The organism is Legionella pneumophila subsp. fraseri (genome assembly GCF_000586315.1).
GTDB classification, from domain to species: domain Bacteria; phylum Pseudomonadota; class Gammaproteobacteria; order Legionellales; family Legionellaceae; genus Legionella; species Legionella pneumophila_B.
This window is the reverse complement of record NZ_JFIM01000026.1, coordinates 1-57,671: the sequence shown is the minus strand read 5'-3', so window position 1 is coordinate 57,671 and position 57,671 is coordinate 1. Positions and strand designations below refer to the sequence as shown.

Here is a 57,671-nt window from a genome sequence, read left to right as displayed (position 1 = left end):
CGACAGGCCAAAGCAGCAGAACGTTATACTATTTTGAAGGAAGATGAAAAAATTTGCCGAGCTGAGATCCAGGCTCTTAAATGGCAGGAGTACTCAGAAAAACAAACAGTGAAACAGCACGAATTACAAGAGTTAGCAATACGTAATGAGCAGCAACAAAGTATGTTAACTAATGGTTACAAGGAGCGCATAGTTTTAAATGAACAATTACAAGATGCCATTGATCAATCCCAATTAATTCAGGATTCTCTCTATCATTCAGGAACTGAGATAGCGCGTCTTGAAGAAGCGATTCAGCAACAGGAAAGAGAAAAAAAGCGTTTGGAAAATGACAGGCAGCAAATGCAGGTTGATTCTCAACTCATTGAAGAGCAACTTAAGCTGGATAATGAGGAATTGCACAATAGCAAGCTTAGGGCTCAACAGTTAGAAGAGCATTTACATCATTTAAAAATGGAATTCAAAGAGCAGGAATCTTTATGGCAAGAAAAACAAAAGGAACAATCGCAATGGGAGAAAGTTTGGCAAGAGGTGCAAACTAAGTCCAATGCCATTAAAAATGAATACCAACTCACTCAAGCCAAACTACAACATATAGAGCAGAAACGTCATCAAGTCCTGGTAAGGTTGGAAAAATTGAATTTGGAACAATCAGCCATCTCGCTTGACGATTTAAAAAAACGTAAAAATGAATTGCAAGAAAAGCATGTCCAATTGAAAGAAACACAGGAGTTTGATGAAGAACAGCTCAGGCAAGCGAATGAGGCTCAATCGGATTTGCACGATCAATTACAAAATACAGAGCAACAACTGCATGCATTACAAGATGAGTTTCATCGTTTAAACAGTGAACTGGCGGCATTAAAAGCTGCTCAAAAGGCAGCAAAAAAGGAAAATCGGCTTGATAAGGACGGAGTTGCAGAATGGTCAGATAAGCCAAGATTAATGGATATTTTAAAGGTCCAACCCCAATGGCAATCTTCTTGTGAAATGGTATTAGGAGACGATCTAATTGCTTATGTATTAGATGATTTTGCTGAGTTATGGTCTCAGTGGCAGTTTTGCCAAGATCATAAAGAGAGCGTAGTGACGATGAAAGCTCTCGATGGTAAACAACAAGAACGGCCAAGGTTAGCTGATAAAATTCAAGGTTTAGTTCCCTCAACAGCAAATCATCTTGAGCATATTTATGCCGCAGACAATCTTGATGAGGCGAAGGCTTGGCTTCCTGAGTTGTTAGCTCATGAATCTATTATAACCGTCAATGGTATTTGGTTAGGTAAAGGGTGGATAAAATTACCTCGTCAAACAGAACAAGATGAGGTGGGGATTCTTGGCAGACAGCAAAGGATTGTCGAGTTAAATTTAAGTGTGGAATCTTTACAACAAGAAATTGAATCCATCCGTTTGGCAAGAGATAGTTATAAAGCCCGTTTACAGGAAAATTTGAGTTTTATAAAGCTGCATCAATTAAATTTAAATGCCAGTAATGAGGCGCTACGCAATCATATCATTGCAATAAATAGTCAGGAACAAGCGATTTTTCATGCTGAAAAACAGAAGGATACTATCACTAACGAGATAATAGAGCTGGAATCGTCGCTGGAAGAGCTAAACGCAGAACAACTGGGAATGGCTGAGAAAATAAGAGAGCTGGAAGGCCAATATCAGGCTTCTGAGTTACAATTCAAGCAATTTATAAATGAAAAAGACATATGGAATACTGTTCTCATTGAACAGAATAAACAAGTAGAGAGTGTCCGTGCTTTATTGCATCAAAGTGAATTGGAATATGATAGGGAAGTTACCAAGATACAGCAAATAACTGATAGGATAAGTAGAGAAAAAGAGCGTTTGCAACGCGCACAGATACGTTTAGAAGAGTTAACACAACATTATTTACAGTCAGTAGCTCCAGAAGCCGAGTTTAAAAATCAATTGGCAGCATTATTGATAAAACATGGTGAAATCGAGTCGTTGTTGACTTTGAGCCGAGAAAAAGTATCTCAGCTCAAGTTGCAACTTGAAGACCAAGAGAAATTAATTTTAAACTATGATCAGGAAGTGAAACGGATTCAGGAAATCATGAATCAAATCCAAATGGAAAAACAGGCTCTATCCGTTCGTGCCAGTTCAATTCAGGAAACTCTGGATGAGGCTAATTTACAAGCACAGTCTTTATTAGAGAGAATTCCATCTGGAGTAACACAAAGCATGAAAGAAGATGAATTGCTCGCGATTTCGGAGAAAATTAAAAAGCTGGGCGCTATCAACCTGGCAGCCATAGATGAATTTGCTAGCGAACAGCAGCGCAAAGTGTACCTGGATGAGCAATACAATGATTTGATCCAGGCTTTATCTACTTTGGAAACTGCCATTGAAAAGATGGATAATGAAACGAAATCGCGTCTTGAAAATACATTTGATGAGGTGAATACTTCTTTCAAGGCACTGTTTCCAAGATTATTTGGTGGTGGTCGAGCACAGCTCGAATTGACTTGCGATAATCTGTTAGAAGCTGGGATTGTAGTAATGGCACAGCCACCTGGAAAACGAAATAGTTCTATTCATCTATTATCTGGTGGTGAAAAGGCAATGACCGCTGTCGCTTTGGTGTTTGCGATTTTTCAGCTAAATCCTTCACCATTTTGTATGTTAGATGAAGTGGATGCACCTTTAGATGACTTAAATGTAAGTCGGTTTTGCGATTTAGTGAAAGAGATGTCACAATTCATACAATTCCTGTTTATTACTCATAATAAGGTAACTATGGAATTGGCTGATCATTTAGTAGGGGTGACCATGCGTGAGCCGGGAGTGTCTCGTTTGGTTGCGGTTGATGTGAAACAAGCTTTGACTATGGAGTAAACTTATGCAGGCAAATTGGAGCTTAATTCTTAATGTCCTGTTGTTAATTGGCGTTCTAGTGGCTATTGGCCGTTTAATGAAGACTAGAAGACAGAGCTTAAATCAAGAACACTATCAACCTTCTCTTGGCCAAGCTGAAAATAGTTCCTATGGCTCTCAATCGTATAATGATGAAATTATCGCTGTACGAAAGGTGAATAGGGAGGCTCCTTTGGATTTTGAAAATTTTGATGGCTCGGAAAAGCGGCAATCAATAAGAAAGCCAGCTGTAAAAATAGCCCAACCTCAATTGATTCCTGAGGAAGAGGTGTTGGAATCCAATGAAAGGACAGAATCTAATAGTGACTGCTCGTCTTCGACTGTAATGGTGTTTCTGTTGGCCAAGGAAAATCGGCAATTTGCCGGCTATGAATTATTGCAAACTGTTTTAGCGGCCGGTTTGAGATTTGGAGAGAGGCACTTGTTTCATAGGCATCAATTGTCGAATGGACAAGGTCCGGTGCTTTGCAGTTTAGCTGCAGCTACAGCAACGGGTGTTTTTGATTTACAGAATATTGGTGCTTTCAGTGTAAGAGGATTATGTCTGTTCATGCAAATATCAAATAACCCTGATATCGATGCAGAACGTTTTTCTATTATGCTAGATACTGCCAAGCAATTAAGTGAAGGGCTGGATGCTTATTTGCTGGATGACCAGCGCAAGCCTCTGACGGAAGAGCGTATTGCACGGTATCATCGATACTTGAAAATTGAGCATTTGATGGATGATTGTGCAACAGTCTAATGTCAAAGTCATAGGCTCAGAATCATTCGGTCATCAAGTGGCCATGTTTCCAGGATAGGGCTTCGCACCATGCGAAGCTCAGTATCTGTTCCGTTGATGGTTAGTGTCAGATCACTTACAAATCGGATTGTAATAAACTTATAATTCTTGACTTTTTATTTATAATCTTATTTATCTATTCTCAAACCATCTTGAACTGTGAGTATGAGTGTTAGTACACTAGTCTTTTAGACATCACAAAATACTATGAACCTAATTACAATTGCTTCACTTCTTTCTCAGTCTTGTCAGATTAATACCGATATTACTGGTGTTAGTATAGATACCCGCACATTAAAGCCAGGGAATTTATTTTTTGCAATAGTGGGGGAACGCTTCGATGGCCATGATTATATTAAAGAAGCCGAGGCTAAAGGCGCCTTGGCTGCGGTAGTTAATCGATCGATTGAAGGCGTTCATATTCCCCAATTTGTTGTTGCCAGTCCTTTAATGGCTTTAGCCAAAATTGCTGCGGTACATCGCCAAGAAATGAATTGCCCTATCATTGCTTTAACAGGATCGAATGGAAAAACTACAGTCAAAGAGATGATAGCGGCTATTTTACCCCAGCCATCACACGCTACGAAAGGCAATTTAAATAATCACATAGGGGTTCCTTTAAGCGTATTGGCTTTAAATAAGCAGCATCGTTACGCTGTTTTTGAATTGGGAGCCAACCATCCAGGAGAAATAGCTCATACTGTAGGGATAGTACAGCCTGATGTGTCTTTAATTAATAATATTGCTCCGGCACATGTCGAAGGATTTGGATCGATAGACGGAGTGGCTCGTTCCAAAGGTGAAATCCATCAAGGTTTATCCCCAACTGGCGTCGCTATAGTCAATGATGATGATGCCTACGCTCATTTTTGGGATGATTTGCTTGCTGATAAAAAAATATTACGTTTTTCCTCAATTCATCCCGCGGATATTTATGCTCAGGATATACGCCTGGATACACATGGACGAGCTCATTTTATACTGATTTTACCCAATGGCAGAGTGGAGATCGAGTTACAAGTACCAGGGTTACATAATGTACGAAATGCATTAGCCGCAGCAGCTTGTTGTTATGCGGTAGGGATATCAGGCAATGACATTCAAAGGGGACTGGCTCATTTTGGTGGTGTAAAAGGCCGGATGACGATGTTGTCAGGGCAAAATCAATCAACAGTCATTGATGATACATATAATGCTAATTTACGCTCGGTCTTAACGGCTTTGGAAGTATTATCCGAACGTCCAGGAAGAAAAATCTTTGTATTCGGTGATATGGGAGAGTTAGGTGAATGGACGACACAACATCACAGAGAAGTTGGCCTGGCTGCTCGTCAGCTAGGGATAGATCAGTTGATGAGTTGCGGTTTACACAGTGAACTGGCATCCCAAGCGTTTGGTGAGGGAGGTCAGCATTTTTGCAGTCAGGAAGAGTTGATTGAAGTAGTGAAAAATGATTTAAAACCTGGTACCACGGTATTGGTAAAAGGGTCTCGTTCCAGTGCTATGGAAAATATTGTGTATCAGTTGGTTCAGGCAGAGAGCTAACCTCTTCATTGAATCGACAGGAATGTGGTATGCTTGGCCACTTTTTTGCCCTATTAAAGGAATTATGCTCAATAAACGGTATTGAGCATAATTCTAAGAACAAGAGGAATAATTATGCTCTATTGGTTAACGCAGCTATTGCAGGGACAATATCATGCGTTTAGAGTTTTTCAATATTTGACATTCAGGTCTATTTTAGCCTCATTAACCGCGCTTATAGTGGGATTATTATGCGGCCCATTAATGATCCGCTGGTTAAGAGGACTTCAAATAGGTCAAATGGTTAGAAATGATGGTCCCCAAACTCATTTATCAAAAGCGGGAACTCCCACTATGGGTGGCGTTTTGATTTTGTTGGCTATCACGGTGAGCTGCCTGCTTTGGTGCGATTTAAGACAAACAAGCCTGTGGCTGGTGCTCTTGGTTACCTTGGCTAATGGTTTGGTTGGTTGGGTTGATGATTATCGCAAGTTGGTATTAAAAAATAGCAAAGGCTTGCCTGGTCGTTGGAAATATTTTTGGCAGTCAATCATTGCTTTAGTTGCTGTCTCTTATTTGTATTGGAATGCCAGTTTGCCAGTACATACTCAGCTCACAGTTCCTTTTTTTAAAACGGTCACTTGGGATCTGGGTATTTTTTTTCCTGTACTTGCCTATTTCGTCATTGTTGGAAGCAGTAATGCAGTGAATTTAACTGATGGCCTGGATGGCTTGGCTATCATGCCAATAGTAATGGTGGCTGGTGCCTTGGGTGTGTTTGCCTATGCATCGAGTAACGCCGTATACTCTAATTATTTAGGAATCCCTTATGTGCCCAATACTGGTGAGCTAACGATTTTTTGTTCTTCTATTGTTGGTGCCGGTCTGGGTTTTCTTTGGTATAACAGTTATCCCGCCCAAGTCTTCATGGGCGATGTAGGTTCTTTGGCGTTGGGTGCCGCTTTAGGAATCGTTGCGGTAGTTGTTAGACAAGAGCTTGTTTTGCTCATTATGGGCGGACTATTTGTAATTGAAACACTTTCTGTCATATTACAAGTGGGTTATTTTAAATATTCAGGCGGAAAAAGATTATTCAGGATGGCTCCATTGCATCACCATTTTGAATTAAAGGGGTGGTCAGAACCCAAAGTGATAGTGAGGTTTTGGATTATTACGGTTGTGTTTGTGTTATGCGGATTGGCTACTTTAAAACTTCGATAGGCAAGGTGCATTCATGAATCATTCCTTATATTTAGTACCAGGGTTAGGTAAGACGGGACTCTCTATAGCAAGATACCTGAAGAGAAATAATAAATCCTTTGTTGTTTTTGATACACGTAAAGAGGCACCTGGATTAGCTGAATTTCAAAATGAATTCCCTGATGTATCAATTTATTTACAACAGACTCCAGATGAAATAATCAACCAGGTAACGGATGTCATCACTAGCCCCGGATTGGGACTGGATACCCCTGTCTTAGAGAGAGCACGTCAAGCAGGCGCATCAATTTATGGAGACATAGAATGTCTGGCTAGAGAGATTAGTGCCCCTGTCATTGCGATAACAGGAACTAATGGCAAATCCACCGTAACGACTTTGGTGGGGGAAATGGCTAAGGCAGCTGGGTTCCGTGTAGCTGTGGCTGGAAACATCGGTACTCCTGTTTTAGATATGCTGGATGATGAACATCATTATGATTTGTGGGTATTGGAGTTATCCAGTTTTCAATTGGATTTAACTTATTCCTTGTCGCCGGTGGTTGCAACGATTCTTAATGTAACGCCTGATCATTTGGACAGGCATCATACAATGGAAGCCTACACGCAGGCAAAGCAGAGAGTTTATCGTGGGGCTAAGACTGCTTTATTTAATCGCGAAGATGCTGGCACAATTCCTCAACAATCCTGTCAAGCGGATATGAAATGCATCTCTTTTGGCAAAGATGTACCTTCAATAGGAAATTGGGGCTTGATTGAACAAGAGAACACTACTTATCTGGCGAAAGGAATGGAGCGTCTTTTGCCTGTTGAGTCGATTTTAATAAAAGGGGTCCATAATTGGATGAATGCCCTTGCAGCTTGTGCTTTAGCCGAAGCAGCGGGAATCCCAATGCAACATATTCTCAATGTTTTAAAAACCTTCCCTGGACTGCCACATCGATGCCAGTGGGTAAGAGAAGTGGATGGAGTAGGTTGGATTAATGATTCGAAAGGAACAAATATTGGTGCTACAATCTCTGCTATTAATGGAATAGGAGGTTCTATGCAAGGGAAAATTGTTCTTATTGCGGGTGGACAGGGAAAAGGGGCGGATTTTCAAGAATTAGCCCAGCCAGTTTCAGAATTTGTTCGTTCCATTGTTTTGATTGGTGAAGATGCTGACAAGATTGAATCGGCTTTAGCCAAAGTAGTCCCTGTCGTGCGTGCTTCTTCTCTGGAGGGCGCTGTGACTATTGCCAAGACATGTGCGAAACCTGGTGATGTCGTTTTGTTATCTCCAGCTTGCGCCAGTTTGGATATGTTCCGTGATTTTAATCATAGGGGCGATGTATTTACATCCTCAGTGCGTGGATTGTGAACACGATGCGACCCAGGCATTTAAATCAAAGAGGCAAACCCGTCAGTAGACCGATATCGCTTTATGATAAATGGCTGATAGGAGCTGTTTTTGGTTTGCTGATAATTGGTCTAATGATGGTGGCATCAAGCTCTGTTATGATTTCTACAAAGTACTTTCATCAGCCTTTTCATTTTCTAATTCGCCAGGCTTGTTATTTATTTGTGGGACTCATGCTAGCCTTAATTGTGGTTCGTACAGACAGCAGTTTTTGGGAAAAAATAAGCATGCCCATGATGATTGCTTGTGTGTTTTTATTGCTCATTGTTTTAATCCCCGGTATCGGTAAATCAGTAAATGGCAGTCGGCGTTGGTTAGCTATAGGTCCGATTGGTGTGCAAGTCTCAGAATTAACGAAACTTGCAATGATATTCTATCTTTCCGGGTATTTGGTCCGTCAACAAGAAGCAGTTTGTGAAAGTATTTTTGGATTCATTAAACCCATGGCAATACTGGCTGTTGTTTCAGTTTTATTACTGCTCGAGCCAGATTTTGGAGCGACAGTTGTCATTTCTGGTACAGTAATGGCTATGTTATTTTTAGCAGGAGTCCGATTAAGGTACTATGTTGGTTTAATGTTGGTCGTAGTGACAGCACTTGCTTTATTGGCAGTATCTTCCCCCTATAGGGTTGCTCGTTTAACAGCTTTTTTAGACCCATGGGCAGATCAATACAACAGTGGTTATCAATTGACTCAGTCATTGATTGCTTTTGGACGAGGTGGATGGTTTGGTACCGGATTAGGTGAAAGTATACAGAAATTACTCTACTTACCTGAGGCACATACTGATTTTTTATTTGCTGTGATTGCTGAAGAATTAGGGTTATTTGGAATTTTAGTTGTCATCACATTGTATAGTATACTGGTTGTAAGAGGATTAAACATAGGATACACCGCCTATACTCAAGAAAGGCATTTTGCATCCTATACAGCTTATGGCTTGACTATTTGGTTAGCTTTACAGGCCTCCATTAATATGGGTGTTAATGCCGGACTGTTACCAACCAAGGGGTTAACTCTGCCTTTACTCAGTTATGGTGGGGCCAGTATGGTAATTAACTGTATCGTTATTGCACTGTTATTGCGCATAGATCATGAAAATCGTTGGCAGTCTCTTGGATTGAGACCACTGACGGCTTAAGGGGGAATATTGAATAACTCAGAGCAATTTTTATCTCCGCGAATGGGGCGTGTAGAGCAAATTCATTTTGTTGGTATTGGTGGTGCTGGTATGTGTGGTATTGCCGAAGTGTTGCATAACCAGGGCTACCGTATTACTGGTTCTGACCTCGGTGAAAGTGGCACAGTACAACGTTTAAGGTCATTAGGTATCCAGGTTTATATTGGTCACAGAGTGGAAAACATTAAAGGCGCCGATGTTGTAGTTAGATCTTCAGCCGTTGATTTTAATAATCCTGAGATTTTGGCTGCTCGCGAGTTAATGATTCCAGTGATTCCAAGAGCTGCTATGCTTGCTGAGCTCATGCGATTTAGGCATGGTATCGCGATTGCCGGCACTCATGGGAAAACTACAACAACGAGCTTGGTCAGTAGTTTGCTTGCTGAAGGTGGTTTGGATCCCAGTTTTGTTATTGGTGGAAAATTGAATAGTTGTGGTGCCAATGCACAGCTTGGAAAATCGGCTTATTTTGTTGTAGAGGCTGATGAGAGCGATGCCTCATTTTTGTTTTTGAAGCCTATGATGGCGGTAGTGACTAATATTGATGCTGATCATATGGATACTTATGAAGGTGATTTTGAAAAACTAAGAACAACATTTCTGGAGTTTTTACATCATTTGCCCTTTTATGGGTTGGCAGTGGTTTGTTTGGAAGATGAGGAAATCTGTCGCATTCTACCAGCCATTCAAAGACCAACCTTAACTTATGGGTTTAAAGAAGAGGCTCATTATCGGGCAATTAATTGGACTCAAAAGGGCATGCTGAGTGAGTTTATAGTAGTCCGGCCTGCTCCACATAAACAATTAACAATACAATTCCAATATCCAGGCCGCCACAATGTATTAAATGCATTAGCTTCTATAGCAATTGCCACCGAGTTGGGAGTTGATGACGATTCTATTGTTCGTGGGTTACAAAAATTTCAAGGGGTGGGACGCCGCTTTCAAATGCTTGGTGAAAAACAGTTCGAAAAAGGCGCGGCAATTATTGTGGATGATTATGGACATCATCCACAGGAAATTTTATCCACAATTGATGCTTTTAGACGTGTTTGGCCCGAGAGGCGGTTGGTTCATGTGTTTCAACCCCATCGTTATACCAGAACACAGTCCTTGCATCGACAATTTGTCGATGTTTTAAGTTTATCTGATGAGTTATTATTGATGGATATCTACGCGGCGGGAGAAACAGCTATACCAGGCGTTACTAGTGAAAATCTGGCCAATGAAATACGATCCAGAGATAAACGAGTGACTATAGTGAGCGAGCAATCGTTGAAAGCCACATTAGATGAATTTATTAAAGATGGTGACGTTATTTTGATGCAGGGAGCTGGAAGCATCGGCCAAATGGCAGTGAACCTGATGAAAAACGCGTGAGAATAAACATGAGTATAACGGGAATGGATAGCAGTCTTGTAACAGAGTATCAGGGCACTTTGCTTTTCAATGAGCCTTTGGCTGAGTATACAACCTGGCGAGTTGGAGGTCCTGCGGCAAGACTCTATAAACCAGCAAATACAGCTGATTTGGCCTTGTTTTTAAGTCGGCTGCCCTCTGATGAGCCATTATTATGGTTAGGTTTAGGTTCTAATTCTCTAATTCGCGATGGCGGTTTTTCTGGTACCGTAATTCTCACTCAGGGCTGTTTAAAAGAAATGACTTTGTTGAGTGATAACTGTATTCGGGTTGAGGCAGGAGTATCCTGTGCGAGTATGGCTCGTTTTTCTGCGCGCAATAATCTGTCAGGAGGAGAATTTTGGGCAGGTATCCCTGGTACTATGGGTGGTGCTTTGCGAATGAATGCCGGTTGTCATGGAGGTGAAACCTGGCAATCAGTTATTGAAGTACAAACGATAAATCGTCGAGGCGAGATTAGAACTCGTAAACCAGACGAATTCGAAGTGGCTTATCGCCATGTTGCTGGTTTGGGGGATGAATGGTTTATCTCCGCTACGCTTCAGTTAACTCCTGGTAATAAAGAGACTTCCTTACAATTAATCAAGGATTTATTGACCCATAGAGCCAATACCCAACCAACTAATGAATATAATTGTGGGTCAGTGTTTAGAAACCCTCCTGGAGATTTTGCAGCGCGACTCATTGAATCTTGTGGTCTCAAGGGGGTAAGCATTGGAGGGGCAGTTGTTTCTGAGAAACATGCCAATTTTATTATCAATCATCAAGGTACTGCTACGGCAGCTAATATTGAAGCCTTGATTCATTTAGTGCAAACTAAAGTTCGAGAGCAAACATCTATCGAGTTGATGCGCGAAGTACATATCATTGGAGACGCTAATGTCCAAATCCGTTAATTTGGTTTTACTTTATGGTGGAAAATCAGGCGAGCATGAAGTGTCATTGGTTTCAGCCGCATCGGTTTTGAAGCACCTGGATTCGGAGAAATATCATATTATACCCATTGCAATGGATAAAAGTGGTCGATTTCATCGTCATGATTATAATGATTTGCTCACCTGTTCTGATAAATTACCTGTTGTTACTGAAAAATCAACCCCATTGGAAAGCTTATTAATTAATGGACGTTTGGTAGTTGATGCTGAAATTGTTTTTCCAGTGGTTCATGGCCCTTTGTATGAGGACGGATGTTTACAAGGTTTACTTGAGTTAGCCGGTGTTGCCTATGTAGGATGTGATGTATTGTCCTCTGCTATCGGAATGGACAAGGATATGGCAAGGCGACTGGCCTGTATTAATGGTCTCAAATCAGCACGATATAAATTATTATCATGGCATACCAATGCGTCTGAAAGGCAACAGTTTTGCCAGGAAGTCGCTTCAGAGTTTGGTTGGCCTCTGTTCGTTAAACCATGCTCATTAGGTTCCAGTGTGGGAATTCACAAGGCAAATAATATGGATGAGCTAAATGCAGCGGTTGCTGATGCATTGCGCTATGATGAAGAAATTCTGGTTGAAGAATTTATTGTCGGAAGGGAAATTGAGCTGGCCGTGTTGGAGAACAGTATTCCTTGCGGGAAACCAAGAGTAAGTATGGTGGGTGAGATAAAAGTAAACCATCCTGACGGTTATTATTCTTATACTGCGAAATATTTGGAAAGCAATCAAACGGATTTGATTATTCCAGCTCAATTAAATAATAACCTGGAAAAGCAATTAAAACAGGCTGCAGCGGATATTTTTAGTTATCTTAAATGTAAAGGCATGGCTAGAGTAGATTTTTTTGTAAATGATAAAACAGAAGAAATTTACTTTAATGAAATCAATACATTGCCTGGATTTACCTCCATAAGTATGTATCCCAAATTGTGGCAGGCAACTGGTATCGCCTATTCTGATTTACTTGATGAACTGATACATTTAGCAATGATTCATCATAACTGTCGTCAACATTTGGTGACAAATTACTTGTGAATGGGAATACTAAAATATGGAAGTGAACTCTGTCGGTTTGCGTTATTTAACGATAATGGGTTTGTTAATTCTTAGCGCCTTGCTGCTAGCCGGTCGGTTAGGCTATTTATACCTTGCTGACGCAGAACGTTTTCCAATTACTACTATCAAAGTGGCAGCGACATATGAACATATAACACATAAAGAATTGGAGAATGTGTTAGCTAAATATCTGGATGCCAGTTTCTTTTTACTATCAGTAAAAGGATTGCAAAGCGAACTGAACTCCATGAGCTGGATTGATACGGCCTATGTGGAAAGAGTTTGGCCAGATACATTGAAAATTAAACTCACTGAAAAAAAACCTGTGGCGATTTGGGGTGATGCTCTCATGACAAGGGATGGAAAGTTATTCAATCAAGGTTCTGTTCCGTCAGATTTGGATATTCCCAAATTAAAGGGGCCGCAATCTCAGCAATTGGAAGTCTTACAAGTTTATGAAAAATTGAGTAAGATATTATCATCATACGGTTTAAATGCTTCGGGATTGTATTTAAGAGATAATCAATCCTGGGTGTTGTTGCTTAATCATAATGTGAAAATATACTTAGGAAAGAAAGAGTTAGAAGAACGGTTGCTGCGTTTTTGTAAAGCATACCCTGCTGTTTTTGCTGAAAAAGCAGATCAGCTGGCTGGCGTGGACCTGCGTTATCCACGTGGCATGGCAGTGCAGTGGAAACAACAAATGGGACGATAATGGCTAAAAAAATAGAAAAAAATATTATCACAGGGTTGGATATTGGAACTTCAAAAATTATTGCTTTGATTGGTGAAGTCACATCAGATGGAACGATAGAAATTATAGGTATTGGCCGTCATCCCTCTCGCGGATTAAAGCGAGGAGTTGTAGTTGATATAGAGACCACAGTCAATTCAATCCAACGTGCTGTGCAAGAAGCTGAATTAATGGCAGGTTGTGAGGTTAGGACGGTTTATGCAGGCATTGCCGGCAGCCATATACGAAGTCTCAATTCTCATGGTATTGTGGCTATTCGTGATCAGGAAGTATCTCAAGCGGATGTGGAAAGGGTTATTGAAGCAGCGAAGGCAGTGGCAATCCCTGCTGATCAAAAGATACTCCATATATTACCACAAGAATTTATCATTGATCATCAAGGCAGTATTCGTGAGCCAATAGGCATGGCTGGTGTAAGGCTCGAATCTCGGGTTCATATTGTTACAGGTTCTGTCAGTGCTGCCCAAAATATTGTGAAGTGCGTCAGGCGTTGTGGCTTGGAGGTGATTGATATCATTCTGGAACAATTAGCTTCAAGCCATGCTGTTCTTACCGAGGATGAAAAAGAACTTGGAGTTTGTTTAATAGACATAGGTGGTGGAACTACTGACATTGCGATATTTTGTGAGGGAGCTATCCAGCATACCTCAGTCATACCGATTGCAGGTGATCAAGTGACAAATGATATTGCAATGGCCTTACGTACGCCAACCAAGGCTGCAGAAGCAATTAAGGTCAATCATGCTTGTGCATTACCAGAGTTAGCCAATCCAAACCAAATGTTAGAAGTGACCAGTGTCAATGATAGACCTGGGCGAAAAATATCGGCCAAAGCTTTGGCAGATGTCGTTTCAGCCCGATACGAGGAACTATTTTCACTGGTACGTAATGAATTACGTCGCAGTGGGTTTGAAGACCGTTTGGCTGCTGGTATTGTTCTAACAGGTGGAGCTTCCAATGTAAGAGGAGCAATTGAGTTGGCCGAACTTTGTTTTGAAATGCCAGTCAGAAAAGGATGTGCGCATTATGTCTCCGGTTTGACTGAAGCGACAGAAAATCCTTCGTTTGCAACAGGGGTTGGTTTACTGCTTCATGGCTTTCAACAGCAATATGAAAGTGGCTATAATGTGCCAGCAATGAATGATAATGGTAAAAGCATTTGGTCACGCATGAAAGAATGGTTTCAAGGAAATTTTTAGCTTTTCATGTAAAAACACTGATATGATGCTTAAAAATGTTCCTGGTATGGGATAGAAATTAGATATGGGGTTGCATGATATTTTGCATGACAACAAATGCAGATTTTTGTCTTGTAAAGTGTCAAATGCGATAAGTTCAAAACTGTTTAATTTATTTAATAAGAAAAAAGCAGCACATTAGGGGAGACAGGGTTATGTTTGAATTAATGGAAAGCAGCCAGCAAGAAAATAATGCTGTCATCAAGGTTGTAGGTGTTGGTGGTGGCGGTGGTAACGCTGTCGAACATATGGTCGCTGAAAATATTGATGGTGTAGAGTTTATTTGTGCGAATACTGATGCGCAAGCTTTGAGAGGATCTAGCGCCAAAATACACATTCAATTGGGTGATGCCTTAACCAAAGGTCTGGGGGCAGGTGCTAATCCACAAATTGGAAGAGAAGCAGCAGAGGAAGACAGAGAGCACATTAAAGAGATTCTTAGTGGTGCGGATATGGTCTTTATTACAGCAGGAATGGGTGGGGGAACAGGGACTGGAGCGGCGCCTGTTTTTGCTGAAATTGCTAAGGAACTGGGTATTTTAACGGTCGCTGTGGTAACCAAACCATTTTCTTTTGAAGGAAAACAAAGAGCACTTGCAGCTGATGAAGGTATTCGACGCTTGGCTGAGCACGTGGATTCATTAATTACTATTCCTAATAATAAGCTGTTAAGTGTTTTAGGAAAAAATATCAGTTTGCTCAATGCATTTAAAGCAGCAAACAATGTACTACTTGGCGCTGTGAAAGGTATCTCTGATTTAATTACTCGCCCTGGTTTGATCAACGTTGATTTTGCAGATGTTCGCACGGTGATGTCTGAGATGGGAATGGCCATGATGGGCACAGGAAGCGCAGTGGGTGAGCAAAGAGCACGCCAAGCGGCTGAAGCAGCCATTGCGTCTCCTTTATTGGAGGATGTAAATTTCTCTGGTGCTCGCGGAATATTGGTGAATATCACCGCTGGCCTTGATATGTCTATTGGTGAATTTGAAGAAGTGGGTGACGTGGTCAAAGAATTCATTTCTGATGATGCTACTGTAGTGGTAGGAACTGTTATCGACCCTGAAATGACAGACGAGATGCGAGTGACTGTGATTGTGACTGGCTTGGGTGATAATAGACAGCGTCACCAACAGCCACAACAGCAGCCTCCTCTCAGAGCTCGCTTGATTGAAACCACAAGAAGCGATGGTTCTCTTGATTATCAACAACTGGAGAGACCCGCAGTAATTCGTAAACAAGCTCAGACTAGCACTACAACAACGGCTACAAAGCAAGGCAATAATGGTAGTGAGAGTATTCCCGATGTGGATTACCTGGACATACCAGCATTTCTACGTAGACAAGAAGAGGCATAGAAGCTTTTGAATGGGATATCTCAAGAGAGAATGTGTTTTGAAAATATGGATGAATTTGATGTACGCAAACATTCTTTCTTGAATATCTCACGAATTGGTTCGTATGGTTTTTTTTGCAATTTTTGTATTTGGTTTTCAAAATTGCATTAAGTAAAACTAAAAAAATTAGACTAATCAATAAATTGTTGCTAAGATCTTAAGGTTTTTGCGTGCAAAATAAATATAAGAGAGAAAGGTGAGCACTGAATGATAAAACAAAGAACTCCTAAAAAGGTAATCCAGGCTACTGGTGTTGGATTACATTCCGGTGAGAAAGTGCTTTTAACCTTAAGACCAGCCCCTGTAAACACAGGTATCGTTTTTAGACGTGTGGATTTGTCACCAGTTGTTGAAATACCAGCCTCCTACGAATACGTTGGAGATACTATGCTTTGCACTACCCTTCATCATGGGAAGGTCAAGATTGCAACAGTGGAGCATTTATTATCTGCTCTGGCGGGGTTAGGTATTGATAACGCCTATATAGATGTTAATGCCCCAGAGATTCCAATTATGGATGGAAGTGCTGCCCCATTCGTATTTTTAATTCAATCAGCGGGGATCAGAGAACAGAATGCAGCAAAGAGATATATCCGAATTCTTAAACCTATACGAGTCGAAGACAATGGGAAGTATGTCCAGTTCCTCCCTCATAAAGGATATAAAATAACATTTACCATAGGCTTTGAGCATCCGGTTTTTAATGATAGACCCCAAACGGTAAGTTTTGATTTTTCTGGAACATCGTATGTCAAGGAAGTTTGTAGAGCGAGGACTTTTGGCTTTCTTTCAGATTATGAAAAATTGAGAGAATGTGATCTGGCAAAAGGCGGTAGTTTAGATAATGCTATTGTAGTAGATGATTATCGTGTCCTTAATGAAGATGGTCTCCGCTTTGAATCAGAATTTGTTACTCACAAAGTATTAGATGCTATTGGTGATCTTTATTTATTGGGTTCCAGTTTAATTGGCGCATTTGAGGGATATAAATCTGGTCACGAATTAAATAACAGATTGTTGCGTGAATTAATGGTCAGGCAGGATGCTTGGGAATATACCTATTTTGATACAGAAAATTATCTTCCTGCAGTTCACCCTGAATATTATCCTGTTGAAGCCTGACAGGAATACATCACATCCACTTGGTGAGAATATTCGTTTTCACTATTATCATTTTAAAGGCATTATCTATACTAAGTATAATGACCTATGCAGTTTTTTTCTTTAGAAATTTATATACAGCTCAAATTAAGGGGAATATCAGGATGAAATTTAAGATTGGAACTTGTATTGTTATGATGTTATCTAATTTTATAGCCTTTTCTTCGAGTTCTAATTTGTCAGATAATAATACAAACGATCTTCTCCATCTTGACTGGCGTGATACTGCTGTATCACCAGCTGTGGATTTTTATACCTATGCCAATGGCAATTGGAAAAAAAATAACCCAATACCAGCTGACTATGCTTCCTGGGGAAGCTTTCATGTGGTTAATGAGAAAGTACAAAATATTATTCATCAGATGTTAATCAATGCATCCAAGAATACTCATGCTAAATCTGGAAGTATTGAGCAGAAAGTAGGGGATTTTTATTTCAGTGGAATGGATGTTGATAGCATTAATAAATCAGGTATCACGCCTTTGCAACCAGAATTCACTAAAATAGAGGCAATGAAGAATCAGAACGATTTACAGGCTGAAATTGCTCATCTGCACAAAATAGGCGTAGGGCCCTTGTTTAATTTTGGCAGCATGCAAGATTTTAAGGACAGCACTTCCATGATAGGTGCTGTTATGCAAGGGGGATTGGGACTCCCAGACAGAGATTATTATCTTAAGAAGGAAGCTAAATTTAAACAGGTAAGAGAAGCTTATGTTAACCATCTTACTAAAATGTTTGAGCTATTGGGTGACAGTCCTGAAATGGCGGCAAAAGAAGCTAAAATTGTAATGGATATTGAAACTCAATTGGCTAAGGCGTCCATGTCACAAGTGGAGCAACGAGATCCACACGCCATTTATCATATGATGACCATTACTGAGTTGGATAAATTGACACCTAATTTTTCCTGGTCTCAATACTTGAGCGCTAGAAGTCAGGGCAAAATTAAAAAAATCAATTTTGCTATGCCTGATTTTTTCAAAGCGATGAATGAATTATTACAGTCAGTTAGTTTGGATGAATGGAAAATTTATCTGCGTTGGCATTTGATAGATGCATTCGCCCCCTATTTATCCAAACCGTTTGTCGATCAGAATTTTAAGATGGTTTCTGCATTAACTGGTACACAAAAACTATTACCAAGGTGGAAAAGAGTAGTTAACACTGAAAACGGTGCATTGGGATTTGCAATCGGAGAATTGTATGTAGAGAAGTATTTTTCTCCTGAATCCAAACAAAAGGTCTTGGATATACTAAAAAATATCAGAGCAGTACTACAAGAAGATATAAAAACTTTAAGCTGGATGTCACCCAAGACTCGTGATGCGGCATTGAAAAAGCTGGATTTAATGGAAGAACGAGTTGGTTACCCCACCAAATGGTGGGATTATTCCAGCTTGAAAATAGATCGCGGCCCCTACGTATTGAATGTTATTAGAGCAAACGAATTCTTGATCAATCGAGATCTCGACAAAATTGGTAAACCTGTAGATAGAAGTGAATGGGCGATGACGCCTCAAACGATCAACGCGTATTATGATCCTTCAATGAATAACCTCAATATACCCGCAGGTATATTACAATCTCCCTTTTTTGATCCAAAGGCTCCGACTGCCATAAATTATGGAGCAATAGGGTATGTTATAGGTCATGAAATGACGCATGGATTTGATGATCAAGGTGCTCAATTTGATGGTTATGGAAATTTGAAAAATTGGTGGGCGCCAAATGATTTATCAAAATTCAAGAAAGCAACAGAATGCATTGCTGATCAATTCTCAAAATATGTAGTAGATGGCGATCTGCATGTACAGGGACAATTGGTTGTTGGCGAAGCAACTGCAGATCTGGGCGGAATGATCTTGGCATATAAAGCGTTTCAACGTTCAAAAGAGTACAAGAATGCTAAAACGATAGAGGGAATTACCCCTGATCAACAATTTTTCTTAGGAACAGCTCATGTTTGGGCTATGAATGTCAGGCCGGAGCAACTTCGTAATCAAGTGACAACAGATCCACATCCGCCTGCTGTATACAGAGTCAATGGTAGCTTGGCAAATATTCCTCAATTTCAAGAGGCATTTAATATTCCAAATGGTAGCCCTATGATGAGTAAGAATCGTTGTGTCATATGGTAAAGTGAGTTGAGCTGCAATTATTGGGTACTTAAAAACTCGCAATGACAGCCTAATGGATTACAGATTTAGGGATATGAGTAATAGAAAGCTGTAAGTAGTTAATTAATTAGAGTTCGCTATTCGAATGACTTGATTAGGGAGGCTGTTATGTGTCGATTCGTTGCTTATTTGGGACGCCCTACGCTATTGGAAAATGTGTTGGTAAGACCTAAGAATTCAATCATCATGCAGAGTCTGCATGCACGTGAAACCAAATATCGAACGAATGGAGATGGTTTTGGTTTGGGGTGGTATTCACCGGAGGTTAGCTCTGATCCTGCTTTGTTCACATCCGTTTATCCGGCCTGGAACGATAGAAATCTTTTGCATTTAACAGCAAAAATTCAGTCTCCTTGTTTTTTTGCTCATGTTCGCTCTGCCAGTGCAGGAGGAGTAACCAATTACAACTGCCATCCCTTTATTTATGGCGATTGGATGCTAATGCATAATGGGGAAATTAATGATTTTATTGATGTGAAAAGGCATATAAGGCATTTGTTGGATGATGACATTTACCATTGGGTTAAGGGCCAAACAGATTCTGAGCATTTGTTTGGTTTGTTTTTGCAATTAGCAAAAGGAAGAGACATTAATCAACTATCGGTGGCTGCTGATGTGCTGCAAGAAACTATTAACAAAATATTGGAAGTAATAGGACAATTTGGCCATAGTGGACCTTCCTATTTTAATATTTGTCTGACAAATGGTAAAAAGATTATTGCTACCCGCTATTGCAGTCATGAGAAGAAAAAACCTTTGACGCTGCATTATTTGATTGGGTATGTATTATCTACTCAAGGATTATGGATAAAAGAAGAAGGTAATCCAGCTTATGTTGTTGTCTCTTCTGAAAGGCTAAATGATTTGGATGAAGGATGGGAAGATGTGCCACCACAACATATGATACTGATTGATGAAAATAAAAACATTCAGTTGCGCCCTTTACAAACATTGGGTTAAACTTGAATGATTTTAACAATAAGAGACAATTATGGCTAAAGAAGAAATGATTTGTAGAATAATTAGATTCATTAATCAGAAACCAAGTAATAAAAGAACTTGTTGTGGACGTTAATGAGTTTTTCTCTTTCTGAATTACTTCACTATAAAAATGAAAAAATAGTGACTCATTTTTGCCATTCTCATCCAGAATATTCTATACAAGAAGGGTTATTTCTCTTTGAGGATTTATTAGCCTGGATGTGGCTTAATAAGCAAAGAAGGTTGCGGGGGAAAAAAACCTATCTTTTTGGACCATTATTGATCCTCGATGAGATGTGGCATTCTTTTATTTTGCATACTCGAGATTATATTGATTTTTCAATGAAATACTTCGGCGAATACTTTCATCATGACGTTGAACCTGTAGGTTTTGAGCATGTCTTGGATGAGGAGGAATTGGCTGATTATCTGCAAGATTGCTTTCAGTACCTCAATAAGGCGTGGGTTGAAAGGAGATTTTCAATGGCCTTTGCGGAAATAGATGATTAAGTTCAATAATAACGCCGATGATGAAAATGCTTTAACAATGAACTATCCAAAAAGCTAGGAACACTGGTTTAAAGCAAATTGAATAATTTCCCTCGAAAAATTATCAGCGCTCCACAAATCATTATGCTCTTTGTCGTCAAAAGAGATCATTTTTTTAGGTTCATTGGCTTCATTAAAAACGTTTAAGCCCTCTTGGTACGGTACTATCTGATCCAATTTTCCATGCAAAACCAGAATGGGGGCATTAATTTTTTTCATACGAGCAAGTGAATTATATTGATCCCAGGGTTTAAGGAAGTTTAATGGGTAGTGATACTGGGCAAGCCTGGTTAATGATGTAAAGGGTGATTGAAGTATAACCGCACAAACCGGGTATTTTGTGGCAAGGTGCGTTGCAACTCCCGTGCCTATGGATTCTCCATATAAAATTACGCTCTTTGATGGCACTCCATGTTGAATTAAAAATTCGATGGCTGCCTCTCCATCTTCATAAAGACCTTTCTCGCTAGGTTTGCCTGGATTGCCTCCATAGCCACGGTATTCTAATAAAAAGACTCCTAAACCAGCAGCAATAAATTCACGCACCAAAGGCATTCTGTAGCCAATATGTCCAGCATTTCCATGCAAATAGAGGATTGTAGGGTGATTCTTGCTCGCAGGTTTATACCAGGATTTTAAATGCAAATTATCTTTTGTACGTAAGGAAACTATTTTCATATCCGATGCATTGTAATCTTCCAGCTTTGGGGTATGCCTGTTAGGGAAATAAATGAGGTGACGCTGAAATAAGTACATTAGCGTAATGACAATCCCTATAATAACAAGCCCGGTTAGCACAATTTGTTTCAGCATGATCATCTTAAGCAGGATTTAAAATATATTGTATTAATTTGATTATAATGCATTTTTATCGATTGGAAGCCAATATCGATGATGAGCGGATCCTCAAAAGAAATGTTAGCGAAAGAAGAAAATGGTGAGGGCCTATTTTTATGGAGAAGTTATCAATGGAGCCTTACTTAAAAAGATTTGTCGAAACGCTATAAGTTTGCCATGAGAAAGGCTTAATTAATTTTTCAAGAGCTATTTGAATTAAGCTGAAACTAACTCACATAAAAGCATACTATTCACAGAATTTAAAATTGACACGCCCTAAATACTGACATTAGGGGTATTCAATATTCGTTCTTCTGCCTCTTTAAATATTACCATCACCTTTTTGCGAGAACTGGTTTTTAAGTTCAGTTTTTTTGTGGTCTTATCCTGACCTTCAGCAAGAATTTGCATTTCCGGGGAAGCCAAAAACTCCAGTTTTTTTTCCTCCAATTGCTCCATGGTTCTTATGTCCGCTAAAGAGTCTCTAAGCTCTTTTAGAATCACTCTCTTCAGTCCATCCCCCTTTAGACCCTCATATATTTCTTGTTTTTTCGGGCTAAAAAAGCGATTCACATCGACTTCATGCGAATGTTTTTTAAACTTTTTATCTTGGGATAACTCTTCTAATATAGTTTCATGCAGATCATGGACAAGTTTTTTTGGCAATGATATAAGTCCCTCATGGTAAAATCTAAGCAACGCATCGGGATTATCCGATAACGATTGACCTCTGTTGTTTTCATACCATTTCTCTATAGGGGCTCTCCAATCAATCCTGCTATCCTCTTCATCGGTGGGTGGATAGATGAAATTATAGACATATAGCCATTGATCTTTACCATAAACAAGAGACTTCCTGCTTAGAGAATCAACTCTGCCGTTGTCGTATCGAAAACCACCATCAAGATCAATGGTCTTGACCGTTTCTTCTGTTGCAATCAGATTCTGTGGACTAATATGGTAAGGATTATTCGCCAAATCAGGATGCCAGCACCCTGCATCATTCAGTTCTTTAAGCGCAAGAATAAATTCCTCGATTTTGGGCTGGTCGATTTTTTTGTTAATCGGTATGGCATTGATTTTAGGCATGTAGAAATACATGTTTTCTTCATTTTTGATATTCCATAGTCCTAGGACGAAGTGCTCTTGAATACCATGATATTTAAGCAAAAATTGTTGTTCTAAAATATGGAGGTTGATTCCTTCATAAAACTCTCTTGGCTGTTTGCCTCGAGATATTTTCATAGCCTTATCTTCTGTTTTCTCATAGACTGTTCCTTGTTCTCCTTTTCCAAGTTCCTTGTAGTCCTCCTCAATATTCTCCATCATTTCAATGTTCTCTGCATGTTCACCTTTGTGACTTTTCCACATTGAAACATAATCTGTGGGATCATCATTCTCAAAACGAACAGCATAAACTTCATTATTATAACGATAGATTTTAAATTCTTTGTTTTGCTCACTCAGATAATGGGGAGTTAAGTCTGTTCCTTTAACAATGTTATTTATTTTAGGCATAGTAAGCTCTAACGGATTGGCTTAATATTTGGCATTATAGTTAATAAAAGTTCATTATACAAATAAGATGGATAATGACTTATTCACTTTGAGCCAAATGCAGTAATGCCTTTTTCAGTGGTTCATAAGCACAGTGTTGACTTTCACTAATAATGGTTGCTTTGGCTTTTTCAGACAGGGTAAGAGATTTTTTTTGTGCAGGGTTTTCCATTTGGTAGGAGGGAGCAATGATGGTAATTTTAATTGAAGAAAGCTGATAAAGCCCAGCTTCTTTTCTCAATTTATCCCGTAATTCAGGAAGCAAATAACGTATTTCTGAAGCAAAAGCAGCATTCGTTGTGGTTAAAACCAAACTCCCTTTATTAAAACTACCTACTTGACATTTGGAAGTTAAATGAGATGGAAGAAACTCGGAAATTTTAAGAGATAATTCTTCCAGTTGCATGGAGTGCTTGCAAATTGTACTGAGTTGCTTGTTTAAGCACTGACTGATTGATTTCATGGCGTTTGCCTTAATTGTTAGGTATCCATTAAAGAGTTAGACTATCGTAAAATAAGTTGATTTATGTATAGAATAGCAAATTAATGTTACGTGCAATATTATATTTTTTTGAGGTATAAAGGTGATCAATGGCTGAAAACACTACAGAAAGTAATGTCATTTATTTTACCAGATTGCATTGGATCATATTTTTGGGTCCTTTCGTTGGATTGGGTTTAGTGATGGCAATTTATATTTATATTATCCAGTTGCGTGAAGTTAGCCTCTTTTTAGGGTTTTTTGCACTGGTTTGGATATTGATTACCTGGGTAACCTATCATTTTTCTTCTATTACCATAAAAAGGAAACAGGTTATTTTACGCACCGGCATAATAGTAAGGCAAACAGTGGATATCCCTCTAAATAAAATTGAAACGATAGACATACGTCAATCCATTTTAGGCAGTATTTTAAGTTATGGTACTTTGATAATCACAGGAACTGGTGGAACTCGCTATTTAATTAATTATTTATATAAACCATTAACCTGCAGACGCTATATTGAACAATTGATGAATGAACCACACTAAAAGAAGATTATTGTGATATAACTCTGAATTTCCCAATTTGCAAACCTTTGCGCAATAATAAAGTCCAATGGTAGGCATGTAATTAGTATTAATCAATAATCATTTTATGGAAATTGTAGTGTGAACTATCGCTCAGATATTGATGGCTTAAGAGCAATTGCTATTTTATTTGTTTTATTTTTTCATGGAGGCTTAACTCTTTTCCCCTCCGGGTTTATTGGGGTTGATGTTTTCTTTGTTATTTCAGGATTTCTCATTACAAGCATCATTGAAAAATCTTTGCAAAATAATCATTTTTCTTTTATGGAATTTTACAGCAGGCGATTATGGAGATTACAGCCTGTTTTTATTTGTTTGATTGTTGCTACTACCTTGGTTACCCTGTTTTATTACCTGCCTGATGACTTGATGCTTTTTAGTAAAAGCGCTCGCAAAACGTCTATTTTTACGTCGAATGTGTTCTTTAAAAATGTAACGAGCGATTATTTTTCTCCGGATAGTAATCAATTGCCTCTTCTGCATATGTGGTCTTTATCCGTAGAATGGCAATGTTATTTTATCTTGCCGCTTGGACTTTATTTGCTTTATCGATTGGTCAGTCAACAACATCGAATCAAGATAATCTATTTGTTAACCATCGTTTTTTTCGCCTTATCCATGTATTACTCTTGGAGTAATCCTGCAAAAACTTATTATCAATTTTCCAGTCGTATCTTTGAGTTTTTAATTGGTGCCTGTGTTGCTTCCACTTCAAGGAGCGACCGTTTTTTGGTCAATAAATATGTATTAAATTTTATAACTATTTTGGCTGTTCTGACGCTGTTTTATATCGCAATGCATCATGACATCAATATAGGTTTTCCCAATTGGTATACTTTAATTTTATGCCTTGCAACGGCCATACTGATTGCCGCCGGACAACAAGAGCCGCAACCTATAGTAACTTATGCTCTTTCATTAAGACCTCTGGTGTTCATAGGATTAATTTCCTATTCCTTGTACATTTGGCATTGGCCTGTATTGGCTTTAATGCGCTATTTAAACATTGAAGAGTCTAATTTGGTCCTTTTGGTTACTTTTGGATTGATATTTTTTATCGCTTATCTTTCCTGGCGATTTATTGAAAAACCAGCAAGGAAATTGCATCGAATCCGGTTTGGCTATACCGTGGTTTGTTTATTGATTATGCCGGTTATTGTTACTCACTTGAGTGATTATCTGATTAAAAGGAATGCGGGGTACCCTCATCGTTTCAATGAAGCTATTCAGGTTTATGCGGAGTTAAACAGGTACAAAAATCCCCAGAGACCTTTGTGTTTGGAACGCAAAAATATCGAAATCAATCATCAATGTGTTCTTGGAGCAAAAAATGCGGACAGTCGAACCGGCTTTATGATCGGTGACTCTTATTCCAATCAGCACTGGGGATTTATGGATACGCTGGCAAAAGAGGCTAATGTATCCATTTTGGCTCACGCAACGGTTGCTTGTCTTGCTTTGCCTGGAATATATCAATTTGATTGGAATATTAAAAATAGGATATACCAGGAATGCCATGATCAAACGGATCGTTATTTTAATATGATTAAAACCAACCATTATGATTATGTTATTTTAGGCCAAAATTGGAATGGTTATTTTGGTGATAGAATTATCAATCAATTGAATGATGGTCGATCTCAAGGGCTTTCTTTAAAGCGCATTGAAAAGGCGTTGGATAAGGCTTTGCAGCTTATTATCGCTTCAGGAGCGAAGCCTGTATTAATCAAATCAATCGCACTGTCTAAGGGAAATCCTTACAATTGTTTTTTTGAGCATATCAAGCTGCATAAAAAATACAATCCCGAGCGGTGTGATTTTAACCTGGATGTCAGTGAACAGATTTGGTTCGATAATTTGTTTGCAAAAATGCAACGAAAATACAAGACACTGGTCATTATTGACCCACGAGTGGCTCAGTGTCCGTCCGGGGTGTGCAAGGTAGATATCAATGGCATTCCTGTGTTTCGTGATTCAGGGCATATTACTGATTACGCTTCCTATCATTTGGCCAAATTATACTTACAGAAGCATAATAATCCCTTAGTGAGTTGAGATAATCGGATGGATTAATGGAGCGCGACTAATACAGACATATTATTCGCGATCCAATAGTCTGAGGGCGTAATTTCCAGAGTAAAAAAGTACCTAGTCTTCCTTGGCAGAGTAATCACAACCTTCGCGAGGACAAAGAATTTGACGGCCAAATTTTTTGCTTTCTTTTAAGGTTAAGATTGGCCATGCGCATTTAGGGCAAGGTAAATCAACAGGTTCATTCCACAGAGCATAATCGCATTTTGGGTAATTTCCACAAGAATAAAAGATTTTGCCTTTCCTTGATTTTCGCTGCAGAATTTTTGCCTGGTTGCATTTAGGGCATGTGACTCCGGTATCAGAGGGCTTTTCTAAAGGCTCCATGTGCTTGCATTCAGGATAATTGCTGCATCCAATAAATTTTCCATAGCGACCGGTTTTAATATGCAAAGCTCCATGACATAAAGGACAAGCTCTGCCTTCCACGACTTCAGGTTCTGCTTTTTCTCCTTCTGGATTGCTTATGTCCTGAGTGTAATCGCAATCCGGATATCCTGTGCAGCCAATAAATCGCCCTCTCTTGCCAAGCCTAATGGACAATGGCTTTTGACATTTAGGGCACTTTTCATCCAGTAATTCCGTGGTGACATCCTTTCTTTGCACTTGTTCATCTATATTCTGAATTTGCTGGACGAAAGGTTGCCAGAACTCTTCCAGAACAGGGATCCAATCCTTTTCTCCACGCGCGATGGCATCGAGTGTGTCTTCAAGGCCAGCGGTAAACTGATAGTCGACATAGCGAGTAAAATAGTTGGTTAGAAATCGATTGACAATTCTACCCACGTCAGTGGGCAAAAAACGTTTTTTTTCAACTACCACGTATTCGCGCTGTTGCAAAGTATGAATGATAGAGGCATAAGTAGATGGTCTGCCTATATCGTATTCTTCAAGAGCTTTAACTAAGGTTGCTTCAGAATATCTAGGGGGTGGCTCAGTAAAGTGTTGATTGGTTTCAATATCCAATACTTTTATTTTTTCACCTACATTGAAAGCAGGTAAAATTTTATCTTCATTGTCTTCGTCTTTAGAGTCATCTCGTCCTTCTTCATAGACAGAAAGGAAGCCAGGAAAGGCTACTGTTGAACCATTAGCCCTGAATATATTCCCTTTACCGCAACTAAAATCCACGCTCACCGTATCCAGGATGGCATCAGCCATCTGGGAGGCTACTGTACGTTTCCAAATTAGGTTATAGAGTTTAAATTGATCGCTTGTCAGAGAGCCCTGCACCATTTCTGGTGTTCGTTTGATAGAAGTTGGCCTAATGGCTTCGTGTGCTTCCTGAGCGTTTTTAGATTTAGTCTTATAAATTCTGGGAGAACTTGGGCAATTATCTGCCTTATAACGATGAGTAATATAATCGCGTATTTCATCAATTGCTTCCTTTGCCAGGTTGACTGAATCAGTACGCATATAAGTGATTAAACCCACTGTTCCTGTACCTATATCAATCCCTTCATATAATTGCTGAGCGACCATCATGGTTTTACGTGCTGTGAAACCTAATTTTCTGGCGGCTTCCTGTTGTAAGGTAGAGGTAATAAAAGGAGGGGATGGTTTACGTTTACGTTGTTTTTTATCAATTTGAGTAACTGTTAAAAAGCCTTGTGCTTGTGCTATCAGCTGCTTTTTTATTTCATGGGCTTGTTCTTGTTGAGTGACTGAAAACTGTTGGAGTTTCTCATCGTTATAATGGGTCAGCCGTGCTTCAAATTCGGTGCTGGCATGAGCGCATTTTGCGATTATTTTCCAGTACTCTTGAGCAATGAAACGTTCAATTTCCTCTTCTCGCTCAACAATTAACCTAAGCGCAGGACTTTGTACTCGCCCGGCAGATAATCCTCGTCGAATCTTCTTCCATAGCAAAGGGGACAAGTTAAAGCCAACCAGATAATCAAGGGCGCGTCTGGCTTGTTGGGCATTTACCAAATCCATGGAAATGGATCGAGGATGATTAATTGCATCCTGGATTGCCGCTTTTGTAATTTCATTAAAAAAGATTCGATGCACCGATTTGTCTTTTAAAAGATTTCGTTCCTTCATTAATTCAAAAATATGCCACGAGATAGCTTCTCCTTCTCGATCAGGGTCTGTTGCCAGCAGCAGAGAGTCTGATTTCTTAAGAGTTTTCGCTATTGTGTCAATATGTCTCGCGTTTTTTTCAATAGGAACATAAGTCATGGAAAAATGTTCTTCAGGGTTTACTGACCCTTTACGAGCAGGCAGGTCACGCACATGACCATAAGACGCTAACACGTCATAATCATTTCCTAAATATTTCTGTATTGTTTTAGCTTTCGCGGGTGATTCAACGATCACCAAGTGTTTACTCATATCAAATAAACCTTATCCTTTATGGGTTGTGTGGCTCACTAACAGTTCATGAATGGGTTGATATCAGTACACTCATTAATTAGTGAATTGTCAATTCATCTTCTGTTTGGTATAGCACAAGATCAAGAAAAGTTAACTGCTCTTCATTCAAGGTGGATGCCAGAGCATTTCTTATAGTCCATTTTGTTTCTTGCAAGGTTACAATACGAGATTCAGAGAATTGTAGTTGATTAATTATTGATTCAAATTGATCGATATCGATGATATTCCATAATTTCATGCGCATTAGAAATTGATAGCTGGCTTTTGTCAGTTTCATTTGCTCATCGTAAGTAAAAATACGCGTTGATTTATGTTGAGCGGATTTGATAAACAATGATTGCTCTTCAGTACTTAAAAGATCTTCTTCAAGCAATTGATTTTGGGAGTCCTGATCATTGGATTTATGGCTTTTTTGGAGTTGAGTAAGACTTTTTTCAAACAAATTCAATAACATTTCAAATAAATTATCTTTCATATTCACACCTTATATAGCCACCGGGAACTGCCATAACAGCCCCTTTCAATTCTAGTTCAGCCAGTCCACTCGTGACTTGTTCCATGCTATATCCGCTACGAACAATGATTTGATCTATAGCCGTAGTTTCAAAACCAATGAACTTTACTAGGTTTTCCTTACCGCTGGCAAGGGAAAAAATTGGTTTATTAGAAGCGATCTGATGGTGCTCTATTTTTAGCTCATCGAGAACATCAGTCACTGAGGTTACTAATTTTGCACCTTGTTGCAATAAGTGGTGGCAGCCCCTGGCTAACGGGTTATGAATCGAACCGGGAATAGCCAATACATCTCTGTTTTGTTCCACAGCCATTCTCGCTGTAATTAAAGAACCGCTTTTAATTGCCGCCTCGATAACCAAAATGCATAATGATAGACCGCTTATTATACGATTTCTGAGTGGAAAATGTCCAGCGATTGGCGGACTTTTTAAAGGAAATTCACTTAATAATAAGCCATTCTCGGTAATTTGCTCCGCCAATTTTAAATGTCGACGCGGATAGACGCAATCAATTCCGGTACCTAAAACCGCTATTGTTTTGCCACCTGCTTCCAGACAACCTAAATGGGCATGGGCATCAATTCCTAGGGCCAAACCACTCACTATGGTTACCCCATACCTGGAAATCTCACTGGAGAATGCCCGAGCATTTTCATTCCCTGTCACAGAAGAATTACGACTTCCAACAATTGCCAGACTAGTTTGTGTCAAAGCAGAAAGTTCGCCTTTTGCATATAAAATAAAGGGAGGATCTGCGATTTCTTTGAGTAATGCAGGATAATAGGGGGAGTCCCAAGTTACAATATGATGATTTTCTGATGAATTGAGCCAGTCCAAATCAGCTTTTATAAAGTCCTGGTCAAAATTTTTTATGGTTTGTGCCAGTAAAGGTGGTATGCCGGCTTGTTCCAGTTCAGCACTGGACAGTTGAAACATAAGATTTAAATCAGGCCATCTTTTTTGTAGTTTTAATACAGTCCTGGGGCCAATTTTTTTCATCCTGTTTAAGGCGAGGAGGGGTTGCAGATTACTCATGGGTTCGTTACTGTATCTAATAAGTGAATGGCGCGTGTGGATCTTACTATCAGGGCATAACTTGCTTTTGTGAAAACACGAAACACCATGGCTTCACCAAGACGCTCTTGCGGTAAGGTAATAGGTCTAAGATGATTTTGGGGATCATTGACAATACGTTCCTTGCCATAGATAGCCAAAACATCTCCCGGTTTCATTCCGGATGTTTCTCCAAGATTGATGATGATTACTCCTCCTATAGCCTCTTGTGTATTTCCAGCGGGCATATTGTCAGGCATTTCAATAATGTATCCCCTGACTTGTCTGGCAGGAGTTTCGGGCTCGAAATATAATTCAAATTCAGGGTGGTTATTAATCAATACCTTATCATTGATTTTGATGCCTTGATTGATGCTGGTCAATAAAACCGTGGCGGGTTCGCCGCCAGCAACCAATTCTCCATAACCGACCAGGACCGCTTTATAACCTAACAATTCATGGGTTATGGGATCAAAATAATTTCTACCTCCCCTGAAGATAGAGTATCCTATAGTCCCTCCTTGAGGCATTTCTTTGGAGGGATGCAAGCCTCTGACATAAATTTCATCTCCCTGGCCGCCAAGCATCCGCTCACTCATGAGCGCTACCACATACGGTGCTCGACTTAGGACATTAACATCCAGGATTAACGATTCATCCAAAAAAGGTTTGATATCTCCTAATGGAATTGGTGGTACGGCGTCTTCCTGGGGTGTCACTCTTATATTGGGGGAAAGCTTGATTGTTCCATTAGACAGGACTCTGAGATAGGGAATGTTTTGATAATACTCTAAAGCGAGCACTGCGCCAGGATATAAGCGATCGGGATTTTGAATCTGCGGGTTTGCGCGCCATAATGCTTTCCATTCCCAGGGATTATTCAAATAACGGCTGGAGATACTCCATAAGGTGTCTCCTGGTTGTACAACATAACGGGATGGAGAATCTGGCCTTAGGCTTAAGGCATGAGCAATGGATGATATGATGAAACAGAAAATGAGGAGACAATATTTCATGCATCAATCCCTTTAGTTGAGCCTTAGCATCTTGCAGCATTACCGTATATCGGGGATAATATCATGATTAATGTGCAGAGAACTAGATAAACAATGGCAATTCGCAAGATTCTTTATTTACCTGATGAACGGTTAAGAAAAATAGCTAAACCAGTAGAGACCTTTGATGAGAGTTTACAGACATTAATCAATGATATGTTTGATACAATGTATGATGCTCGTGGAGTGGGGCTTGCCGCGCCGCAAATAGGAGTCAGTTTGCGTTTATCTGTCATTGATGTCGTTGGAGATAAAAAAGAGCAGATAGTTATTGTTAATCCTGAAATAGTTTCTTCTCATGGCGAAAAAGAATTTGAAGAAGGTTGTTTGTCTGTCCCAGGGGCTTATGATACCGTAGTCAGAGCTGAAAAAGTCACAGTGAAGGCATTGGACCGGTTTGGCAAACCGTTTGAAATAACGGGTGAAGGACTGCTTGCCGAGTGTTTACAACATGAAATTGACCATATGAATGGCAAATTGTTTGTCGATATGTTGTCTCCATTGAAGAGAATGATGGCTCGCCGGAAATTGGATAAATTCAAGCGTTTACAAGCCCGTAAACCATGAATGGATTAACTATAGTTTTTGCTGGAACTCCGGAGTTTGGCTTACCCTGTCTGGATGCTTTAATTCAATCAAAGCATCATCTCAAGGCCGTTTATACTCAACCCGACAGGCCGGCTGGCCGAGGCCGTAAATTACAGGGGTCTCCTGTAAAAGAATGGGCAATAGACCACCAGATATCAGTTTATCAACCCCTTAATTTTAAAAATCAGGAAGCTATCGATGAACTTTCTGCCTTAAAGCCTGATGTAATGGTCGTGATAGCCTATGGATTAATATTGCCAAAAGCAGTGTTGGAAATTCCTCGTTTGGGTTGTATTAATGTCCATGCTTCTCTGTTACCGCGCTGGCGCGGCGCTTCTCCAATACAACATGCGATTTTACATGGCGATGCTGAATCCGGAGTGACCATTATGCAAATGGATGTTGGACTGGATACAGGTCCTATGCTATGCAAGGCCATTTGTCCTGTGACTGCCTCGGATACTGCTGGTAGTTTGCATGATAAATTAGCAAAAATTTCAGTAAAACCGCTATTGGATACGTTGGAGGCTTTAATATCCAACTCAGCGCAATTTGAATTGCAAAACAATGAATCGGCGACTTATGCCGGTAAAATTAATAAAGAAGAAGCGCGAATTAACTGGCATCAGTCTGCAGTCGAAATAGATAGAAAAATTCGTGCATTTAATCCATGGCCCATTGCTTATACACTGGCCGGGGAATTAATGCTCAGAATTCATCAGGCAAAAGTCACTGAGTTCATGAGTAGCGAGACGCCGGGTATAGTGTTAAATATTGATAAAAATGGATTGTTGGTCGCTACCGGAGATAAAGCGCTGTTAGTGGAAAAGATCCAATTCCCCGGAGCGAAGGTTATTTCGGTTAAGGATTGGTTAAATTCTGGCAAAACACAATTGCATAGCGGTTTAATGTTGCAATGAAAGCAAATGATAGATTCCAGGCCTTAAAAATTTTGACGGCTCTGATGGAAAGCAGAAAAAACCTGTCCCATTTGATGTCTCTGCAAGATATATCTCCCCTGACAAAAGAAATTTGCTATGGATTTTGTCGTCATTATTTTCGTTTACAATCCATAGCCGATACTTTAATCACTAAGCGACCTAAAGATAATGAGGTATGGATAGTCTTGTTGATAGGGATTTATCAATTGCAGTATATGAATAAACCGGATTATGCTGTGGTGCAGGAGACAGTATCTTTACTTGGGCAGGTTAAAAAAATTTGGGCAAAAGGACTGGTGAATGCTGTGCTAAGAAATTTTTGCCGTCGACAAGACCCTATTCTGGAGAAACTGTCAGGAGAACCTGTTTTCATTTATGGACAGCCGAACTGGTTACTTCAGCGTCTGCAAAAGGATTGGCCAAACGATTGGCAATTCATTGCTGAAGCGAATGATAGACACCCACCCATGACTTTGCGAGTCAATGTGTTGAAAAACTCAGTTGATGAGTATCTTGATTTGCTAAAAAAATCTGGAATAGAGGCTTTTAAACACTCTGTTGCGCCTGATGGAATTACTTTGGCGATCCCCTGTGATGTGACAACGCTTCCCGGTTTTGCACAAGGTTTTGTATCAGTTCAGGATGCGGCACCTCAATTAGCAGCGTATTTATTGTCTTTAAAATCCGGGCAGCGCGTGCTGGATGCTTGCTGTGCTCCTGGTGGAAAAACATGCCATATTTTAGAGAGAGAGCCCGGTTTGGCTTCCTGTGTTGCCTTGGATTTAGACTCTCAGCGGTTACAACGGGTAAGAGATAATTTAAATCGCTTGGGTTTGAAAGCAACGATAGTGCAAGGCGATGTATCGGAACCCAAAAGATGGTGGGATGGTCATCCCTTTGATCGCATTTTACTGGATGCCCCTTGTTCTGCCACAGGAGTGATTCGACGCCACTCAGACATCAAATTATTACGAACGGATGAAGAGGTTTTGGCAATTACTCGAATACAATACAGTATGTTGAATTCATTATGGCCACTGCTTGCACCGGGTGGTTTAATGGTTTATGCCACATGCTCTATTATGAGTAATGAAAATGAATTGCAAATCGCTCGATTTGTTGCAGAGCATCCCGATTGCCAAGTGAGTGATGACAAATGGTCTTGGGGAAGATGGACTGGCCATGGTCAACAGATATTACCCGGAGAACAGGGTATGGATGGGTTTTTTTATAGCGTATTGCGAAAGGATGAAAAATGATAATTGATTGGCCTGTAATTATTGTCTTATTTTGTTTATCCATTCCTGGTGTTTTAATCGCGATGCATCGCTTGGTTTATTTTCTGTTAGCCGATAATACCGAGAGATTAAAAAAAAGATTTAGTCGTTTTGTTGTGCTGCAAACCTTATTTATGACCTTTGTCATGAGCTTTGCTGGCTCCATCTTGTCTTCACGTACTGGATTAGGCGATCCTCTCCTGGAAGGCCTCTTGCAAGGCAAAGCCAGTTTGAATGCCTTTCAAGTGATTTTATTACCTACTTTTTTGTACGCGCTTTTAGGTCTGGTTATTTTTTGTATCCTGTATTATGGTTTGGTCGGTTCCATACTTGATGAAAAAAGTTTTAACATCATGTCAAAGTTGCGGTCAAAAATAGGACTTGATGGCTGTGTGCTTTATGGAGGGGTAGTAGAAGAAGTCATTGCCAGATGGGGACTGATGAATGTAACGAGCTTTTTTGCTTTATTGTTTACGAGTCAAATTAATTCAGAAATTATAATTATTTCAATATTTTTAAGTGGATTTATTTTTGCTGTAGGCCAGCTTCCAGCTTATATTGCAGCAGGTTGTACGTCATCAAGACGATTTCTTTACTCTTTTGTATTATTAAGTCTTTCACAGTCCATACTGTTTGGTTTTTTATTTTGGCAATACGGATTGATCTCGGCAATTTTAGCTCACATGTTATTTCATTTGGGTTGGGACAGATATGAGAAATTATTTTAATTTTTATTCCCTGTTTTGATCGCAACGGAACGTTTTTTTGGCTTTTACATCTTTAAAATACGGTTAAAAAACCAGTTAAGTGTAAAAAAAATGTAAAAGTGCCAGCCCTTAATTTTGCCTTAATTTTGAACATTTATTCTGTCTTTAATGAAGATGATAATTAAAGGTTGAGATATGGCCGCGCAATTAGATCCAAGTAGCGAATTCGCTGCTTTGGTGAAACAATTACACAAGGCGCCCGATGATTCAGGATTAAAGCAAGCTGTAGTAAAGCGTTTACCTGAAATGCAGGTATTAGCTAAAACGAACCCCTTGGCTTTATTTCGTCTGGCCCAGATTTATTCGCCATCATCTTCACAGTATAAACAGATGATTTTGCAATCAGCAGCGCAAGGTTGCACGAATGCCATGCTATCTGCTTGTGAGATATTATTGAAATCCGGGTCTACAAATGACTTGATTACTGCTGCACATTATATGCGCCTCATTCAACGTTCCAAGGATTCCTATATCATTGAGCTTGGCAAGAAATTATTAGAGAAATATCCTGGCTTTGCCGAAGACTTAAAATCCAATTCTAAAGAAGTACCTTATCACTCCGCCATTCGTTTTTTTGGAATTCAAACTGAAAATAGTAAGGAAGAAGAGGCAAAAATAATAAGCAGGCCGACTGTTTAGAGTCAGTTTTTCTCGTTTGGGGATTTTTCTTTGTTGTTAGCCAAGCTCAATACAATTCCATTCTAGCTTCTATTGTGAAACAATTTCACATCCTGATATTTTTTATTTGTTTATATGCAATCCCGATTTACTTATTTACCTATTACGAGTCTGCAGGCAGGTCAGTATCAACCCAGACAAGATTTTAATGCAACTGAGTTACAGGAATTGGCTCAGTCCATTTCTTCTCAAGGGTTAATTGAACCCTTGGTTGTAAGACCCATTGCAAAAGAGCGATATGAGATTATTGCAGGGGAAAGAAGATGGCGTGCGGCCAAATTGGCGGGATTAACTGAAATCCCCTGTCTAATTGGTGACTATAGTGATAAGCAGGCGTGTGCTCTGACTTTAATCGAAAATATTCAGCGCCAGGATTTGAATTTAATTGAGGAAGCAACTGGTTATAAGCGTTTAATTGAAGAATTTCATTATCATCAGGACGAAATCGCGGCCTTGGTTGGTAAGTCTCGTAGCCATGTTGCAAATATTCTTCGCCTCCTTACCTTAACAGATAAGGTTAAACAGTTAGTTCGAGACAAAGTGTTATCTTTTGGACATGCTCGCGTATTGGTTGGCTTAAATCCTGATCAGCAAGAAATGTTTGCTCACCAGATTATTGGAGAGGAATGGTCTGTCAGGCACTTGGAGCAAGAAATTAAATCTTACAAAAATAAAGATATGGGCAGCCCCAAAAATCCGAGGAAAGACAGAGATATTGAACGACTACAGACTATCCTGGCCGAGCAAGTGGGTGCTCCTGTACAAATTATAAACGAAGGTGAGGATGGAGGCTGGTTAAAAGTAAAATTTTTTGATAATGATACCCTTGCAGGGCTTTTGGAGCGTTTGGGCTTGCGATATGATTAGCTTATTGGAACTAACTCAGAAATTGTCACTATGTATCAAACAATTCAACCTGATTTATATTGTCAAATTCAATGTTAAGGAACTTATTTAGATGAAAAGGACGTTGACTGGCGCATTCATGTGGGCAGTATGGGCACTGTCGTCTCACGCGGCAAGTATGCAGTTCGAAGTGGATAAGTTAATTAATCGGTTAAATCCCCATGTGAACCTGGGGATAGTGGTGACCGATCTAACCTCTGGCGAAACTCTGTATAAACGCAATGCAAATCGTTTGTTTATTCCTGCCAGCAATATGAAACTTTTTTCTGAGGCCGCTGCACTAATGGCTCTAGGGCCAGACTACCAATTTAAAAATCAACTCAGTACAAGCGCCAATCAATTACAACAAGGTGTATTGCACGGAAATTTGTATTTACATCTCAGTGGCGATCCTTCGTTTAGTAGAGAAGATCTAAAAACTTTGCTTTCTTCACTCAAGGATTGGAATATCACGACTATTCAAGGTAATGTGATCATTGACAGTAGCCTGATGTCTATTCCTGCCTATCCTCCTGGCTGGCTAACTGCTGATTTATCGTATAGTTATGGTGCGCCAATAGCACCGTTGATGGTCGATTCTAACCGGTTAACCATCACGGTGAACCCGGGGGCTAAAGCAGGTGATCCAGCTATTGTTGAAGTAGATGATGGAGGCGGCACAATCAATCTGAATAATCAGGCGACTACGAAGGCAAGTACTAAAGGATGTGGTGTGGGGTTTTATTTGGATCCTGAGAACAATTTAACGGTAAGGGGGTGTGTTGGATTAGGGCAGTGGGCTGTTCAACAACGTATCGCAATAAAGAGTCCTTTTGTGTATGCCCAGGGCATGATTGTGAGCGAGCTTGCCAAGTCTAATATTAAATTAAATGGGCAAGTTTTACTTGGAAGGGCACCTTCTGGTACTTTATTAATAGCCACTCGCTATTCAAAGCCAATTTCCCAACTGATGGCAGATACTTTAAAACCTTCTGATAATTTATATGCTGATAGTTTATATTTGCATGCCGCTGCCAAAATCAAGGGAAGTCCTGTGGATTGGAAGCAAGCACAACCAGTAATTAAAAACTTTTTGCAGCAACAAACAGGAATTGATTTAAAAGACTCGGTTTTCACAGATGGTTCAGGGTTATCACGTTATAATTTGGTAACCCCTGCGCAAACCATGGCGCTTTTAAAATTCTTGTATCAACGTTTCCCATTATCTTATGAGTACATCGCCGCACTACCTATCTCTGGTCGGGATGGTACTTTGCAAAAACGGTTTAAAACACCAAATCAACAAGGATTTGTGCGGGCAAAAACCGGGACGATGACAGGTATGAACAGTTTATCCGGGTATTTGTATACGGCTAATGGCCACACCTTGGCTTTTGCTATGTATATCAATAGATTACCCGGAAAACCGGCTGGCCCGGGACGTCCATTATTAGACGCATTATGCACTTATTTCCTGCAGCAAAACCCGACAAGCAGTCGACTGGCGCGGGTATTATCTCCTCATAGTCGCATTAAGTTCCAATTTAATCCTACACAAATTGAGTTACAGAGAGCTCATCAAGCCAAATGGAGGAGTTTGGAAACGGCAGTAAGACAGGTACTGAGAGGACAGGATGTGAATGTGGTTTATCGGGGCAATGAGTTAATCGTGACAGACAATCAGTCTAATGCGAATAGCGTTTGGAAAGCTTTACAGTCAATTGGCAAGAAATATTCATTCGCTGTAGCCTTGTCTTCCAAAGTGATGCCTGTTACACCATCAGGAAAACCTTTGCTTCTTTGGGTGCAAGCGCCTTGGTCTGAAAACAAGGCAGAGAGGACCTGGATAATTCGGGAAGCGGTATAATCTGAGTTTGATAATTAAAAGAAAGACTAGCCTCGTATTACAAAATGTAATGCGGGGCTCTTGCAACATTATCTCAAACCGTTTGGGCTGAGAGGCATTTATGCCGTCTCGAAGCCTTGTATGGGATTTAATATTTCGTGCCAGGGCTTCGAGACGATGCTTATGCATCTCCTCAGCCTGAACGGGCCCTGGATATCGATCATATACTCCTTATCCATTTATTGTCGCGCTGCAAACATGTCTGCGGTCCTGAACAACTGATTTTGAATTGATTTGAGCTGAAGGCATCATCAGGGATTGGGTTTTGAATGTGCTGTTCTGCCCAAAACACGATTTAAATGACGTGAAGTTATGATAAGGTCAGTTGTTATCTCGAACCGTTTGGGCTGAGGAGGCATTTATGCCGTCTCGAAGCCTTGTATGGGATTTAATATTTCGTGCCAAGGCTTCGAGGCGATGCTTATGCATCTCATCAGCCCGAACGTACCCTGGATCTCGACTGGTTCTTATGTAATCCTTATCGATATAACTCGTCAAATGGAATATTTTTTCTGCATTTGGGTTGTGCCGTATTCAAAGTGATTGTAAAAGAGCTATAATTGAGAACTGATTATTATCATAATAAATTGATTTGGAGTATTAATTGAATTTTATTATTCGGGTCGTTCTTTTGTTAACAGGCTTGGTTTCTTTAGCCTTTTCTGCGCCAAAGTTTCTAACGATCTCTGATATTCATTATGGTGCAGAAAATATAGCAAAGGATGGGCAGGATACTGGAAAGGAGTTTTTGGATGTCACCTTCAAACGATTTGAGGAGTTGTCTCAAAAGGTAGACTTTATTCTGCATTTAGGCGATCTGCCTACCCACTCGTTATTTTCAACATCTAAAAAAGAAGAGTATGAACAAGTTGTATTTCATGGTTTGTATGAAGCCAATCCGGATCAAAAGCCAATGTTTTATATTACAGGGAATAACGATTCCTTGCTTGGTAATTATCAGCCCTTTTCTTCAGACAATAAATCACCGCTCAATTTGGCTTCGGATTGGGCTGGTGCTTGCGCTCATTGTGATGGATTAATTATAGATGATACTCATATGTACAAGGATGGGTATTACTCCAGTTATGTCATCCCTGATAATAAAGATATTATTTTAATAGCACTTAATTCAGTTCAATGGACCAAAACTCCTGTTTTTTTACCAAAGTATCCTAACCAACAAAGGGATGCCTTTGTACAATTATTTTGGCTTGAGCAACAATTAAAAAATCATCGTGCAAAGCAATTGTTGTTGGCGATGCATGTTCCTCCTGGTACAGCCTATAATGGCAATCGGTTTTGGCATGACATTTATCTGGATAGATTTTTGACGTTATTAGACAAATATCATCGATCCTATGATCAAATCACCATACTGTTCTCACACTCTCATATGGAGGAATTCAGGAAAATCCAATTATCCGATGGCTCAACTATTTATGCGTTTTCAACTCCCGGAATTAGTAGGGCGCATCACAACAATCCCGGAATGAAAATTTTTGATTTAGACAAGCAAATGAGAGTCAGCAATTTTACTACTTATTATACGTCCGATTTGTATGAGTGGGGTAATGAGTATTATCAAGCCATGAATACTCCTGACGCCATTTTTCCAAATTGTCAAAATAAGACAATACCCCAGTGCCTGGACACCTTAAGCCCAGAGCAAGTGTGTAATAATTTGGAAGCAGGACTATTTTATGGGGTGAAAAGTACTCGTGTTCCCTATCAGGGATGCATTAAAACTTACCAGATCAATTAAGTTAGGATTTCTTTTATCAGGTAAGTTTAACGAGATGTTCCTTGCTGTCTTCAGGTTGTAAATACGCTGCTACTGCTTTTTGTAAGGCAGCAATATCATCCTCGCTTCTTGTCGTCGCCTTGTTTCTAAAGAAATCAATTATTGGATTTTGGTGAGTTTTTATTATTTTTGAATGGTCAGGGTTTAAGGTAAATGCAGAGATTAACCCATAGATGTTTTCTAGGTTTCCATGTTGGCATTTTATTTCAAAAATAAAATGCTTTAATAATTCACCTTTTTCACGTCGTTGAGCATCAGTGGATTGACACATCAATTGTGCTCTTGAATGGATAGCATTCAACAGCAATACAATATCTTCCGGAAGCTTCTTTACCGGTTTATCGGTTTTGACCATGGAGTCTGTTGTTTTTGCCAGAGCATCAGCAGTTTCTTTGTGCCTATGCTTTGCCTGAAGCGGTGGTTCAAATCGAAAAACTTTATCATAGTATTTCTCTTTGAAACGCTCAGCTAACCAGTCATGCATTGTTGCAGTCGGGTGAACATCATCCCAAAACATATATCCTTTGGCTGGTGAAATATGTTCTTTTTGATCGACAGGGTTTTTCTGATTTTCTTTAAAAAGATCCGATTCAACGTAGGGTGATTTTAACTTGTCTCTATCAAAGCCATATTGTTCGGGATTACTGTAAACTTCCTTAAATTGCCCATCAACATCAAAGACGGAGAGATTGACAGGAATTCCCAATTCTTTGTATTTGTTGATTAACTCAAGAGATTTCGCCTGCAGTTGCTGATTAAAATATTCAGAGCAATCTGATGCATTACGTTGTTCTTCTGCATTTTTTCTTTGAAATCTTGGAGTTAATGAGAGATTGGGCAAATTGAATAAAACAAAATTCCTGTACCCATTATGAATAAGCGCTTCAATATTTTGCATTCGGTCGTTAACGGCTTTCTCTGCAGCCGCACGAGAAGGCTTGTCATTAGCGGTGATCAAGTCGTTCGCGCCTGACCACTCCACAACTAATGTTTCAGATTTTTCAAGATTGGAAATATTGTATTTTTTATCATCAGCCAATAATTGAGTCCGTTTTCCTCCCAAAGTAGCGAGAATCAATCTTGTAAAAAACAGGACCAGGTTAAAGGTAAAGCTACAAGAGTAGTCATGAGAAGTTAATCCACCTTCGCAATAGAAGCGGGCAAATCTTTCCCCTTTAAACAGAATATGATTGTCTTCATTTAAGCTAAAAGAGTTTTCATTTTCTCTTCGTGCTTTATCGTTGATGAGTAATTCATCGCCTATATCCGCATTGTCTCTTGCATTATTATGCAATCTTAATTTTCTTCGGATATGTTCAATCTCAAATTGTTCCGCTGTAGTCGCGCCGACGTAGTCTCCCCAAAGAAAACCATTAGTGAATCGACCTTTTGGAGATTTGCTTCTTAATCCACTTAAATAACTCATGGGGATAAAGCCCAGCAGTTCCCGTTTATTAAGTGTTCCTCTATCGGATAAACTATCTCCTAATACTACAAGGTGTGTGATTTTAGTTGGTTTTTGGGTCATGATGTTTGTAAGAAAAATGAAATGATCATATTATACACAAAATGATTTTTAAATAATATATTTCATGCGGTTCTTCCGGGGAAATTTCTTATTCCAGATGACTTAAAATAGGTCAGGACTTACGAAAAACCCCAAGGTCGAGGCAAAAAATGTTTTTAATGAGGGAGTTTAGATAAACTAAATGACCGAATTAAAAACATTTTTTAACAAAGAGATGGGGGTTTTTCGTAAGTTCTGTAGGTGAATCAGGTTTGGCTGTGGTTGTTAGGAATCCTCTCATCTAGTCCACTTGCAAAGTGAACCAGGATGAGGGGAGTTTAGTTTAACCGATCATATTTATTTTATGATGGTGATTTGTTCAGGCTGTCATTGACTCTTCTTCTGATTCATTATCAGCAAGAGCACGGATACGTTGTGCTTCAATGGTTAAAACCTTGAAGTAATCATAGGACATGTAGAAATTACCCTTGTCTCCAAATTGCTCACCCCATGAGTTACGTAAAGTAAACAATCCTTTGTGTTCCCGACCATTGTCATCAACAGCGATGGCATTGTCATCGTATCCAGTGATAATCATTTCATGACCGCCAAAAAATGGGCGAAGATAAATATCACGAGCAATTTCAGGGGTCAGTACCCAGGTATCGAATTGTGTTTTATTCGTTCCCACAGCACCCATAACACCCAAATCAAAATCCAGCAATAATACAGCAAAAGTAACCCGATCTTTTTGATTTAAGGCGGTTTTTATGTCATTAATCGTTTTGTTGGTGTCTGTTCTGTCTAATACAGCTTGATAAACATCCAGGATCGGCGTGTAAATAACAGGATTAGTCTCAGGATCTTCACTCATTTCATGGAATTGCTCAAGCGACATGGCATGATCAGGGGTCGGTTGCTCGTTGTCTGGGTATTCAGTTAACCCACCACATCCCATGGTTTTTTGTTTTTCTTTGCTGACTATCCCAAAATTTTCCATTTGACTTAAGACTATACGCCCCAATGAGCCATCCCATCCACTTGGTGCATGCCCGTTTTTCTCCAGATACAGTCCGAGTTGTAATTGGCACAATTGACTGATGTAGTCACCTTTGTTTAAAGCAGCATCTAAGGCCGCAGTCGTTGCAAACGTGACGCAAGTTCCAAAGCTTCCCTGGTTCAGAACAGGCACATTATTCATACCTAATTCTACTTTGGGTGGGAGAGCTGTCGATGTGGCTATGGTATTTGGTTTTTTGAGTGTAATGTCTGTTTTTCTCGCAAGTGCCTTGATAGCAGAATTTGACAATTGCATTTTAAGCAGTTTGATTTGTTGTATGGCGGGTTTTGTATTGAGTGTTTTATTTTGCGGTGCTTTTAATGTCTGGTTTAATGTTCCTACTACTTTGATATCTTGAGCAAATAAATTGCCGCTCAATGCCAAAGTCAATAAAAGTAATTTTGCAACACGCATCTATCATTCTCCGTTAGTGATATGGACTTAAAATGGCTGGCAAGAATAACCTATGAGTAAATAATATTCAATATATATTTAATGCGATCATTAAAGAAAAAATAAGGCCATGATGGGTTTTAATTGTCTTTCAAGGGCTGGACTTAGCTGTCTCATCCAGGACATGAATAGGTGTATCAAAGTTAATTCTGATATTAACAATTTATTCGACTGGAAAATTGAAATAGGTGTCTGGATAAGGTTCATTTTTCAGGGTGAAATGCCACCATTCATAGTAATAAGGTCTAAAACCAAAGCGTTTCATGAGCTTTTGTAGTAATTCGCGATTGGCTTTCTGGTTTTTACTCAACTTGGAATAATCAATGTTGGCTGACACATCCAGACAATCAAAACGAGTTCCTGTATCGATCGAATCGTCATCAAGATAATCTGGCTTTTTATCGTAGCAACGTGTTAAAGGATGATTAGATTTTTTTTCTTGAGAGGCAGTTAGTTTCACCAGAGTTAAGTCAAGGGTACTGCCTCGCGTGTGGCCAGAGGTTAGAGCAATATAACCTCGGTTAAACAAATCCTGTTTCATTTCACGAGGATAAAATTCAGGTTTCATGCGCTTGTCTTTGGCATTGCGGCTCCACTTATAAAAATAATCAACAGCTTTTTGTGGTCTGTAGCAATCATATACTTTAAGCGTATACCCTTTGGTTTTGATGTATTCTTCCGCTTTTTTTAATTGTTGAGCGGTTTGTCTGGTGACTATGCATACCCCGCGTTTGTAACCTGGGATAGGATTTCCTATGAAATTGTTATTGGTAGCATATCTCATGTCTTCAATGATATCAGGCGCTACATCGTGTAAATAAACAAAGCCTTTGGGAAGAGAAAAACTGGCTGAGCTCATAAGATAAAGAAGTAGATAGGAGCTTATTTTTTTCATTATTGGATTGTTAAATTAATAACCCTTAGAAGTTTACTGGAGTGGGGGAGTGTTCGCTTTGCTTATCATCTACCACCTCTGTTGTTAAGTCAACTTTTGAAGTCATATCTTTTGGTTTTTCAATTTCCTGTTTTGGAGTAGATTTTCTTTCCAATACGGATTCTCGCGTTACTCCTAATTGTTGATGGAGTTTGGCATTCACTGTTAAATTATCCTTTAGTTCGGTTTTGTGTTCTTGTGAATTTTCTGATGCTGCTTTCATACCTTCGCGGACAATCGACTTAATCTTTCCTTCTTCTATCTTGTTATTAATGGCATCAATGGCAGTACCAAATAGATAAGTGGCCGCAAAAGTAACGCCAGCAACAATGGCAGCACCTGCGGCCACACCAATTCCCAATGCCGCCACAGCCAAACCTGCCGGGGGGAATAGCAAAGTAAGAGCGACTAATCCACCGGCCGCTAGCAACCCAAGCCCAAGACCTGCTTTAATTTTTGTGCCCAGATTTTTTGTAAAAGCGTTTTCTGGTCCCATTTCTTTTACTTTGGCAAAATTAGCGATCTTGCCGAAAAGGCCATTATCAGCGAAATTGGCTTTATCTTGAATTTCAAACTTTCCGCCGGAAACACCCGTATTGGCAGTATGATGAAGAGCCTGGATAGTAGTAAGCTCCCGATCAAGTTGCTCTACTTTACTGACCTCTTTACCATGTGTTCTTCGATGATCCAGAAATTCACCAGTGTATAACCCGTCCTCACTCATTGCTGTCCATAACGCGTTACCAACGATTTTTTTGCGCCAATCGTTGCCCACGGTCATTATTGCTCTTACACCCTTTCGTATTAGCATAATCCAGCTCGCCGGCGAGAGAAGCCATTAACGTTTGCAGCTTGAAATTATTTTTGCCATGATGCCAAGTGTTTTCATAATAGAGTTCTTGAGCTTGAATGAGGTAAGCGCATGAATTGTAAAAATGCTGCAGTCTGGATTTGGTCTCAGGATCTGTTTCTTTATTCTGGATAACAGGGCTTATTTGCTCTTTAAGTTCTTGTAAAGCCTTATTAATTTGTTCTTTGTTTTCGGTGTAATAAGCCTTTCTTAAGGCATCGATTTGATTATGCAGTTCATAAATTGCTGATTCTTGTTTTTTAATGCTTTTTTCGTAACCTTCAACCTGATTTTTCAATTGATCCAGTTTGGCTTGATCCCATTTCCCTTCGCCTTTCTGATATTCTTCGAAATAGCTGAATAATGCTTCTCGATAGGCTTCTTTCACCTCTTTTAAGGCATTTTCTTTCCTGGTGATTTGTTGATTCAGATTGCTGACGTCAGGGCCTTTTAATAACGCTTGTAATGCACCTGCTTTGTCGTAATCAGTCAGGCTTTGAGCCACTTTGTCTAAACTGGTGATGACGTCATCAGTCATTTGATTTACAAAACGGGCATTTTGATTTTTGGTGACACTATTGTCCGAGAGAGGATTGAGTGCTCCAACCTGTCTAAACCAATTCACCCCCCAGGAACTCATGCGTGCTTGATAACCAACCTCTGTTTCCACTTCGGTATTGGAACTGGTTTGAATGGTGATTTTTGCTTTGGAGCCATCAAAAGCATCCATCATTTGCCGTACGTATTCAAATTGCTCTTTTTGATTTTCAGCCGCTACCCTTTGCCCAGCCGTTACAACTTGTGTATAGCATTCCGTGACAGATAACGGATTATGCTCTACATACAGCTTTATCAGTTGTGCTCGAGCTTTCTCCTCATCAGGAGGAAGCACATCGGGGCGATACTCTTTGGGGATTTTATTCCAAAGGTCTTCATTGGTCATACGATCAATTTGACGCTGTGCCAGGGTTTGGATGACTTCTTCCTGGTTGATTAAAGTGACTGCTTTGATAGCCAGCTTTTTATAGTCATCAGCTCCCTTAAAATCAGAATAGGGCATGCGTGCGCCAGGACCAGAAAAGCTGTCATGGTGAATAGTAACGGTGCCATCAGAATGCCTTGTCCCTGCAATCATACGCGCCATACTGCTGTTGCCCAGGACCAGATCAGAGCGTTTATGGCTTGTAGTATCATGATCCCTGTTGACTTCAGATTCATCCTTGCCCATTAGTCTTTGTTGGCGTTTGGTGTACCTTCCACAAGGTATGTACATAATAAATTGTTCTTCGCCTTCTTTGGAATTAGGCGCTTTAAAGCGATGAATTAAGGTATCGCGATTATGACTGCGAATATTATGCCCTTCCTTATCCAGCGCTTTTAATTTATGTCCTGAGGCTTTTGCCACAGCCTGAGTGAATTGCTGTAAACTGCCTTCGACTTTGGCCAACTGTTCCAGAAAGTCTTTATTGGCAGAACTTTTTTTACTTGAAAACAAATCCGCTTTTGCTTTGTCGGAAGGAATGGTTTCTGAAATGGATTTTTTGAAAGTTTTTGCAATTTCATCAATGGCGCTCTTTCTCAAATCTTTCTCACCATTCTTATCTTTGTCTATCAGAGATTTGGCCGCAGCTACAAGATTGTCTATATAATTATTCGCCTCTTGAATCACATCAGGTTGTCCAGTAAGAACGTTACCCTTTTCATCGTATTGACTGCTCACTACCACGACTTGTTTCCCATCCAGCACCGGGTCTTTGAATACCCGCCTTTCGCCGGGATAACCATAAGCAAGATGCTGATTTTGAGAGGGAACTGGTTCCAGATCACTTAATAAATGGGTGACATAGGTTTCTATATTTTCAGTGATTCGTGGCATGGTTTATTCCATATCATAATGTTTATTTTATTATAGCTGGCAAACATTAACATAAGATTAATAGGCTTTTTCTGACACAAATTTAGCCCGAATAGAATGATTGTGTGTTGGGCTTCACTTAAAGACTGGACTGAAAAATAGAATTTAGTACTATTCTCAAAAAAAGTGAAGCCAGATAATTTCCTAGTAAAATTCAATAGTGGTGGTAGTCACATCCAAAGGCTCCGGATCATCAACATCTAAAATGACGGGTTCAACCACTGGAGCGGCAACTGTAACTTGCTGGTATTCAACTACTTCTGCTGTGGTACAGCAGCAACCTGCGGTTGTTAAAGTGATTACGATCAGCATTATCCATTTCATAGCGAAACCTCTCGTCATAACTTAAACAAATTGTAGATTATTTGTTCAGATATTGCCAATGTTTTATGGGTGTCTTTGAGTCATGTTCTGGAAAAAATGCAAATTCACTTGATATGGACAGGACTTACGATAAACCCCAAGGTCGAGGCAAAAAATGTTTTTAATAAGGGAGTTTAGATAGACTAAATGACCGAATTAAAAACATTTTTTAACAAAAAGATTGGGGTTTATCGTAAGTCCTTGATGGATTTATTCTTTGGATTTTTTTCCATCGATGTAATAAAGGAATGCCAAAATTTGGGCTACGGCAATATAAAGCGCTTTGGGTATTTCTTCATTGAGGCGAACTTGGGATAAGAGTGCTGTTAATTCGGGATTTTGTTCGAGAGGAATGCCATGTTCTTTGGCTGTATTGATAATTTGCTGAGCAAATAAACCTTCTCCTTTAGCGGTTACTTTGGGAGGAGAATTGCCATCATAGCGTAATGCAACAGCGACGGGTTTCTTTCTTTTCATATTTTTATATCCAATAAACGCAGGTTTGTGGCGTCGATATGATTTTCTTCCAACCCAACTTGCAGCTTCCATTCTCTTAAGTGAAGACCCGATTCATAGAGCGTTTCTTCCAAATCCTTATGGTAATCGTTGAGCAATTGCAGGGTTGAAGCTTGTTGAGTATTAACCTTGATATCAATGTTTTTAGCGTAAATGGATACCGTAGCTTGTATGCTTCCTAAATGGGATAAATTCAAAGCAAACGATACTGACCATTTGGACAATTGCATAGGTTCTGCCTTGTGTTGTTTGATCATAATAGGGATTACATCAATGCCATCGGGGGTTTTTAAAGGAAAATCAAGCATGATTAGATAGGCTTCTTGATTCTCCTGCGATAAATAATTAATTTGATTTGTTGTGATTCGCGCTAATGCCTGTGTTACTTGCTCACGTAAAATATGGTGTACCGCCTCTGTTGATAGTCCAATAAGATTCAATATTGTGTCTTTAGTCAGTGGCTGAGGGATTGCTCCTGGTAAAGGAAGGGGCGCTTGTTGAGGAAAACCAGATTCCAACTCGTTTGGCAGATGTATTGGCAGTTTAATATCTGTGCCTAAACTGTGTAATAGTTTAAAACACAACCCCTTAAAATCCGATTGTATTTCTTGCGGGGTTTTGTTTTTTAATAATTTGGATTCTAAAAACACACCGCTTTGACTAATCGCTTGCATAAGTTGATTAGGTAATTGAGTCAACACAGGGATATTGCCTAAAATTGTTTTCACAATCTGATTGATGGGAGCCGATAAATTATTTTCTGTCATCAATTGAGCCAATGTCTGTAAAAGATTGGTGGCTGGTGCTTGTTTTGGTAAATACTGAAGTAAGGCATTTCGTAATAGAGATGGAAGCGGTGTTTTTTGTTGCACTTCAAGGATGGTTTCGGGGTGGTTCGCTAAGACTTTTACTTCAAATAACTCTCCCGGTGTAAAATGATGAGATGCTTTTGCGTTGAGATTTTGCCCATTGATATTGATAAGAACCTGATCATTAGACAGTGTTGTGACAACAACCGTTTTCAGAATTTGTCCTACATAAAGTTCTGTCGCCGGTTTTGCTAATTTGATTTCTTGCCCAGGAGGGAATCTGACACTGGAGGTTTTGCTCATCTCGACCGACATACACCATCCTTATTATCAGTTAGACTGCTTTTTCTTATCGTCGTCCCCTGCTGGACTGTTTCGTAAGTTGTCTAATAAGTATATACTCATCGTCTTAATTATCGGCAGAATTATGAATTTCTTTATAGTTCGTTGGGAAAGGATACCAGGCATGGATATAAGAGTAATCATTACACAAAATGTAATTGAAATAGCCTTATTCATCTGGTCATTGCGCAATTTAAACAGGGTGTGGTGATGTTAGATAGAGCAAGTGTAGTGGATGAACAATTTCTGAAAAGAGTGTTGCAAGGGGATTTCCCACAATTAAGAAGCAGCATGAGCCCCGATACAGCAGAGTTGGACAAGAAAACTGCTATAGAATTTTTTGATTCACAAATTAAATCCCGACTTCTTGATATTATTGCAAGACAATTAAAGGAAAAATGCCTCTCTTTTTATACGATAGGAAGTAGTGGCCATGAAGGCAATGCGGTCTTGGGTCAGGTTTTTAGAGCAAGTGATATGGCGTTTTTGCACTATCGCAGCGGTGCCTTTTTTTTGCAACGGGCAAAGCAGTTACCTGGAATCGATGGAGTAAAGGATATTTTATTGTCATTAGTGGCTGCGGCAAGTGATCCTATCTCAGGAGGCAGACATAAAGTATTTGGCAGCGTCCCTTTAAATATCCCGCCTCAAACATCGACTATCGCATCTCATTTACCAAAAGCTTTAGGTGCTGCTTTATCAATTACCCGGGCGAGAGAGTTAGGATTGCCAAGTAAACTGGCGCCTGATTCCGTGATACTTTGTTCCTTTGGTGATGCTTCAACCAACCATGCAACGAGTCAAGCCACATTGAATGCTTGCTCTTGGATAACCCAGCAAAATTATCCGCTACCGATTGTGTTCATTTGTGAAGATAATGGGATTGGCATTTCAGTACCTACTCCATCCAGTTGGATTAAGTCATCCGTTTCTTCTCGTCCAGGAATACATTACATTGAGTGTGATGGATTAAACATTGCGGATGTTTTTGCCAAAGCGCAGGAAGCGGACTATTTGGCAAGAGCAAAAAAACAACCTGTGTTCTTGCACATGCGTTGTGTCCGTTTGTTGGGCCATGCCGGTTCTGATATTGAATCGCAATACAATACCCAGGAAGAAATTGAGCAACGAGAAGCACAGGACCCTTTATTGCATACCGCAGGTATTTTGTACAGAGAGGGTTGGATGAGTTTACAGGCAATGGTTGAGCTTTATCAGGACAACCGAGCTTTAATTGAAGCCAAGGCGCTCGAGGCAATAAGAGAACCGAGAATGAGTTGTGCTGAAGAAATAATGGCTTCTATTGTTCCACGCATTGAGAAAAAGCAAAAATACCCATTGCCGGATGATAATAGACGGTCGCAAGTATTTGCTGGAGCTTATAATCAACTTGCCTTAAAACGTAATTTATGCCAGCAGATCAATTTCGCTTTGACTGATCTGATGATGCAGTATCCTAATATGTTGATTTTTGGAGAAGACGTAGGAAAGAAAGGCGGAGTTTATCGAGTTACTGCTGATTTACAGGCTCGTTTTGGACAACGCAGGGTTTTTGATACTCTTCTCGATGAAACAACCATTATAGGTACCGCTATTGGTTTGGCGCATAATGGTTTTATTCCTGTTCCGGAGATTCAGTTTTTAGCTTATCTGCATAATGCCGAAGATCAATTACGTGGAGAAGCATCCACGTTATCTTTTTTTTCAAGTGGCCAATATCAAAACCCTATGGTACTTCGAATCGCCTCTCTTGCTTATCAGAAGGGATTTGGCGGTCATTTTCATAACGATAATTCGATAGCCGTTTTACGCGATTTGCCAGGGGTTATAGTGGCTTGTCCTTCGAATGGCCCGGATGCTGCAAAAATGCTGAGAACTTGTATGCGCCTTGCCTATGAGGAAGGACGGGTTGTGGTGTTTTTAGAACCCATTGCTTTGTATATGACCAAGGATCTGTATAGCCCGGGAGATAATGGGTGGTTATTTGAATACCCATCACCTGATGAAATGATTCCTCAAGGAGAGGTTGGGGTATACGGGGAGGGTGATACCGTTATTCTAACGTATGCCAATGGCTATTATTTATCTCGCCAGGCGGAAAAGGTTTTGCGAGAAGTACATAATATTTTTGTAAAGATCGTTGATTTGCGCTGGCTTAGCCCCTTGCCAAAAGACGCCATTTTAAAAGAAATTGCCAAGGCAAAACGTATTTTAATTGTCGATGAGGGTAGACAAAGTGGTTCAATTAGTGAAGGATTAATGACATTATTGATGGAAGAGGCTTCGCCACGTTTAAAAATCAAGCGGATTACGGGCAAAGATTGCTTCATTCCATTAGGAACTGCTTGGCAGTATCTATTGCCAAGTCAGGAAAATATTATAGACGCGGTAATCGCATTACAGTCAGATAAAAGGGAGAAGGAAAGTGGACGACTTGTTGTTTCTTGATGAACAATTACATGATGACGAGCGCATGATACGAGATAGTGTATCTCGTTTTGTTAGCAATGACGTAATACCTTTGATGGCTGAATCTTATGAGCACGCCCATTTTCCAAAAGAGTTGATAAAAAAATCTGCTGATCTGGGTTTGTTGGGCTTAACTTTACCTGCAGAATACGGTGGTGCGGAAGCTTCTTATGTTGCTTATGGTTTAGTCTGCCAGGAATTGGAGCGAGGTGATAGCGGTTTGCGCAGTTTTGTTTCTGTGCAAAGTTCTTTGTGTATGTATCCTATTTTTAAATTTGGCAGTGAAGAGCAAAAAAAACGCTACCTGCCAGAGATGGCCGCAGGGAATATTATAGGTTGTTTTGGATTAACTGAGCCAGACTCAGGGTCTGATCCGGCCAGTATGCGCACTCATGCCAAAAAAGTTGAGGGTGGCTGGGTTTTGAATGGTGCTAAAATGTGGATCACCAATGCGCCTATCGCAGACATAGCAATAGTGTGGGCAAAAACAGAAGCAGGAATTCGTGGTTTTATTGTCGATACAAAATCTGAAGGCATGAGTTGTCCTGAAATTAAGTTAAAAATGTCTTTGCGAGCGTCCATTACAGGGGAGCTGGTTTTTGATAATGTTTTTGTTCCAGACGAGAATTTATTGCCGAAAAGTGAAAAGGGTCTTGGAGCTGCGTTAAGTTGCTTGAGTCAGGCGCGTTATGGTATCGCTTGGGGCGCAATGGGTGCTGCCATGGCGTGCTTTGATATCGCGCGGGATTATTTGTTAGAACGCAAGCAATTTGCCAAACCTTTGGCCTCGTTTCAGTTGATTCAAAAAGATTTGGCTGATATGTATACAGAAATTATTAAAGCACAATGCCTTAATTTGCAGATTGGGCGTTTAAAGGATCAGCACCGTGAGACACCCACTATGATTTCTCTGGCTAAGGGGAATGCTTGCCGTGAAGCATTGAAAATTGCGAGAAAATGTAGGAATCTAATGGGCGGGAATGGAATTAGTCTTGAGTATCATGTCATTCGGCATATGCTGAATCTGGAGTCGGTCTTCACTTATGAAGGTACCGATAATGTGCATACTTTGGTCTTGGGAAGACATATAACGGGAATTAATGCTTTTGGTTAAGGATTTTTCTGCTTTTATCGAGTTAGTTCTGAATACCACAAGATAACTATTCTTAATCCGTAATGATTACGGTTCAAGTTCCTTTTTCTTATGGAAAGAGGAACCGCTTAAGCCTTTTTGATTTCAGAGTTGAGCGATTGCTCGCCAGATTATGGTGCTGAATTAGGAAGGTATGGTCTTGGCATGGGTTATTTTATGGATATTCGATGTAAAACGGTTTTATACAAACAATTACAGGAGTTTAATATGATTAACATGAAGTTAAAAGCAACTTTGATAGCCTGTTTGTCCGTTCTAACTTTAAGCAGTTATGCGAATTCATCAGAAAATAAAGAAACCATTTTACAACAGTGTCATGACTTGGCTTCAACAGTAGCCTCTTTGGTTTCCAGCCAGGCTAAAAAAACCTGTGCGGAAAAATTGGTTATTGCTTCAATACACATTGATACAGCGGCGGACTGGGTTGTAGAAGATGTTTATTCTGCAGCAAAGCAAGAACTGGATAATGCCATTTATTCTTTGCAATACGCTGAATTGAATAGTTGTAATCGCTATATTCAGATATCTCATTCCAAATTGGAAGCACAAAGAATAAAAAGCCTATTGTAGAAAATAATTATATTTTTTCAAAAGCAGTCTCTTTGCTTTAAGAGCAATGAGACTTTACGCCCCAATTTAGTCTGCCTTAAAATTCTATATCACCGGATTGTTTTTTGTACCTTGTAAACCGCTCCTTGCCAAAGTTCCGCTCTTATCTTTCTATCCCTGCTACACTTAAATATAGAGAAGATTATATTTAAGGGCAGCCATATGATTGAGTTAGAACCAGAACCAGACACTGTCCTGGATCCCAAAGACATCTTAACCGAGGAAATGAAGTTGGAAGGGTCAGATAATGATATGGATCATAATCAATTCACCCGTGGTGATGAAGTGGATTTAGTCGGTGATGGTGTTCCTGGATATGAAACAACAGGACAAGATGGAACAGATGATGAAATTGAAGAGCAAAGAGAAGCTCGCTATACTCCTACCTTGAACCCTAATCCCAAAAATGTGCCTTGATCTCCGTAACGAGGTTCAAGGTGTAGTTTATTGTAAATTTTTTGCAAAATTCACCAAGGCGCAAAGAGAAACATTCATTTTAAATTATTATATGTCTGTTAGTAATTCCAAGGTTTAAAATAATGGTTTTGGCAAAGAAAAGAGAAGAAACGAAAAAAGATGAACGTGTACGTGCAATTGAAAATAATCCCTGTAGTATTTGTCGTTCATTAGGGTTACCTTTTTGTCGTGGTCATGGCGGTGGTTCTGGGGGTGGTGGATCAGACAGCGCTTCTGACGACAAATTAGAGGGTAATGATCATCAGTTGCTCGCACCAAAGGATCCTGCAAATGTTCCAAGCATAGATCAACTACTATTGCATAGCGGCCTATGGCATTTACCAGAGGATGCTGATTTTGTTTTTGAATTTAAAGACCCTCTTGCTTTAGTCAATATGACTCTGAACATGGAGCTTGGTTTCTTGGTATTGCAGGGCAAACGCGAGCTAAGCAATGAAGAACAGAAGGCTCTGGATGAGTTGTTTGATACGATTAAACAGGAATTTAATCTTTTTAAAAATTCAATAAAAGACCCACAATTTCCTCTGGAAACAATGACGCTCGCCAGAGAGGGTAATAGTTTGACGATAAAGATACCCAGCCCTAAATATTATGATTTGTTTGTGCAACAATTGATGGATAAAAATTTGTTACCCGGCAACGCACCAGTTTTGCAACACCAAAACCAATCAGTAAAACATCCGGAAAAATTGGGAGCGGTAATGGAAAAAGATTCGGCAAGTGAAGAATATAAATCATCCCTGCCAAATCCATTTGATATTAGCCGAGGCCCTAAATTACCTGATTGGGTATAATTCTTCTCAGGTAAGGATGAGCGGTAAAACCCCTCCTTCCATGCTATTCTTAATTAACGAGAGTTATGGATAAGGATTATATAAGAAGCAGTCGATATCCAGGAGCCGTTCAGGCTGAGGGATGCATAAGCATCGTCTCGAAGCCTTGGCACGAAACATTAAATTCCATACAAGGCTTCGAGACAGCATTAATGCTTCCTCAGCCCGAACGATTGGAGATAACGCCCTATCTTATCCATAACTCACGTTAATCAAAGAGATCAAAATGGCCCTGAAATTTTTCCAATGATACGGATGACATAATATGACGGCACCCGAAATTACCTTATCCAGAGTGTACTCTCCACCGGAACACAAAGAAGGGCTATGGATACTTGTAGACCGATTATGGCCTCGGGGAATAAAAAAAGACAGTATTCCTTTGGATATGTGGCTGAAAGACATAGCCCCAAGCCCGTCTCTGAGAAAATGGTTTCATCAAGACCGTGAGCATTGGCCCGAGTTTGCAAAGCGGTACGCTCAGGAGTTAAAAGAAAAACCCGAATTGATTGAACACATTTTGGCGTTAGCAAACACCTCACCAATCACCTTATTTTATGCAGCAAAGGATCTTCAACAAAATCATGCCCTGGTACTTCAGAAAGTTCTAAAGTCATGGCCAAAAATGCCAGAAATCAAGTAGAGCCTATCGCAGGAAAATAAAACTCAGACAAGCCAGGAACTTATACTTCACTCATGATAGTAAACCATAACCCTTGTTATTTTAGCCTTATTTAGATATCATGCCTAACCAATCGGGGCGTAGCGCAGCCTGGTAGCGCACTAGCATGGGGTGCTAGTGGTCGAAGGTTCAAATCCTTCCGTCCCGACCAAGCCCAGTAAGAGTTATAACGAACCCACGTCCCCTAATATAAATTCTTGGCTACACTTCTGGCTACACTTTTCGAAATTTAGATATCCAACTCGGGCTCGTTAAGCAAATGAGGATAAATTGGGTCTTTCCAGGAACAAGAAGCGCCAGTTGTATTCTTAAGCATGTGTGCACGCAGTGCTATTTTGCCAATTAGTGAAAGACTGACACTTTGTTTGATTACAATACAAACAAATTATGAAATAATCATTTTGTGGTTTTGTATGGATCATAGTGTAAAAAATGTCGCCTCAACTTAATTGCCTTGATGAGATAATAAATCTATAATCGGAATCTGTTATACAAGGTAATTAATAAGGAGAAGTTATGAAAGTATATTATTCTAATAGAATTGATGCCGATGAAGATAAGGACGAATATATGCCTTGGTAATCAGTGGAGATATAAGTATCTCCTTTGATGGTTTTATATTGATATGAAATTAGTTTTAAACAATGATGTTTTTGCAGTAATTGATGACTTCTTAGAGCTATCAGCTTTTGAAAAAATTTGGAATTTTATTCAAACTGAAAAATTCAAGTTTGTTCATTCTTCTAGATGGGTAAATGCTTTTAGTCTTGAGGATGGTTCCCCTTTATGGGGTGGTGTTACTATTTCTCACCCTAGACCTGATCCTTGTACTACGGAGCAAATTTACCCCACAAATACAACAATTGATTTATTTATACAGGAACTAATTACAACCTCTGTCGAGTTTTCTCATTTAATAGGTTTTAAAGATAGAGATTGGGATTTCTTCTATGCTAGACCCTACCTTTACCCAAGAGGCTCGGGGCTTTCTTGGCATACTGACGGAAAATTCAAAATTTCAGGCGCCTTTGTATATTACTGCCATCCTGCCTGGGATATGAGTTGGGGAGCTGAATTATTAATTAATCCTACACCCCAGCTAAATTTTGAATACCCTGAAGTGACGTTAATTAATAATAAGAAGAAAAAAGTAGGGTTCCATCTCAATAGCACTGAGTTGAATAACTATGTTGGCGATGGAATAGGCTATTATATCGTACCAAAACCTAATAGGTTGGTTATTTTTAAAAATAATATTTTGCATTGTATAAAAAAAGTAGAAAATGCAGCAGGAAATCATGTAAGGGCATCGATAACTGGTTTTTTTATGAGTAATGACAGAATAGATGAAGCGAAAGAAACTGAAAAAGAACATTCAATCTTATAATTATTAATTTAGTCCCGCCAAATTATAGATAACTCCCAATCTTAATCTACTTGGAATTAAAAATGAATTTAGTGCACGATATCCTACCTACACAGGCTCAAGAAAAAGTAAATTTTGTTATTTTGATACCCAATACTGATGGAGTTAGTTTATATAACTTTATACTTAGGGAAGAAGATGTTCCTTATAATGAACTACCAAGTCATTATCAATTTAAAAAGTGGTCTGCTTGGTGTTCTGCTCATTTTTCCTCTTATTACTTTTTCGTTAAATATAAAAATGCTCTCTTAAGATGCAAGCAATTTTTGTATGACTTTGGTGCTTTATCAACATTAGATCAAGCAGCTTTATACGATCATTGGGTTTGGGAAATGAGGCCTCACGTCTATAACGAGGAGAATATTTGTTGGATTGGTTATGATTATTCAAAATCAAAAACGTTAAGTTTTTTTTCCTATGGGACTAATATTGAACTACGTCTACTTGAAGGTAATTTGAAAGATGAAGAGCTTATAGATCTTTGTAAATTATTTTCTCCAATTTCGTCGACAAATGAAATCTTAAAAAAGAATTTTTTTGAACTATCCTATTGGTCACGTTATAGCAACTGCATAGAAAATGCTTGCATTAATAGAAATGAATATAAACCACCTTCAAGTTTATGGAATTTAAGATGGCCGCTGCATAATATCCTTAGAGGAAGCAAATCGGATCACAATCTAGGGTATTTAAACCATCTTAACTTAGACTTTATTCCGGATAGTCAAATTATTTATGGTAATAAAGATCAAATAGAAGAAACTCAACTTGTCATGTTTCCTCAGAATGGAAAGAAAAATCAAATTGCATGGTTTCGTGTTTTCAATAAAGCTTCATTTCCAATAAAGAAACCAGCACTTTCTAGATTGCCTACTATGAATTCATTTAGTGGATATAGTAATTTTAATTTAACTGTCCTAAACTCGAAGAGTAGTTGGATTTCGAGCAATATTTATATTGCAAGTTTTAATAATTGTTTTGGGCCACATGATGCTCTTTGGTGGGATAATGAAAATGCTTATCTACTACAGCTAAGTGCTAGTGCATATAATTCTATAGAGTATTTTAAGGGAGTTTTTTGTCAACTTATGGATGACAAATGATTGTTTTACGGATAAGAAACGACAAGTTTAAATTAATGGTTGCGTATTCCGGAGGACTTGATCACTAATTCCGTTAGGCATT

Annotated in this window: 48 protein-coding genes, 1 tRNA gene and 1 pseudogene (1 of these 50 running past the window's edge); 36 read left to right on the top strand and 14 right to left on the bottom strand. The window is 39.5% G+C overall.

Features of this window, described 5'->3' with window-relative positions; translation table 11 throughout:
* The 16 genes from smc to CC34_RS0107260 form a co-directional block, all read left to right on the top strand.
* A protein-coding gene (gene smc / locus CC34_RS0107335) for a chromosome segregation protein SMC (RefSeq protein ID WP_027229097.1) crosses the window boundary here: on the top strand, positions 1 to 2,868 show its 3' portion. Its footprint begins 627 nt before the window's first position; the window shows 2,868 of its 3,495 coding nt (coding positions 628–3,495); its start codon lies off the left edge, out of view; it ends in the stop codon at positions 2,866 to 2,868.
* Positions 2,869 to 2,872: 4 nt separating this feature from the next.
* Positions 2,873 to 3,652: a cell division protein ZipA C-terminal FtsZ-binding domain-containing protein gene (locus tag CC34_RS0107330; protein ID WP_028379326.1), complete on the top strand. Its 780-nt coding sequence runs from the start codon at positions 2,873 to 2,875 to the stop codon at positions 3,650 to 3,652.
* Between the two features lie 246 nt (positions 3,653 to 3,898).
* A complete protein-coding gene (locus CC34_RS0107325; protein ID WP_027229099.1) occupies positions 3,899 to 5,236 on the top strand; it encodes a UDP-N-acetylmuramoyl-tripeptide--D-alanyl-D-alanine ligase in 1,338 nt (445 codons plus the stop codon).
* A gap of 114 nt (positions 5,237 to 5,350) precedes the next feature.
* Positions 5,351 to 6,436 carry a phospho-N-acetylmuramoyl-pentapeptide-transferase gene (gene mraY / locus CC34_RS0107320; RefSeq protein WP_027229100.1) on the top strand — a complete coding sequence of 362 codons (1,086 nt, stop codon included), beginning with the start codon at positions 5,351 to 5,353 and terminating at the stop codon, positions 6,434 to 6,436.
* A gap of 13 nt (positions 6,437 to 6,449) precedes the next feature.
* Positions 6,450 to 7,793, top strand: coding sequence for a UDP-N-acetylmuramoyl-L-alanine--D-glutamate ligase (gene murD / locus CC34_RS0107315; protein WP_028378981.1), 1,344 nt, complete (start codon positions 6,450 to 6,452; stop codon positions 7,791 to 7,793).
* Positions 7,794 to 7,798: 5 nt separating this feature from the next.
* Positions 7,799 to 8,974, top strand: coding sequence for a putative lipid II flippase FtsW (gene ftsW, locus CC34_RS0107310; RefSeq protein ID WP_027229102.1), 1,176 nt, complete (start codon positions 7,799 to 7,801; stop codon positions 8,972 to 8,974).
* Between the two features lie 9 nt (positions 8,975 to 8,983).
* Positions 8,984 to 10,393 carry a UDP-N-acetylmuramate--L-alanine ligase gene (gene murC / locus CC34_RS0107305; protein WP_027229103.1) on the top strand — a complete coding sequence of 470 codons (1,410 nt, stop codon included), beginning with the start codon at positions 8,984 to 8,986 and terminating at the stop codon, positions 10,391 to 10,393.
* An 8-nt stretch (positions 10,394 to 10,401) separates the two neighbouring features.
* Positions 10,402 to 11,328 (top strand): UDP-N-acetylmuramate dehydrogenase, encoded by a 927-nt coding sequence (gene murB, locus CC34_RS0107300; RefSeq protein WP_027229104.1) that lies wholly within the window; start codon positions 10,402 to 10,404, stop codon positions 11,326 to 11,328.
* Positions 11,312 to 12,406 carry a D-alanine--D-alanine ligase family protein gene (locus CC34_RS0107295; protein WP_027222765.1) on the top strand — a complete coding sequence of 365 codons (1,095 nt, stop codon included), beginning with the start codon at positions 11,312 to 11,314 and terminating at the stop codon, positions 12,404 to 12,406. The genes murB and CC34_RS0107295 overlap by 17 nt, the downstream gene beginning before the upstream one ends.
* Positions 12,407 to 12,422: 16 nt before the next feature.
* On the top strand, positions 12,423 to 13,142 hold the full coding sequence (locus CC34_RS0107290; RefSeq protein WP_027229105.1) for a cell division protein FtsQ/DivIB: 720 nt from the start codon (positions 12,423 to 12,425) through the stop codon (positions 13,140 to 13,142).
* Positions 13,142 to 14,380, top strand: a complete 1,239-nt coding sequence (gene ftsA, locus CC34_RS0107285; protein ID WP_027229106.1) for a cell division protein FtsA — start codon at positions 13,142 to 13,144, stop codon at positions 14,378 to 14,380. Before CC34_RS0107290 ends, ftsA begins: the two co-directional genes overlap by 1 nt.
* Before the next feature lie 194 nt (positions 14,381 to 14,574).
* On the top strand, positions 14,575 to 15,777 hold the full coding sequence (ftsZ, locus tag CC34_RS0107280; protein WP_027229107.1) for a cell division protein FtsZ: 1,203 nt from the start codon (positions 14,575 to 14,577) through the stop codon (positions 15,775 to 15,777).
* Between the two features lie 246 nt (positions 15,778 to 16,023).
* Complete coding sequence (lpxC, locus tag CC34_RS0107275; protein WP_027222761.1) at positions 16,024 to 16,938, top strand: UDP-3-O-acyl-N-acetylglucosamine deacetylase; 915 nt, start codon at positions 16,024 to 16,026, stop codon at positions 16,936 to 16,938.
* Between the two features lie 143 nt (positions 16,939 to 17,081).
* Positions 17,082 to 19,118, top strand: a complete 2,037-nt coding sequence (locus CC34_RS0107270; protein ID WP_027229108.1) for a M13 family metallopeptidase — start codon at positions 17,082 to 17,084, stop codon at positions 19,116 to 19,118.
* Positions 19,119 to 19,265: 147 nt separating this feature from the next.
* Positions 19,266 to 20,117: a class II glutamine amidotransferase gene (locus tag CC34_RS0107265; protein ID WP_011216481.1), complete on the top strand. Its 852-nt coding sequence runs from the start codon at positions 19,266 to 19,268 to the stop codon at positions 20,115 to 20,117.
* Between the two features lie 114 nt (positions 20,118 to 20,231).
* Positions 20,232 to 20,648, top strand: coding sequence for a UCP032817 domain-containing protein (locus CC34_RS0107260; RefSeq protein ID WP_027229109.1), 417 nt, complete (start codon positions 20,232 to 20,234; stop codon positions 20,646 to 20,648).
* A gap of 54 nt (positions 20,649 to 20,702) precedes the next feature.
* On the opposite strand, the gene CC34_RS0107255 is transcribed toward CC34_RS0107260, so the two are convergent.
* From CC34_RS0107255 to CC34_RS0107245, 3 genes are all read right to left on the bottom strand, one after another.
* Entirely contained in the window at positions 20,703 to 21,500 is a 798-nt protein-coding gene (locus CC34_RS0107255) for an alpha/beta hydrolase (protein WP_028379325.1), read from the bottom strand.
* Between the two features lie 300 nt (positions 21,501 to 21,800).
* A complete protein-coding gene (locus CC34_RS0107250; RefSeq protein ID WP_028379324.1) occupies positions 21,801 to 23,042 on the bottom strand; it encodes a hypothetical protein in 1,242 nt (413 codons plus the stop codon).
* A 79-nt stretch (positions 23,043 to 23,121) separates the two neighbouring features.
* Entirely contained in the window at positions 23,122 to 23,544 is a 423-nt protein-coding gene (locus CC34_RS0107245; RefSeq protein ID WP_028379323.1) for a DciA family protein, read from the bottom strand.
* 128 nt (positions 23,545 to 23,672) lie between these two features.
* On the opposite strand from CC34_RS0107245, the gene CC34_RS0107240 reads away from it, so the two are divergent.
* Both CC34_RS0107240 and CC34_RS0107235 read left to right on the top strand, forming a co-directional pair.
* On the top strand, positions 23,673 to 24,113 hold the full coding sequence (locus CC34_RS0107240; protein ID WP_027229113.1) for a PH domain-containing protein: 441 nt from the start codon (positions 23,673 to 23,675) through the stop codon (positions 24,111 to 24,113).
* A gap of 120 nt (positions 24,114 to 24,233) precedes the next feature.
* Positions 24,234 to 26,207 (top strand): acyltransferase family protein, encoded by a 1,974-nt coding sequence (locus CC34_RS0107235; protein ID WP_028379322.1) that lies wholly within the window; start codon positions 24,234 to 24,236, stop codon positions 26,205 to 26,207.
* Between the two features lie 93 nt (positions 26,208 to 26,300).
* On the opposite strand, the gene topA is transcribed toward CC34_RS0107235, so the two are convergent.
* The 4 genes from topA to CC34_RS0107215 form a co-directional block, all read right to left on the bottom strand.
* Positions 26,301 to 28,580 carry a type I DNA topoisomerase gene (topA, locus tag CC34_RS0107230; RefSeq protein ID WP_027229115.1) on the bottom strand — a complete coding sequence of 760 codons (2,280 nt, stop codon included), beginning with the start codon at positions 28,578 to 28,580 and terminating at the stop codon, positions 26,301 to 26,303.
* 79 nt (positions 28,581 to 28,659) lie between these two features.
* Positions 28,660 to 29,097 carry a DUF494 family protein gene (locus tag CC34_RS0107225; protein ID WP_027229116.1) on the bottom strand — a complete coding sequence of 146 codons (438 nt, stop codon included), beginning with the start codon at positions 29,095 to 29,097 and terminating at the stop codon, positions 28,660 to 28,662.
* The gene (gene dprA, locus CC34_RS0107220) at positions 29,087 to 30,172 is read right to left on the bottom strand and encodes a DNA-processing protein DprA (RefSeq protein WP_028379321.1); all 1,086 of its coding nucleotides are present in this window, start codon (positions 30,170 to 30,172) and stop codon (positions 29,087 to 29,089) included. Before dprA ends, CC34_RS0107225 begins: the two co-directional genes overlap by 11 nt.
* Entirely contained in the window at positions 30,169 to 31,206 is a 1,038-nt protein-coding gene (locus CC34_RS0107215; protein ID WP_027229118.1) for a LysM peptidoglycan-binding domain-containing protein, read from the bottom strand. Before CC34_RS0107215 ends, dprA begins: the two co-directional genes overlap by 4 nt.
* A 93-nt stretch (positions 31,207 to 31,299) precedes the next feature.
* Here CC34_RS0107215 and def point away from each other — a divergent pair, with 93 nt between their 5' ends.
* From def to legS1, 9 genes are all read left to right on the top strand, one after another.
* Positions 31,300 to 31,812, top strand: coding sequence for a peptide deformylase (gene def / locus CC34_RS0107210; protein ID WP_027229119.1), 513 nt, complete (start codon positions 31,300 to 31,302; stop codon positions 31,810 to 31,812).
* Positions 31,809 to 32,753 carry a methionyl-tRNA formyltransferase gene (gene fmt, locus CC34_RS0107205; RefSeq protein ID WP_027229120.1) on the top strand — a complete coding sequence of 315 codons (945 nt, stop codon included), beginning with the start codon at positions 31,809 to 31,811 and terminating at the stop codon, positions 32,751 to 32,753. The genes def and fmt overlap by 4 nt, the downstream gene beginning before the upstream one ends.
* Positions 32,750 to 34,033 carry a 16S rRNA (cytosine(967)-C(5))-methyltransferase RsmB gene (gene rsmB / locus CC34_RS0107200; protein ID WP_027229121.1) on the top strand — a complete coding sequence of 428 codons (1,284 nt, stop codon included), beginning with the start codon at positions 32,750 to 32,752 and terminating at the stop codon, positions 34,031 to 34,033. Before fmt ends, rsmB begins: the two co-directional genes overlap by 4 nt.
* Entirely contained in the window at positions 34,030 to 34,779 is a 750-nt protein-coding gene (locus CC34_RS0107195) for a CPBP family glutamic-type intramembrane protease (RefSeq protein WP_027229122.1), read from the top strand. Before rsmB ends, CC34_RS0107195 begins: the two co-directional genes overlap by 4 nt.
* Before the next feature lie 174 nt (positions 34,780 to 34,953).
* Positions 34,954 to 35,457 carry a hypothetical protein gene (locus CC34_RS0107190; RefSeq protein ID WP_027229123.1) on the top strand — a complete coding sequence of 168 codons (504 nt, stop codon included), beginning with the start codon at positions 34,954 to 34,956 and terminating at the stop codon, positions 35,455 to 35,457.
* A 114-nt stretch (positions 35,458 to 35,571) separates the two neighbouring features.
* Complete coding sequence (locus tag CC34_RS0107185; RefSeq protein ID WP_027229124.1) at positions 35,572 to 36,363, top strand: ParB/RepB/Spo0J family partition protein; 792 nt, start codon at positions 35,572 to 35,574, stop codon at positions 36,361 to 36,363.
* A gap of 91 nt (positions 36,364 to 36,454) precedes the next feature.
* Complete coding sequence (gene dacB, locus CC34_RS0107180; protein WP_028379320.1) at positions 36,455 to 38,248, top strand: D-alanyl-D-alanine carboxypeptidase/D-alanyl-D-alanine endopeptidase; 1,794 nt, start codon at positions 36,455 to 36,457, stop codon at positions 38,246 to 38,248.
* A gap of 437 nt (positions 38,249 to 38,685) precedes the next feature.
* Positions 38,686 to 38,847 (top strand): hypothetical protein, encoded by a 162-nt coding sequence (locus CC34_RS1000000117385; protein ID WP_161499100.1) that lies wholly within the window; start codon positions 38,686 to 38,688, stop codon positions 38,845 to 38,847.
* A 44-nt stretch (positions 38,848 to 38,891) separates the two neighbouring features.
* Entirely contained in the window at positions 38,892 to 40,049 is a 1,158-nt protein-coding gene (legS1, locus tag CC34_RS0107175) for a Dot/Icm T4SS effector LegS1 (RefSeq protein ID WP_027229126.1), read from the top strand.
* Between the two features lie 16 nt (positions 40,050 to 40,065).
* On the opposite strand, the gene plaD is transcribed toward legS1, so the two are convergent.
* From plaD to fliK, 7 genes and pseudogenes are all read right to left on the bottom strand, one after another.
* Positions 40,066 to 41,616 carry a GDSL family phospholipase PlaD gene (gene plaD, locus CC34_RS0107170; RefSeq protein WP_028379319.1) on the bottom strand — a complete coding sequence of 517 codons (1,551 nt, stop codon included), beginning with the start codon at positions 41,614 to 41,616 and terminating at the stop codon, positions 40,066 to 40,068.
* A 358-nt stretch (positions 41,617 to 41,974) separates the two neighbouring features.
* Positions 41,975 to 43,069, bottom strand: coding sequence for a C1 family peptidase (locus CC34_RS0107165; RefSeq protein ID WP_027229128.1), 1,095 nt, complete (start codon positions 43,067 to 43,069; stop codon positions 41,975 to 41,977).
* Between the two features lie 202 nt (positions 43,070 to 43,271).
* Positions 43,272 to 44,003, bottom strand: coding sequence for a M15 family metallopeptidase (locus CC34_RS0107160; protein ID WP_027229129.1), 732 nt, complete (start codon positions 44,001 to 44,003; stop codon positions 43,272 to 43,274).
* A 25-nt stretch (positions 44,004 to 44,028) separates the two neighbouring features.
* Positions 44,029 to 46,768, bottom strand: a pseudogene (gene sidF, locus CC34_RS01000000116225) (Dot/Icm T4SS effector PI phosphatase SidF).
* Positions 46,769 to 46,951: 183 nt separating this feature from the next.
* Complete coding sequence (locus tag CC34_RS0107150; RefSeq protein ID WP_027229131.1) at positions 46,952 to 47,131, bottom strand: hypothetical protein; 180 nt, start codon at positions 47,129 to 47,131, stop codon at positions 46,952 to 46,954.
* Between the two features lie 249 nt (positions 47,132 to 47,380).
* Complete coding sequence (locus tag CC34_RS0107145; RefSeq protein WP_027229132.1) at positions 47,381 to 47,647, bottom strand: EscU/YscU/HrcU family type III secretion system export apparatus switch protein; 267 nt, start codon at positions 47,645 to 47,647, stop codon at positions 47,381 to 47,383.
* The gene (gene fliK / locus CC34_RS0107140) at positions 47,644 to 48,810 is read right to left on the bottom strand and encodes a flagellar hook-length control protein FliK (protein ID WP_028379318.1); all 1,167 of its coding nucleotides are present in this window, start codon (positions 48,808 to 48,810) and stop codon (positions 47,644 to 47,646) included. Before fliK ends, CC34_RS0107145 begins: the two co-directional genes overlap by 4 nt.
* A 237-nt stretch (positions 48,811 to 49,047) precedes the next feature.
* On the opposite strand from fliK, the gene CC34_RS0107135 reads away from it, so the two are divergent.
* The 9 genes from CC34_RS0107135 to CC34_RS0107095 all read left to right on the top strand — a co-directional run bounded on the left by CC34_RS0107135 (position 49,048) and on the right by CC34_RS0107095 (position 57,589).
* Positions 49,048 to 51,285, top strand: a complete 2,238-nt coding sequence (locus CC34_RS0107135; protein ID WP_028379317.1) for a dehydrogenase E1 component subunit alpha/beta — start codon at positions 49,048 to 49,050, stop codon at positions 51,283 to 51,285.
* Positions 51,263 to 52,420 carry an acyl-CoA dehydrogenase family protein gene (locus CC34_RS0107130; RefSeq protein ID WP_027229135.1) on the top strand — a complete coding sequence of 386 codons (1,158 nt, stop codon included), beginning with the start codon at positions 51,263 to 51,265 and terminating at the stop codon, positions 52,418 to 52,420. Before CC34_RS0107135 ends, CC34_RS0107130 begins: the two co-directional genes overlap by 23 nt.
* Positions 52,421 to 52,615: 195 nt before the next feature.
* Positions 52,616 to 53,029, top strand: coding sequence for a hypothetical protein (locus CC34_RS0107125; protein WP_050598203.1), 414 nt, complete (start codon positions 52,616 to 52,618; stop codon positions 53,027 to 53,029).
* 201 nt (positions 53,030 to 53,230) lie between these two features.
* On the top strand, positions 53,231 to 53,485 hold the full coding sequence (locus CC34_RS0107120) for a hypothetical protein (RefSeq protein ID WP_010948278.1): 255 nt from the start codon (positions 53,231 to 53,233) through the stop codon (positions 53,483 to 53,485).
* Positions 53,486 to 53,580: 95 nt separating this feature from the next.
* Positions 53,581 to 54,339, top strand: coding sequence for a hypothetical protein (locus CC34_RS0107115; protein WP_080274146.1), 759 nt, complete (start codon positions 53,581 to 53,583; stop codon positions 54,337 to 54,339).
* A gap of 304 nt (positions 54,340 to 54,643) precedes the next feature.
* Positions 54,644 to 55,021: a DUF488 domain-containing protein gene (locus CC34_RS0107110; RefSeq protein ID WP_028379314.1), complete on the top strand. Its 378-nt coding sequence runs from the start codon at positions 54,644 to 54,646 to the stop codon at positions 55,019 to 55,021.
* A gap of 113 nt (positions 55,022 to 55,134) precedes the next feature.
* Positions 55,135 to 55,211 (top strand) — tRNA-Pro (locus tag CC34_RS0107105).
* Positions 55,212 to 55,685: 474 nt separating this feature from the next.
* On the top strand, positions 55,686 to 56,447 hold the full coding sequence (locus tag CC34_RS0107100) for a 2OG-Fe(II) oxygenase (protein WP_028379313.1): 762 nt from the start codon (positions 55,686 to 55,688) through the stop codon (positions 56,445 to 56,447).
* Between the two features lie 62 nt (positions 56,448 to 56,509).
* Positions 56,510 to 57,589 carry a hypothetical protein gene (locus CC34_RS0107095; RefSeq protein WP_028379312.1) on the top strand — a complete coding sequence of 360 codons (1,080 nt, stop codon included), beginning with the start codon at positions 56,510 to 56,512 and terminating at the stop codon, positions 57,587 to 57,589.
* Positions 57,590 to 57,671: the final 82 nt, after the last annotated feature.

What these genes read in the sequence shown, in the direction of transcription:
- CC34_RS0107260 (WP_027229109.1), top strand. Translation starts at nt 20,232, where the DNA reads ATGAGTTTTTCTCTTTCTGAATTACTTCACTATAAAAATGAAAAAATA.
- mraY (WP_027229100.1), top strand. Translation starts at nt 5,351, where the DNA reads ATGCTCTATTGGTTAACGCAGCTATTGCAGGGACAATATCATGCGTTT.
- fmt (WP_027229120.1), top strand. Translation starts at nt 31,809, where the DNA reads ATGAATGGATTAACTATAGTTTTTGCTGGAACTCCGGAGTTTGGCTTA.
- CC34_RS0107190 (WP_027229123.1), top strand. Translation starts at nt 34,954, where the DNA reads ATGGCCGCGCAATTAGATCCAAGTAGCGAATTCGCTGCTTTGGTGAAA.
- CC34_RS0107290 (WP_027229105.1), top strand. Translation starts at nt 12,423, where the DNA reads ATGGAAGTGAACTCTGTCGGTTTGCGTTATTTAACGATAATGGGTTTG.
- dacB (WP_028379320.1), top strand. Translation starts at nt 36,455, where the DNA reads ATGAAAAGGACGTTGACTGGCGCATTCATGTGGGCAGTATGGGCACTG.
- CC34_RS0107225 (WP_027229116.1), bottom strand. Translation starts at nt 29,097, where the DNA reads ATGAAAGATAATTTATTTGAAATGTTATTGAATTTGTTTGAAAAAAGT.
- CC34_RS0107095 (WP_028379312.1), top strand. Translation starts at nt 56,510, where the DNA reads ATGAATTTAGTGCACGATATCCTACCTACACAGGCTCAAGAAAAAGTA.
- CC34_RS0107100 (WP_028379313.1), top strand. Translation starts at nt 55,686, where the DNA reads ATGAAATTAGTTTTAAACAATGATGTTTTTGCAGTAATTGATGACTTC.
- CC34_RS0107245 (WP_028379323.1), bottom strand. Translation starts at nt 23,544, where the DNA reads ATGAAATCAATCAGTCAGTGCTTAAACAAGCAACTCAGTACAATTTGC.
- ftsA (WP_027229106.1), top strand. Translation starts at nt 13,142, where the DNA reads ATGGCTAAAAAAATAGAAAAAAATATTATCACAGGGTTGGATATTGGA.
- CC34_RS0107185 (WP_027229124.1), top strand. Translation starts at nt 35,572, where the DNA reads ATGCAATCCCGATTTACTTATTTACCTATTACGAGTCTGCAGGCAGGT.
- CC34_RS0107160 (WP_027229129.1), bottom strand. Translation starts at nt 44,003, where the DNA reads ATGAAAAAAATAAGCTCCTATCTACTTCTTTATCTTATGAGCTCAGCC.
- CC34_RS0107250 (WP_028379324.1), bottom strand. Translation starts at nt 23,042, where the DNA reads ATGCCTAAAATAAATAACATTGTTAAAGGAACAGACTTAACTCCCCAT.
- dprA (WP_028379321.1), bottom strand. Translation starts at nt 30,172, where the DNA reads ATGAGTAATCTGCAACCCCTCCTCGCCTTAAACAGGATGAAAAAAATT.
- CC34_RS0107110 (WP_028379314.1), top strand. Translation starts at nt 54,644, where the DNA reads ATGACGGCACCCGAAATTACCTTATCCAGAGTGTACTCTCCACCGGAA.
- CC34_RS0107240 (WP_027229113.1), top strand. Translation starts at nt 23,673, where the DNA reads ATGGCTGAAAACACTACAGAAAGTAATGTCATTTATTTTACCAGATTG.
- CC34_RS0107150 (WP_027229131.1), bottom strand. Translation starts at nt 47,131, where the DNA reads ATGAAATGGATAATGCTGATCGTAATCACTTTAACAACCGCAGGTTGC.
- ftsW (WP_027229102.1), top strand. Translation starts at nt 7,799, where the DNA reads ATGCGACCCAGGCATTTAAATCAAAGAGGCAAACCCGTCAGTAGACCG.
- CC34_RS0107215 (WP_027229118.1), bottom strand. Translation starts at nt 31,206, where the DNA reads ATGAAATATTGTCTCCTCATTTTCTGTTTCATCATATCATCCATTGCT.
- CC34_RS0107270 (WP_027229108.1), top strand. Translation starts at nt 17,082, where the DNA reads ATGAAATTTAAGATTGGAACTTGTATTGTTATGATGTTATCTAATTTT.
- plaD (WP_028379319.1), bottom strand. Translation starts at nt 41,616, where the DNA reads ATGACCCAAAAACCAACTAAAATCACACACCTTGTAGTATTAGGAGAT.
- CC34_RS0107325 (WP_027229099.1), top strand. Translation starts at nt 3,899, where the DNA reads ATGAACCTAATTACAATTGCTTCACTTCTTTCTCAGTCTTGTCAGATT.
- CC34_RS0107125 (WP_050598203.1), top strand. Translation starts at nt 52,616, where the DNA reads ATGGATATTCGATGTAAAACGGTTTTATACAAACAATTACAGGAGTTT.
- fliK (WP_028379318.1), bottom strand. Translation starts at nt 48,810, where the DNA reads ATGTCGGTCGAGATGAGCAAAACCTCCAGTGTCAGATTCCCTCCTGGG.
- CC34_RS0107120 (WP_010948278.1), top strand. Translation starts at nt 53,231, where the DNA reads ATGATTGAGTTAGAACCAGAACCAGACACTGTCCTGGATCCCAAAGAC.
- rsmB (WP_027229121.1), top strand. Translation starts at nt 32,750, where the DNA reads ATGAAAGCAAATGATAGATTCCAGGCCTTAAAAATTTTGACGGCTCTG.
- CC34_RS0107165 (WP_027229128.1), bottom strand. Translation starts at nt 43,069, where the DNA reads ATGCGTGTTGCAAAATTACTTTTATTGACTTTGGCATTGAGCGGCAAT.
- lpxC (WP_027222761.1), top strand. Translation starts at nt 16,024, where the DNA reads ATGATAAAACAAAGAACTCCTAAAAAGGTAATCCAGGCTACTGGTGTT.
- CC34_RS0107255 (WP_028379325.1), bottom strand. Translation starts at nt 21,500, where the DNA reads ATGCTGAAACAAATTGTGCTAACCGGGCTTGTTATTATAGGGATTGTC.
- def (WP_027229119.1), top strand. Translation starts at nt 31,300, where the DNA reads ATGGCAATTCGCAAGATTCTTTATTTACCTGATGAACGGTTAAGAAAA.
- murD (WP_028378981.1), top strand. Translation starts at nt 6,450, where the DNA reads ATGAATCATTCCTTATATTTAGTACCAGGGTTAGGTAAGACGGGACTC.
- topA (WP_027229115.1), bottom strand. Translation starts at nt 28,580, where the DNA reads ATGAGTAAACACTTGGTGATCGTTGAATCACCCGCGAAAGCTAAAACA.
- CC34_RS0107295 (WP_027222765.1), top strand. Translation starts at nt 11,312, where the DNA reads ATGTCCAAATCCGTTAATTTGGTTTTACTTTATGGTGGAAAATCAGGC.
- CC34_RS0107195 (WP_027229122.1), top strand. Translation starts at nt 34,030, where the DNA reads ATGATAATTGATTGGCCTGTAATTATTGTCTTATTTTGTTTATCCATT.
- CC34_RS0107135 (WP_028379317.1), top strand. Translation starts at nt 49,048, where the DNA reads ATGTTAGATAGAGCAAGTGTAGTGGATGAACAATTTCTGAAAAGAGTG.
- ftsZ (WP_027229107.1), top strand. Translation starts at nt 14,575, where the DNA reads ATGTTTGAATTAATGGAAAGCAGCCAGCAAGAAAATAATGCTGTCATC.
- murB (WP_027229104.1), top strand. Translation starts at nt 10,402, where the DNA reads ATGAGTATAACGGGAATGGATAGCAGTCTTGTAACAGAGTATCAGGGC.
- CC34_RS0107265 (WP_011216481.1), top strand. Translation starts at nt 19,266, where the DNA reads ATGTGTCGATTCGTTGCTTATTTGGGACGCCCTACGCTATTGGAAAAT.
- CC34_RS0107145 (WP_027229132.1), bottom strand. Translation starts at nt 47,647, where the DNA reads ATGAAAAGAAAGAAACCCGTCGCTGTTGCATTACGCTATGATGGCAAT.
- CC34_RS0107330 (WP_028379326.1), top strand. Translation starts at nt 2,873, where the DNA reads ATGCAGGCAAATTGGAGCTTAATTCTTAATGTCCTGTTGTTAATTGGC.